Below are 57,671 nucleotides of genomic sequence, written 5' to 3'. Positions count from 1 at the left end.
GGCCGGCCCGTGCTGGGGCTTGCGGTGGCGAGCGATAGGACCACGATGAGCGAACCGACGAAGCCCAGAGTCGAGGTTCCGGCGGGTGACGCGCCCACCGAGCTGACGATCCGGGACCTCGTGGTCGGGGACGGACCCGAGGCGCAGCCGGGCAGGGTCATCCAGGTTCACTACGTGGGGGTCACGTTCGCGTCCGGAAGCGAGTTCGACTCCTCCTGGGAGCGGGACCAGCCGTTCAAGTTCGCCGTGGGTGGCGGCAAGGCCATCAAGGGCTGGGACCGGGGAGTGAGGGGAATGAAGGTCGGGGGCCGACGCGAGATCATCGTTCCCCCGCGTCTCGGTTACGGCAAGCAGTCACCCTCTTCTCTGATCCCGGCGAACTCGACGCTGATCTTCGTCGTGGACCTGCTCACGGTCGTGGGCGGGCCTGCCGGAGCGAGGCCCGGCTCGGCCGGCTCGGTCTGAACGACGGGCGAGCGTGGGGCGGGACACCCCGAGGGCGCCACGTTGGGACGGCTGCACCCCTCGGCCTCCGAAGGGATGCGGCTTCCTCGCCGGTTGTCCCATCCTCGACGATCACGGCTCGCTTGGACACCACGGTCAAACGGCGTTGGGGAGTTACGGGAGGGGCGGGAGCGTCGACGGCTTCGCCGTGCCCTGAACGTAGTCGAAGTTGGACGTGAGCGTGCCGAACAGCACCTGAAGGAAGGACACATATGGCTCGCCCTTACACCCCCCGGCCGAAACAGTTCGTCTTCGCTGCCGGTGATGGCAAAGGTCAGCAGGTCTCGGTAAACGACCCTCAGGAAGCGTACGTAGCATTCTCCGCGTTCTTCCGGAATCGAGACTCCGATACCTGCACGATCGAAGACGAATCGGCGGGCCAAAGTTTGGTTCTCATGCCCGGTCAAGGCGTGATCGCCCGGATCGAGGTGGCGGACCGCCGCCGCTTCGAATACCTCAAGGTCGACAGGGCCAATCGCTACCTCCCGAGCGCGATGCTGTTCTTCGAGAACGGATATGCCGGCCTCGACCACTTCGGCCAGTGGTTCTCGGACCTCGCGGACCTCGACGCGTCTCCAGAGACTCGCGGTGCCACCCGCGCCGCCACGATCACGACCGAAGCTGCGGCAATCGTAGAAGTCGCCCGGATCTGGGCCAATTCAGGGATCGTGGACCCGAGCAACCAGTACTACGTCTTCTTCAACTCCCATGATGTCGCCGAGGACCGAGCCGAACGAGCCGAACTGCTCAAGTTGATCGAGTTCCTCGGTATCGAACGGGTCGACCCCCCGGCCGAGGCCGCCGATGGCGAAGTCTGGGTGGGCACGGACATGCGTCTCGACGTCGAATTCGAACGGTGGTCTTGAACAGATGGCTCGGGACAGGGCTGCAACATGGCCGTGATGCTCGCCGCGGCCCTTGGCCTGATCTTGCATGACGGTCCGTCGGTTCACCCGGCCAGGTCGGATGCAGCAGTCTCGGCCACACCCGGACGAGGCGAACCCAACCCTCCACCGATTCACAAGCTGCCATTCCGTTGACATCGTAAACGTGGTGCGCATACCTTCCCCTGAGGGGCTAAGGTGTACGCTCCGTGCAAGACGTACCCGTCTTGCACATGACGGGTGGAACGGGGGCAGGCAAGTGAGCCTGGAAACGGTTGACCAACGGTTCCGGATCACGGGGGTCGTGGGCCGCGGGAACATGGGTGAGGTGCACCGGGCGGAGGATCTCCGGGCCGCCCAGGACTCCCCGCACCGCGAGGTCGCCGTCAAGACCGTGCTGCGCAGCCGGACCGGAGTCGCCGTCGACGCCTCGGGGTCCGGCAAGGAGATCGACCGTTTCCGCCGCGAGGTGCGCATCATGCGCATGCTCTCCCAGGGACATCCGAACCTCACTCTGCTAATCGACGGCGGCGTCGACGGGACGCCGGGCGGCAGCGGTCTGCCCTACCTGGCCATGGAACTCCTGGACGGTCATCCGCTGGCGGACCTCATCGACGAGGAACCCCAGTTGCCGGTCTCGTGGGCCGCCGCCGTCGGCGCGCAGATCGCCGCGGCGCTCACCGCCGCGCACACGGCCGGAGTGGTCCACCGCGACCTGAAGCCGGCCAACGTGATGCTGACCGGTGACGGCACCGTCAAGGTCCTCGACTTCGGTATGGGCTCGATCGTCGACGATCCCGACCAGACGCGGCTGACCAGTACGGGCGTCAGCGTCGGCACGGCCCGCTACATGGCCCCCGAGCAGTTCCGGGCCGAGCCCGTCTCCGCCCTCGCCGACCTCTACGCGCTCGGCTGCATCCTGTACGAACTGCTGATCGGGCGGCCGCCGTTCTCCGCCAGGACGCCCTTCGAGCTCTCCGAGCAGCACCAGCACGAAGCGCCGCCTCAACTGACCCTGGTGCGCCCGGACCTGCCCGCCGAGCTGGTCCGGCTCGTCGACCGCCTCCTGGAGAAGGACGCCGACCTGCGGCCCGAGAACGCCGCCCAGGTCCACGACGCCCTGGTCCCGCTCGCGCTCGCGCCGGACGACACCGCTGCCCTGCTGGCTCCGCACTGGCGGGTGATGGACCCGGTGGCGCGGCTGCGTTCCCTGCTCCCCGAGCGCACCCCTGCCGCGCCCGTGCCCGTGCCGCGCAGGGAGCCGCGCCTGCCCGAGACGATGGACGTCTTCGGCATCCACGCCGATCTGATCAAGGAGTACGAGGAGTTCACCAAGAGCGCGACGGTGATCCGGGACGCCCGTATCGACGGTTTCGTCGCCGGCGACCTGGCGGACAAATCGCAGTGGCCCGACCCGTGGCTGTCGCTGAACCCCTTCTTCGCCGACGGCGGCCAGGTCACTGACCTGGTGCGGGACGGCATGCTGCACCCCAGGTGTGCGGAGATCTTCCAGGCGGGCAAGAAGGAGAGTTCGCGGCGCCCGGACGGCCGGCCGCTGACCTTCCACCTCCACCAGCGGCAGGCGATCGAGGCCGCGCAGGCCGGCGACTCCTACGTCCTGACCACGGGCACGGGCTCCGGCAAGTCCCTGGCCTACATCGTCCCGATCGTGGACCGCGTCCTGAGGGAACGTCAGGCCGCCGGGCCGGCCGCGCAGAACCGGGTCCGCGCGATCGTGGTCTACCCGATGAACGCCCTGGCCAACTCACAGCTCGGGGAGCTGGAGAAGTATCTGCGCCACGGCTTCGGGGCGGGGCACGAGCCGGTCACCTTCGCCCGTTACACGGGCCAGGAGTCCGACGAGCAGCGCCGGGAGCTGCGCAGGAACCCTCCGGACATCCTGCTGACGAACTACGTGATGCTGGAGCTGATGCTGACCCGGCCGGACGACCGGTCCAGCCTGATCCGGATGGCCGAGGGGCTGCAGTTCCTCGTCTTCGACGAGTTGCACACCTACCGGGGCAGGCAGGGCGCGGACGTGGCGTTCCTGATCCGCCGGGTCCGTGAGGCCTGCCGGGCCTCGGCGACCCTGCAGTGCATCGGTACCTCGGCGACCATGTCCACCGAGGGCTCCTGGGAGGACCAGCGGCGGGAGGTGGCCAGGGTCGCCGGCCGGCTGTTCGGTACGACCGTCCTGCCGAAGCGGGTCATCGGCGAGACTCTCGTCCGGGCGACCGACGAGGCCCCGGTGACGGTGCCCGCCGAGCGGCTGCGGGTGCCGGCGGCGCCCCGCTCGTACAAGGCTCTGACGCAGGACTCGCTGGCCCGCTGGGTGGAGTCCCGGTTCGGGCTGGAGCGCGAGGAGGGGACGGGGAGGTACCGGCGCTGTGCCCCGGGCACCCTGGAGGCGGCGGCCACCGAGCTGGCCGACGCCTCGGGTGTGGCCGAGGAGAGCGTGCGCGAGGCGATCCGCACCACCCTGGAGGCGGGTGCGCAGGCGAAGCACCCGGTGACGGAGCGCCCGCTGTTCGCCTTCCGGCTGCACCAGTTCCTCTCCAAGGGCGACACCGTCTACACGACGCTGGAGGATCCGCTCACCCGGCCCCTCACCCGCACCTACCAGCTGGAGCAGCCCGGCAGCGGCGGCAAGCCGCTGTTCCCGCTGGCGTTCTGCCGCGAGTGCGGCCAGGAGTACCTGACCGTCTGGCGCTCCGAGGAGAGCGGTGCGTTCCGGTACGAGCCGCGCCGCAACACCTCCGCCTCCGGGGGCCGCGACGGCGAGGGTTACCTGTACCTGGGTATGCCCGGGGAGGACTACGAGTGGCCCGCCGATCCGCAGAAGGCCGTGGACGACAGGCGGTTGCCCGAGTCGTGGCTCGAGCGGGACGCGCAGGGCGTGACCGTCCTCAAGAAGTCCTACCGTCCCCGGGTGCCCAAGCGCGTGGTCGTGGACGCCTTCGGTGACGAGTCGGACGAGGGACTGGTGGCGGCGTTCGTGCCGGCGCCGTTCCTGTTCTGCGTGCACTGCCAGGTCTCCTACGAACAGACCCGCGGCCGGGACTTCGCGAAGCTCGCCACCCTCGACCAGGAAGGGCGTTCGTCTGCGACCTCCCTGATCTCCGCGTCGATCGTGAAGTCCCTGCGGGCGGTGCCGGAGGAGAGCCTGGGAAAGGAGGCGCGCAAGCTCCTCACCTTCGTCGACAACCGGCAGGACGCCTCGCTCCAGGCCGGGCACTTCAACGACTTCGCGCAGGTGACCCAGTTGCGCGGCGCCCTCCACCAGGCCGCGGTCCGGGCCGGTGAGGAAGGGCTGCGCCATGACGACCTCGCCGAGGCCGTGACCGACGTGATGGGGCTGACGCCCCGCGAGTACGCGGCGAACACGAAGCACAGCAAGCTGGCTCCCTCGATGGAGAGCCGTGCGGCGAAGGCCTTCCGTGACGTCGTGGGGTACCGGCTCTACCGCGACCTGGAGCGCGGCTGGCGCATCACGATGCCGAACCTCGAGCAGACGGGGCTGCTGCGCATCGATTACGAGGACCTGGGCTGGATCGCCGCCGAGCCGGACCGCTGGGAGTCCGTCCACGCGGCGCTCCGCGACGCGGACCCCGCGCTGCGTGAGGAGATCGCCCGGACGCTGCTCGACTTCATGCGCCGCGCCCTCGCCGTCGACGTGCAGTACTTCCGCGACGACTTCGACACCTTGCAGCGGGCGAGCGAGGAACGTCTGGCCGGTCCGTGGGTGCTGAGCGAGAGCGACCGCCCCACCGTCGGTACCGCCTACCCGTACGGCTCGAAGCCGGGTATGGAGCGTTCCGCGCTGTTCCTTTCGGCCCGCGGCAAGTTCGGCAAGTACCTGCGGCGCAACCTGCCCGAGCTGCGCGACCTCCCCCCGGAGGACGTCCAGGGCATCATCGAGGACCTGCTGACGGTGCTGCGCGAGGCGGACCTGGTGCGCGAGGTGGAGGCGGCCCCGGAGCACGCCGGCCCGGCCTACCGTCGCCGGGCGGCCCAGAAGCGCATGGGCTACCGGGTGTCGGCCGCAGCCCTCATCTGGCGGGCCGGGAACGGCGAGCGGGGCGCGGTCGACCCGCTGGCGCGCACGTACAACCGCGGCGAGGGACCGCGCGTCAACCCGTTCTTCCGGGACCTGTACCGGACGGCGGCGGCCGAGCTGGCCGGCCTGTTCGCCCGGGAGCACACCGCGCAGGTCACCCCGGAGGACCGGCTGGAGCGCGAGCGGGACTTCCGCTCGGCCGAGCTGCCGCTGCTGTACTGCTCGCCGACGATGGAGCTGGGCGTGGACATCTCCTCGCTCAACGCCGTGATGATGCGCAACGTCCCGCCGACCCCGGCGAACTACGCGCAGCGTTCGGGCCGGGCGGGCCGCTCGGGCCAGCCCGCACTGGTGACCACGTACTGCGCCACGGGCAACAGCCACGACCAGTACTACTTCCGCCGCTCCCAGGACATGGTGTCCGGGCAGGTGGCTCCGCCGCGGCTGGACCTCGCCAACGAGGACCTGGTCCGCTCCCATCTGCAGGGCATCTGGCTGGCGGAGACCGGGATGAAGCTCGGCAGGGCGATCCCGGACGTCGTCGACGTCGCCTACGACCCCGACGGCGGTGACCGCCCCGATCCGCACATGCCGCTGGCGCTCCTCCCCCACATCCACGACCTGTCCCTCGACGAGGACGCCCGCCGGCGCGCGATCGCGACCGCCCGGACCGTACTGGCCCCGCTCATCGGGGACTTCGAGGCCACCACGTGGTGGTACGACGAGTGGATCGAGGACCGGATCGAGCGGGCCCCGCAGGAGTTCCACGCGTCCTTCGACCGGTGGCGGGAGCTCTTCCGGGCGGCGGTCATGGACCAGTACGAGCAGAACAAGCGGGTCGTCGACCACACCCTGACGCCCGGCGAGCAGGGCCGGGCCCGCACCCGCCGGCGCGAGGCGGAGACCCAGACGAACCTGCTGCTGAACCGCTCGTCCGACAGCAAGTCGGTGATGAGCGACTTCAACCCGTACCGCTATCTGGCCTCCGAGGGGTTCCTGCCGGGCTACAGCTTCCCGCGGCTCCCGCTGGCCGCGTACATCCCGCGCTCCGGCAACCGCCGCAACGCCGACGGCGACTATCTGCAGCGTCCCCGGTTCCTCGCGATCCGCGAGTTCGGCCCCGGCGCGCTCATCTACCACGAGGGCGCCCGCTACCAGGTCACACGGGTGCAGCTGCCGCCGGACGCCTCGGGTGACCTGGCGACGGCGGAGGCGCGGCGCTGCGACGGCTGCGGTTACCACTACGCCGTCAAGGTCGGCGCGGACGTCTGCACGATGTGCCACGAGCCGCTGACGGGCAAGCGCACCGGCCTGCTCCACCTGCACACCGTGTACACGACCCCGCGTGAGCGGATCTCCTCCGACGAGGAGGAGCGCCGCCGGGCCGGTTTCCGCCTGGAGACCTCGTACGCCTTCCAGGACCACGGCGTCCGCAAGGGGCGCCTCACCTCCCATGTCACGGAATCCGGCGGTGCCCCGGTCCTCGACCTGGACTACGGCGACTCCGCGACCGTCCGCATCACCAACCTCGGCCGCGTCCGCGACAAGGAGGGCGAGCCGGACGGCTACTGGCTCGACCTCGGCGACGGCCGCTGGCTCAACGACCGGGCCGCGGCGGACGCCATCGAGGGCACCGGCATGCCGGTGGTGGACGAGGACGGCAACGAGAAGCGCCGCAAGCGGCGTGTCCTGCCCTACGTGGAGGACCGCCGCAACATCCTCGTGGTCACCCTGGACGAGCCGCAGCCCGAGCCGGTGGCGCTGTCGTTCCTGTACGCCCTGGAGCGGGGCATCGAGGCGGCGTTCGAGCTGGAGGACTCCGAGCTGACCGCCGAGCTGCTGCCTCCGGACGACGGCCCGCGCCGCCGCCTGCTGTTCACCGAGGCGGCCGAGGGCGGCGCCGGTGTGCTGCGCCGGATCCAGCACGACAAGGACGCCCTCTCCAAGGCGGCCAGGACCGCCCTGGAGATCTGCCACTTCGACCCGGAGACCGGCGAGGACGAGGGCGGGCCGTCGGACGACGAGCAGTGTGCCCGCGGCTGCTACGCCTGCCTGCTGTCCTACGCCAACCAGACGCACCACCGCCGGCTGAGCCGGCACAGCGCCCGGCCGCTGCTGGAGCGGCTGGCCGGCGCCCGCACCGAGCGGGAGGACCGGGGCGAGTCCCGCAGCGAACTCTTCCGCAGGCTGGCCCCCGCGGCGGACAACGGGACCACCGTGCGGGAGGACACACCGGCGGCGCGCACCGTGGCCCCCACCCCCGCGAGCACCCCGGCGCCCTCGCCGACCGTGCTGGAGACGGATCTGGCGGCCCACGTCGCGCGGGGCGATCTGCTCGGCTGGCTCAGGGCGAAGGGCTACCGGCTCCCCGACGCGGTCCAGGCCCTCGTCCCGGAGGCGGGAGCCTGCCCCGACCTCGTCTTCCGCCTGGACGGCGCCAGCCTCGCCGTGTTCGTCGACGTCCCCGGCCATCAGGCCGACGCGACCCGCGACCTGGAGGCCGGCTACCGGCTTGAGGACGCCGGCTGGGACGTCGTGCGCTTCCCCACGGACGCGGACTGGGACGCCATCACCGACCACCAGGCCGCCTACTTCCACCTGCGCTGACCGCGCCACCCCCTTCTGACATCCCTAGGAACTGAGACATCTGATGAGCCTCACGTACACAGCCGGCTCGCTGGTCGCCGCCCGTGGCCGGGAATGGGTGGTGCTGCCCGAGAGCGCCCCGGACATGCTGGTGCTGCGCCCCCTGGGTGGGAGCGAGGACGACATCGCGGCCGTCTTCCCCTCCTTCGAGGAGGTGCGCCCGGCCGAGTTCGCGCCGCCGAGCCCGGCCGACCTGGGCGACCAGCGGGCCGCCGGTCTGCTGCGCACGGCGCTGCGCATCGGGTTCCGCTCGGGGGCGGGCCCGTTCCGCTCCCTGGCGTCGATCGCCGTGGAACCCCGGGCCTACCAGCTGGTCCCGCTGCTGATGGCGCTGCGGCAGCGCACCGTACGGCTGCTGATCTCGGACGACGTCGGCATCGGCAAGACGATCGAAGCGGGGCTGATCGCCAAGGAGCTGCTGGCACAGGGCGAGGCGACGCGGCTGGCCGTGCTGTGCTCTCCGTCGCTGGCCGAGCAGTGGCAGGGCGAGCTGCGGGAGAAGTTCGGCATCGACGCCGAACTGGTCCTGGCCTCCACGGTGTCGCGGCTGGAACGCGGGCTGGAGCTGGGCCAGTCGCTGTTCGACAAGCACCCGTTCACGATCATCTCGACGGACTTCATCAAGTCGACCCGGCACCGCGAGGACTTCGTACGGCACTGCCCCGACCTGGTGATCGTCGACGAGGCGCACTCCTGCGTGGCCGCCGACGACGCCGCGCAGGGCGGCGCGTCCTCCGCGTCGAACCAGCTCCGCTACGAGCTGCTCCGGAAGGTCTCCGCCGACGCGGAGCGCCATCTGCTGCTGCTGACGGCGACCCCGCACTCCGGCAAGGAGTCCGCCTTCCGCAACCTGCTGGGTCTGGTACGGCCCGAACTGGCGGCCTTGGACCTGGAGTCCCCGGCGGCCCGGGCGAGGCTCGCCGAGCACTTCGTGGCCCGCAAGCGCGCCGACGTCCGTGACTACCTCACCAAGGAGGACGGTCTCGCCGACGACTCGCTGGCCGAGCGGACCGCCTTCCCGTCGGACCGCTGGACGAAGGACGAGCCGTACAAGCTGACACCTGCCTACCGGGCGCTGCTCGACGACGCCATCGCCTATGCGCGTGACCGTGTCGCGGAGGCCGGGGAGCAGGGGAAGCGGGAGGCCCGGATCGCGTGGTGGTCGGTGATCGCACTGCTGCGTTCGATGGTGTCCTCGCCGGCGGCCGCCGCGCAGACGCTGAAGACCCGCTCCGAGTCCGCCGTCGCCCGCACCGCGCACGAGGCGGACCTGCTGGGTGCCTCGGTGGCCGCCGACTCCGCGGACAACGACCGGCTGGAAGGCATGGACGTCGCACCGGGTGCCGCCGAGTCCGAGGAGGCGGGCGCCCGGCTGCTCGAACTCGCCTCGCGGGCAGCGGAGTTGGTCGGACCCGCCGAGGACGCGAAGCTGAAGGCGCTCACCCGGCACCTGAAGGACCTGATCGCCGAGGGTTACCACCCGATCGTCTTCTGCCGCTACATCCCGACGGCCACGTACCTCGCCGAGCAGCTCGAGGGCAAACTCGGCAAGAAGACGAAGGTCGCCGCCGTGACCGGCACCCTCTCCCCGCAGCAGCGCCTGGAGCGGATCGAACAGCTGGCCGCGGAGGCGGGCGAGGCCGGCGACCCGGCTGCCCGCCGGGTGCTGATCGCCACCGACTGCCTGTCCGAGGGCGTCAACCTCCAGCACCACTTCGACGCGGTCGTCCACTACGACCTGGCGTGGAACCCGACCCGGCACGACCAGCGGGAGGGACGCGTCGACCGTTACGGCCAGAAGCGCGACCAGGTCCGCGTCATCACCATGTACGGCGAGGACAACGGCATCGACGGCAAGGTCCTGGAGGTGCTGTTCAAGAAGCACCGGCAGATCAAGAAGGACCTGGGCATCTCGGTCTCCGTCCCCGACGAGACCGCGTCCGGCGTCACCGACGCGGTGGTGGAGTGGCTGCTGCTGCACGGGCGGCAGGGCAGCCAGGAGAGCCTGTTCGACATGGGGGACGGCCACCAGGAGTCCTTCGACCGCATCGAGCGCGAGTGGTCTTCGGCGGCCGAGCGGGAGAAGACCTCCCGCTCGAAGTACGCCCAGCGCGCGATCCACCCGGAGGAGGTGGCCCGCGAGGTCGCCGCCGTACGGGCCGCGCTCGGCGGCGCCGAGGAGGTCCGCGGTTTCGCCCTGGAGGCCCTGCGCGACCTGGACGCACTGGTCCGCACCGCGCCGTCCTCCGGGCGCGAGGACTCCGGCGACTTCACCGCCCAGGCCGGCGGCACCCCGGCGGGCCTGCGGGACGCGCTCGCCGCGACCCTGGGCAACCGGCTCGTCGAGGAGAACCGCGAGATCCCCTTCCGCACCACCCCGGCGATCGCCCGTGGCGAGGCCGCCCTGGTCCGCACCGACCCGGTGATCGGCGCCATCGCCTCCTACGTCCTGGACTCGGCGCTGGACGTGAAGGCGCTCGGCCCCCGCCCGGCACGCCGCTGCGGTGTGGTCACCACGGACGCGGTCACCACCCGCACTACGCTCCTCCTGGTCCGCTACCGCTTCCACCTCACCCTGCCGTCCCGCACCGGCGAACGGCAGGTGGTCGCCGAGGACGCCCGGCTGCTCGCCTTCGAGGGGATGCCGTCGCGCGCCCGCTGGCTGGACGACGAAGCGGCCGCCGCCCTCCTCGCGGCCCGCGCCGTGGCGAACACCCACGAGCAGGCCGCCCACAACGCCATCTCCCGCGCCCTTGACGGCCTGGGGGACCTCGCCGCACACCTCACGGAGTACGGCACGGACCTGGCAGCCGAACTCGACACCTCGCACCGCCGGGTGCGCAAGGCCAACGAGGAGATCGTCCGCGGCCTGAAGGTCGTCCCGCAGGAACCCGCCGACGTCCTCGGCGTGTACGTCTACCTGCCGCCCGTCGCCCCCGCCGCCTCTACCGTGTCCGGAGCCGAAGCCTGATGTCCGCCGCCACCCGCACCGCCCTGGCCTTCACCGCCGTCACCACGGTCGGCGGCCTGCTCCCCGCCGACATGCTGCTGCGCATCGCCGAGGCACGAAACCTGCCGGGCACCAAGTCCGCCGACTACGGCATGCCTGCCTCGGTGCCCGTACGCGACGAGGCCGAGCGCGCCTGGGAATACCTCAAGCCGCTCTGGCGCGACCTGCGCACCGCCCTGCCCGCCAACCCGAAGACCGGCGCACCGGCCGCGGACCCGACCGGCCGGGCCGGCACCGACTGGCTCGCCCAGCTCTTCCGCAAGCTGGACTTCGGCGCGCTGACGGAGGTCGGCGCGCCAGGCATCCCGGCCGACGCCGACCCGGACAAGCACTTCCCGGTCTCCCACCGCCACGGTCCGGCCCTCGTGCACCAGGTCCCCTGGAACCAGGAGCTCGACAAGCGCCTGACCTTCGGCCAGGTACCGCCGCAGTCCATGCTCCAGGACTGCCTCAACCGCACCGAGGCCCACCTGTGGGCGGTCCTCACCAACGGCCGCCGGGTGCGGCTGCTGCGCGACTCGTCGTCCTTCGCGACCGCCGCGTACGTCGAGTTCGACCTGGAAGCCATCTTCGACGGCGAACTGTTCAGCGAGTTCGTGCTGCTGTACTGCGTGCTGCACGCGTCCCGGTTCGCGGTGCCGGAGGGGGCGGCGGCTTCGGGGTGCTGGCTGGAGAAGTGGCGCGCCGAGGCCGTCAGCTCCGGCGCCCGCGCCCTGGACCAGCTGCGCCTGGGAGTGCAGAACGCCCTCACCGCCCTCGGCACCGGCTTCCTGCGCCACCCGGACAACACCCGTCTGCGCGAGGACACCGACCCGAAGGCACTGCGGGACGCCCTGCTGCGCCTGGTCTACCGCCTGCTGTTCGTCTTCGTCGCCGAGGACCGCGGGGCCCTGCTCGACCCGAAGGCCGACGAGCGGCAGCGACAGGCGTACGACCGCTACTTCTCCTCCGCCCGGCTGCGTGAGCGCGCCCGCCGGCGCCAGGGCACCGCCCACGGTGACCAGTACGAGGCGCTGCGCATCGTCCTCGACGCCCTCGGCAAGGAGGGCGGCCGCCCCGAGCTGGGCCTGCCCGGCCTCGGCGGCCTGTTCTCCCCCAAGAAGGCCGATGCCCCGCTGGACGGCCTGAAGCTGTCCAACGAATCGCTGCTCACCGCCATCCGCCACCTCGCCCAGATGCGAGACCCGGGCGCCCGCCGCTGGCGCCCCATCGACTACCGCCACCTGGACGCCGAGGAACTCGGCTCGGTCTATGAGTCCCTGCTGGAGCTGGAGCCCAAGCACTCCGCTACGGACCGCACCTTCGAGCTGATCGAGGTAGCGGGCAACAGCCGCAAGACGACCGGCAGTTACTACACCCCGTCCTCGCTCATCGAGTGCCTGCTCGACACGACGCTCGACCCGGTGATAGATGACGCGGTCAAGCGCGGTGAGCAGCGCGCGACCGAAGCCGGCCGCCCTGAGCCGACCGACGACATCGTCGACGAGCTGCTGTCCCTGACGGTCTGCGACCCGGCTTGTGGCTCCGGGCACTTCCTGGTCGCCTCGGCCCGCCGCATCGCCAAGCGCGTGGCATCGGTGCGCGAGCGCAACCCGGAGCCGACGGTCGACGCGGTACGGCATGCGCTGCACGAGGTCGTGGCCCGCTGTGTCTACGGGGTCGACCTCAACCCCATGGCGGTGGAACTGGCCAAGGTGTCACTGTGGCTGGAAGCGATGGAACCGGGCAAGGCGCTCGGGTTCCTGGACGCGCACGTCAAGCATGGCAACGGGCTGATCGGCGCGACGCCGAAACTGCTGGCGGACGGCATCCCGGACGACGCGTTCAAGCCCATCGAGGGCGACGACCGGAAGTACGCGGCCGGACTGGTCAAGCGCAACAAGATCCAGCGCGGCGGCCAGGACGAGCTGCTCTTCGACACGGAGACCCTGCCCGGCAACGACCGCTACGCCGCCGAACTCGCCAGGATCACCACGGCCCCCTCCGACCTCCTGGAGCAGGTTCGGGCGCAGGAGTCCGCCTACCGCGCCCATACGGAGTCGGCCGCCTACGTCGAAGACGTGCACGCCGCTGACGCCTGGTGCGCCGCCTTCGTCTGGCCGAAGCGCGACGGCGCTCCCGAGGCCCCGACGGACCAGGTGTTCCGCGCGCTGCGGAGCCGTGACCAGTCCGCGGTGCCGGACACCACCCACGCGGAAATCCGGAAGCTGCGGGAGCAGTACCGCTTCTTCCACTGGCACTTGGAGTTCCCGGAGGTATTCGCGGTCCCGGAGTCGGGAGCCGGTGTCCAGCCGGGGACGGGGTGGGCCGGTGGGTTCGACGCGGTGGTGGGGAACCCGCCGTGGGATCAAGTTCAGGTAGACGCACGTGAGTTCTTCGCAGCAAAGCGAGTGGATATCGCCGAATCAGCGAACATGACGGTCCGCAACAAGAAGATCAGCCTGCTGGCCACAGAGGACCCCGAGCTGTACGCAAGTTTCAAGGAGGAACAGCGCAAGAATGATGGGTTCAAGCATTTCGCGCACACCTCTGGGCGATTCCCACTGACAGCCTTTGGGCGACTCAATACGTACTCGCTCTTCGCGGAACACGCTCGTACCACCATGGCCACTCAAGGGCGCATCGGTCAGATTGTGCCCTCGGGAATCGCCACGGACTCCTTCAACCAATACTTCTTCAAGGACCTGATCACCAAGGGACAACTCGACACCCTCTACGACTTCGAGAACGAGGACAAGGTCTTCCCCGAAGTTCACAATCAGCTGCGGTTCTGTCTTTTCACGCTGCGCGGCTCAGGCAGCCTCAGCGAGCCGATCCGGATTGTTTTCAAGGTGCGACAGCCTGAGCAGATCGCCGATCGGAGCTACCTGCTGGCAGCCGAAGACATCCTCGCCATCAATCCAAATACTGGGACCTGCCCCGTCTTCCGCTCCCGCCGCGACATGGAAATCACACTGGGTATCTACCGACGTATCCCGGTGCTACTCAGAGAAGGCGCCGCGAATGGCAACCCGTGGGGCGTGAAGTTCCAGCTCATGATCATGATGAACACGGACTCGGACAAGTTCCGCACCCGTGAAGACCTCATCACCGATGGCTGGCACCTGGAAGGCCACACTTTCGTCAAGGCCGGAGCGCACATGCTCCCGCTATACGAGGCGAAGATGGTGCACCACTACGACCACCGTTTCTCGACGTATGAGAACGCGACGGAGAAGCAGCTCAACAAGGGCACCCTCCCGCGCTTCACCGTGGAACAGCACCAGGACCCAACGGCCGTTCCGCTGCCCCGCTACTGGGTCTCGGCACAGGACACGCCCACTGGCGAGTTCGATAAGTCTGGCAAGGAGATTAAGGCCCCAGGCGTCCGCAGCCGCCTGGCAGCCCGGGGATGGGACCGGACGTGGGTGATGGGCTGGCGCGACATCTGCCGCGCGAGCGACGAACGCACGATGATCTGTGCCATCGCCCCTGCCCACGGCTTCGGGCATCCCTTCCCGCTAGCCTTCCCCGCCGCCCCCGAGCACGCACCGCTCCTCAGCGCCGCGTTCTCCTCTATGGCCTGCGACTACGCCGTCCGCCAGAAGATCGGCGGCACCCATCTCACCTACGGCTACGTGCACCAGCTGCCCGTCCCCACTCCCGGCCAGCTCGCCCCCCACGGGCCCTTCATCACCCCCCACGTCCTCGAACTTACCTACACTGCGCACGACATGACCCCCTTCGCCCACGACCTCGGCGACACCGGCATGCCCTTCCGCTGGGACCCAGACCGCCGCGCCATCATCCGCGCAGAACTGGACGCGCTCTTCTTCCACCTCTACGGCATCACCCGCGACGACACCGCCTACATCCTCGACACCTTCAACGTCACCCGCGACAACGACACCAAGGCACACGGCGAGTACCGCACAAAGCGCCTCATCCTCGCCGAGTACGACCGCATGGCCGCCGCCGGTCTGACCATGGAGACCCCGCTTACCGAGGGCGAGTCCGGCACCTACCGCTCCATCCTTACCCCTCCCCCGGGCCAGGGCCCCAGGCATTCCGCCTGACAAGCCGTTCCAGCCCGGCCGAGTGCTTGAGTGGACCACCCCCGTACCCGTACCCTCGCTCCAGGAGTTAAGCGCCACGTGAACCCGTACAACGCGCCACCCCTCACCCCACCCCGGCCTTGGTGGAAGACGACACCAGCCGCGCTCGGCGCCCTCGCACTGGTCGCCCTGCTCAGCGCGTTCAGCTTCGGCCTGGGCTTCCTCGTGACGATCGTCGCCATTGCGGCCGTGTGGGCGCTACCACCATGGCGCTGGTTCACCAAGCTCGGTGCGACGTTCGGAGCCTTGATACTGCTAACGATCGGCGCGGGCCTGGGCGGACAGCTCGACGACGGCGGGACTGGCAAGACCGACGCCAAACCAGGGAGCGAGGCCAGCGCAAGCCCCACAGCCGCCGCGCCGTCCCCGACCGTCGCCAAACCCATCAAGGACGCTGACTACACCGGTCAGCCGCTGGATGACGCGGAGAGGAAGGCGCGCTCCGACGGCTACACCACAGGCCACCACGACGGGGCCAATGAGGATCGCGCGATCAGCGTGCGGTCCGGTTGGACAGTGTGCTTCCAGAAGGCCGATACGACTGCGATGACCATCGACTTCGCGGCCGTCAAGCGGGACGAGCCCTGCCCCGAAAAGGACGGTGGCCCACTCCCGTGGCCGAAGATGCAGGATGTCGTCGGCGCCACCTACGACACGGCCGTCGAGGACCTGGTGCGAGCGGGTATCGACCTCGACCGCATCGAACTCGACGACGTCTACCGCGACATCGACACTCCGACCGCGGAGGAGGCCGCCGAGGACGGCGAGGACTGGCGGGTGTGCTTCCAGTCCCCGGATGAAGGAACCAAGGTCACCTCCACCACCACGGTCCGCCTCGACCTGGGCCGGTGGACCGACGCCGACCTCGTGCAGCGCTGCCCGTCGGCGAAGGACACGACCTACAAAATCCCTGCCAACGACCCCGACTACGACGACAACGGCACCACAGGAAACGCTGGTTCGACCGGAGGCAGTTTTTCCACCTCCGGCGGTGGCGGTTCGTCCTCGTCCGGCAGTTCCTCCGGTGGCGGCGTCGGCACGGTCCATCCCGGCTCGTTCTGCGCCCCGCCCGGAGCGATCGGCGTCACCAAGGCCGGCACCCCCATGGTCTGCGGCCCCGGCTCCGACGGCCGCAACCGCTGGCACAGCTCCTGACCCCTACCGACCAACCTCGTCACCACGATTCTGCGTGCCGTACCCGGCGGAACAAGCCGGCCCTCCACCGACCGGGGGTACCCGGCGACATCGATATGCATGCGGTGGGGCTCAGCAGGTCCGACCTGCTGAGCCCCACTGCATGCACAGCTCCGTTCAGGCGTTCGCCACGAACCCCATGAACCGCGACCACTCCTCGCGCCCGACCGCGAAGTGGGGGCGGGTCACGTCCTTGGAGTCCCGCACGTGCACGGCCTGTTCGCCGACCGCGACCTCCACACAGCTGTCGCCCTGGGTGCCGCTGTAGCTGGACTTGCACCAGGCGAGTTCCGTCGTACCGCTGCTCATCGCTCTCCTCGAAGTCGCTCCAGCAGGTCCCGGGATTCCATGGGATTGAGGGCCTGCGAGCGCAGTGTGTCATAGCGTCGACAGAGCAGGCTCACCTCTTTCGCGTCGGAGATCAGCCTCCCATTCTGCTGCCCTTCGGAGTATCCGAGCCGTCGCCCCTCCGTGGTTTCCACCAGCTGGACAGGTCCGTCCAAGCACCCATGGAACGGCAACTCCAGCGGCACCACCTGCAATGTCACGTTGCGCCGCGCGGTCAGCTCAAGCACATGGTCCAGCATGCCTGACTGCACCTGCGCTCCCCCGAGGCATCGCCGGAGAACCGACTCCTCCACGATAAAACTGAACGGCACGGTCGGCCGTTCACGCAACATCGCCTGACGCTCCATCCGCGCGGTGAGCTGGGCCTCCGTCTGCTCCTCGGTCAGCAACGGGATGCTGTTGTCGAATACAGCCCGCGCATACGCCTCCGACTGCAACAACCCCGGCACCAGCCGACACTCGTACGTGCACAGGCTCACCGCCTCCCGCTCCAGCCGCGCCCACCGCCGGAACCACGCCGCGAGCCCCGCCTCGCCCCGGGTGAGATGGCAGGCGGCCTTCCGCAGCGCACCGGTGTTGCCGAGCGCTTCCTCCGCTCGCTCCACGAACACCCCGTCCGGCATCCGTCGGCCCAACTCAACGGATTCCACCGTGTGTTTGGAGTACTGGACCCGGGCGCCGAGCTCAACCCGGCTGAGCCCTGCGTGTTCGCGTAGCGCCTGGACGACCGCGCCGAACGTACGCAGGCTGTCGGACGGATGGGGTTCCCGCTCCCACTCCCCCTCCGGAACTCCCTGCGCCGCGCCGACGCACCCAGCCGCCTCCCCCACACCGATGCCCATCCGCCCCCGCCTCTCTCCGCACCACACCGCGACGGCTCCTGACACCGCCCCGGGCGCACCACTCAGCGTGACGGACCAAGCGCCGTACTGTCCACTCCCCGCGCCCGTACGCTGACTCCGCGTACGGGGTGTGGCTCTCGCACCGAGGCTCCTCCAACCGTCACTCTGACGCCCATGAACCACGCACTGCCCCAAGTCGACCGCTCCACCCGCACCTTCACGCAGCTCCTGTCGTCCACGCGGCGCGGCGCCCGGCTGGCCAGGCTGCTCGCCGTGACCGAGCTGCGGACCTGGGGCGCCCCACAGGACCTCACGGAGCGTGCCGAACTCGTGGTCGCGGAGCTCGCCGCCAACGCCGTCCTCCACGGCCTCGTACCGGGTCGCTGCTTCCGGCTCACGCTCGTCTTCGACCCGGCGGCCGGCCGCCTCCGCGTCGAAGTAACCGACGCCCGCGGGGAGGTGTACCCGCAGCCCCCTCCGGCGGACACCGAACCCGAGACGCTGCACCCCGGCGGTCGCGGCCTGCTGCTCGTCGCCGCCCTCGCCGACCACTGGGCTGCCGTCCCCCACCCGCCCGGCGGCAAGACCGTCCGGGCTGAGCTCATCGACACCCGGACCCGCGCATAACCACGCCGACGGAAAAACGTAAGGGCCCGTCAGGCGTTCTCGTCGTGGATCCGCGCCCCCAGGTCGTCCGCCCACTCCAGCGCCCACGCCTTGAGTTCTTCGATCTGCTGGGAGGTGAGCCCGTACGCGGCGTAGTCCTCGTCCTCGTACCAGTCCGCACCGGTAAGCCGGTCGCGGAGGTCACCCAGGTCGAACTCGTCATGGGCGCGGCGGCGGCCGAGGGACTCCAGGTCGGCGGTGGACCGGTGGCGGGAGGCGGCCTGGACGTCGATGAGGTCGCGGACGGTGCCGCGGTCGGCGAGAGCACGCACCTTGGTGCCGATCACGTCGTCGAGGGAGAGGACGGGGCCGTAGGGCGTCTGCGCAGGAGGGGCCCAGAACGCCTCCTTGAGGACGTCCACCTCGCATTCCTCGCCGGTGACCGGGTCGATCACGAGGAACCGGCCGCTGAGCGGGTCGGTCTGGACATGCGTGGTCCGCCAGCCGCGCGCCGTGAGGCCTGCTGTGAGGGCGGCGACGATCTCGTCCATCGGGGCGGGGTTCTCGGTGGCTACATCGAGATCGCGGCTGAAGCGTTCGACCAGGCCGTGGGCCTGCACGGCGTATCCGCCGGTGAGGACCAGTGGATAGGGGGAGCCGAGGTCGAGGATGTCGGCAAGGAGACGCTCGTGGAGCGGCGTGAGCTTCACGCGGCGGTCGCGCCGGCCGGAGCGGTGCGGGGCAGCTCGGGGAAAGCGTCCTCCCAGACCTCACGGATATAAGGGCTGACCAGGCGACGCAGAACGGGCCACTGCTCGGCCAGCAGCCGGTGATGGAGGAGTGCCGCCACGTCCTCGTACAGACCCTCGGCTAGGACGGTCCGGTAGAGCGTCATGCGAGACTTCGGGCGGTCCAGGCTGTAGCTCGTCCGCCCGGACCACGCGATATGAAGTGGCAGGTCGACGGTGCCCTCGACGGGGCCGGCCAGTTCCCGCAGGTGCTCGGGCAGCCGACTCCGGTAGCGGTCCCGCAGCACCTCGGCACGGGGGGCGGTGTTCGTCGCATCCATGCATCCAGTATCGCCGACAGAAGGCGCGGCGTGGCGCACGCGACCTCGCAGTGCTCCTGCCTATGTGCGGGTCAGCCCACGGTGCAGGAGCTGCAGAGGGCCGGTCCAGGCGACCGGCTCTGGCGTCGGAACGAGCGGTGGGGAGCCGGGCCGCTGCGGACCCGGCGCGGTGGCGGTAGCGGTCGTCGAGCCCGCGCGGCCATTCCAGATCGCGCCTGTAGCGGCGAAACCGGTCCCGGCGGACGGCCTCGTCCGTCCGCCCCCGCGTCGGAGGCTCGAGGCCGTCATTCCTGCTGCCGAACAGTGTGGTGAGCCCCGCTGTTCGGTGTGTCACCAGGTGGCCTGAACCGGCGGGTTCAATCCACTGGCAGGCTACGATCCGACTCGATGCAGTCGGTGGGTCACAGGAACCCATCCCTTGCGATGGGCCCTCCGGTCCGGGGCACCTCGGTGATGATCACACCGGGTGCTGGGGACCGAGCCCTGTGCTTGCACAGGGTGGCGGAGGGATACAGCGGACCGCCCGTGGCGGGGCGGTGGAACCACTCAAGGTGAGGCCCGCCGGCTGCGTCCCACAGGTCAGGGACGAGACGGTTCGGTGGCGATGGCAGACAACTTTCCGGACCTCCCCCCTGCGCAGTTCCTCGATGCGGTGGTCAGCGGCTCGATCTACCCGTACACCGAGCACCGGATCCCCAAACGCAGCGGCGGGCTGCGGACCTTGCACGCTCCGGTCCCGCGGCTGTCCGAGATCCAGCAGGGCGTCCTGGCCCATCTGGGGACTCTTCCAGCCAGGTTCCAGCCCCACCCCGCAGCGTTCGCCTACCGAGTGGCCCGCTCGGTCGTGGGCTGTGCCACCGTCCATCTGCGAGCCCACACCGTGATCCGCCTGGACATAGCCGACTTCTTCGGGAGCATCAGGGAACGGCACGTCCACGCCGCGCTGAAAGAGGCCTGGGCTCGCCCGACAGAGCGCGAGTACCGGATCGATCTTGTGGAGGACGGTTACGGCCGCCGGGAGATCGGCCTGCGTCGTACCGGTCGCACGCTGAGCGCCTACGCCACCGCCCGGCTGGTCACCGTGTCGCCGCCCGGGCCGAGCCAGACCTGGACGAACCGTGGCACCGGGCGTCGCAGCGTGTGCCTGGAGACCACCGGACAGAGCTTCTCCGTCAGCCGGCCCGAATTGCTCTACAAGCACACCCGCGAGGGGTTCCTGCCATAGGGCGCTCCTACAAGCGGATACCTGTCGAACATCGTCATGCGCGACGTCGACGATGTTGTGACCCACCTGGCAGAGTCCTTGGGTCTTCGCTACACGCGCTACAGCGACGACATGTACTTCTCCAGCCGTCGGCTCGTCCGTCACGAGAAGGTCGACCGTCTCCTGGTCGGTGTGAAGAAGGCATTGACCCCGCTGGGTATGAGACTCAACGCGAAGAAGACCTACGTGGCCCGTCCCGGTGCACGCCGCAGCGTGCTGGGCATCCTCGTCGACGGTCCCACCCCTCGCCTGACGCGCGAGTACAAGCGCCGCATCACCAAGCATGTGCGAGGGGCTGCGTCGTTCGGTATCGAGCAGCACAGCCGTCACCAGGAGTTCAAGGGTCTGGCCGAGCTGGACGCCCACGTGACCGGGCTGCTCTCGTTCGCTCACATGGTCGAGCCCGGTTGGGCCGAGAAGCAACTCGCCGACTGGAAGCGGCTGCGCGAGATTCCTCTCGATCACGAGGAACCGGTGATCGCGCAGCACGGGTTCGATCCGTTCCGGGACGAGGATGTCGAGGTCTCGCTCGCCAAGGCCTCGATCGACGACCTCATCCGCGGTGCTCAGCGTTATCGATCGTCCTCGGATTACGTGCAGATGCTTGAGTTCGTCGGCCGGTTCAAGCGGTATGCCCCGTTCAATGCGATGGTGGTCCATGTCCAGAAACCGGGGGCACGCTACGTCCTGTCCTCCTCGGAATGGATGTCCAAGCACCGACGGGTACTCAAGCCCGGAGCTCAGCCGCTAATGATCTTCCAGCCCCGTGGGCCCTACATGCTCGTGTACGACGTCGGGGACACCGAAGCCCTGCCCGGGGCCCTGCCTCTACCGAAGGCGATCACCGCCCCTGCGTCGGTGTCCTCTCGCGCCGACCGCAAGGAACTCGTCAAGGTCTGGCACCACACCGAGGCCAACCTGGCGCCCCTGGGGGTCCGGCTCACCCTGGTCAACCACGGGGCCTCCTCCTGCGGGCAGGCGTACCGAAGCAGGTCCGGCGGGTTCGTCGAGCGTTCCGGCAGCAGACCCGGGGACCAGCCGGAGATGTACCCGATGCTGTTCGAGATCGAGGTCAACCGGAACCTGCCTCTGCTGGACCGGTACGCCACGCTTGCACACGAGCTCGGCCACCTGCTCTGCGGGCACCTCGGCGCGGGCTCCTGGGACACGTGGCCCGACCGGCAGTTGCGGCCCCTCTCGGAGGAAGAACACATGACGGCCCATGCCCGCGACGAGGTCGAGGCCGAGTCCATCGCCTATATGGTCCTCAGGCGGCTGGACCCGGATGTCCAGATGGGCGACTACATCACCGGGCACCTCGGCCTCGACCAGCAGGTCCCGGAGAGCGTCGCCCTCAACCTCACGTTCAAGGCCTCAGGCCTGATCATCGAGATGGGCGGAAAGCGCCTTTCTGCCACCAAGCTCCAGAAGCCCAAGAGATGACTGGGCGCCCGCCCTGGACGGGTCAGTCCAGTAAGCGCTCGGCGCGGTCCGGAACGCCACGGATGTGCCGGCCGTCGGCGACCATCCGCAGGAGGAGACGGTGCCCCTCCGCATAGTGGATCTGCCCGGACACGGCGGCCTCGCGCATGAGGGTGACGGTGTTCTTGACGGGAATACCGCGCGCCGCCGCGTACTCGCCGGCGTCGCGGTCGTCCGTGATCCAGACGGCTCCGGCGAACTCCATCCTCGTCTGGATGAGGGCGAGGGTCTCGGCTTCGCCGAGGTGGCGCATGGGCTCGCCCGGGGTGCCGCCGAAGACCGCTCGCCGCAACCGGTCCGCGAAGGCGATCTCCGCCTCGGTGCACAGTTCGATCGGCTCCCCCAGCCAGCCCTCAATGGGGAGTTGGTCGAGACCGCGGACGTAGGCGGCGGAGCGGCGGGCTTCCTCCGCAACCGCTTCGGTCCAGCGGCCGCACCCGTCGAGCACCTTGCGGAGCAGGTCGAGACGGCCCACGGTGCCGAAGTTGCAGAGGACCGTGTTGTCGGGGAAGAGACTGACGCGGCTGGCGAGGTCCAGGGGGTTGGTCATGGCTGGAATACCGGGTCGCCCTTCTCGTCCTCCGGCAGGGCCCGCGGAGCGCGCGAGGGCTCGAGTATGGCTCTCAGGTCGTCGACGGTGCGGTCCAGATAGGCGGCCAGTGGGCGCAGGGTCGTCTCACCGGCCTCGTACGCGGCGTGCAGCTCCGCCATCGGGACGAGCGGCGGGCGTGCAACGGCGGATTCGGCGCGCTGGCGGTAGTGGTCGTCGAGCCTCCCCGCGAGGACATGGCAGATCTCGGTGGTGAAGCCACGGAAGCGGTCCCGGCGTGCCGTGTCGAGAAGCCCGATGTGGTGGAGTCGCGCGGCCAGCGCGCTCGGTGAGACCTTGAAGGCGACGACCAGCTCGCTGAGCTCGGTGTCGGTGGGAGCGTTCCGGTCGGTGACCGTGCGCTCCCAAACAGCTCGCACTTCGGGTTCGGGCATCAGGAAGTGGGCGGCGAAGACATTGGCCCTCACTTCGGTGTAGTCCTTCTGCCTGCCGGGTTCCGGTACCGCGTCGGCGCGTAGGTCCTGGGCGTCCCGGGCGAGAAGGTGTCCCACCTCATGGGCCAGGGTGAAGCGCGCCCGGGTCCATTCCTGGGTGGTCGCGAGCAGAACGATGCGGAAGGCGTCGGACTGCCACGTCGCGCCGGAGAGGGCCACTTGATCAGGGAAGTCGACAAGCGCCACATCGATTCCGCAGTGGTCCGCGAGGAGCCGGGTCAGGCTCGGGAGATCCATACCGGCGGGAACCCCCGCCCCTTGTTGCGCGAGATGCTCCGTGAAGTCGGCCGCGAGGCGTTCCCCTTGGTCAACGTACCGCTCGAGTCCCGGGCGGGGCTGAGGCAGGTCGGGGATCGCGCGGGGCCGACCGAGCAGGTCCAGGACGTCGTAGGCGTTCTGGAAACGGCAGGCGATGGCCTCGACCTCGGCCCATCGGGCCCCTTCGGCCACTGTCCCGGCGGGGCGGGCGGCAAAGCGGGGGCGCACCGGCTCGCGTCCACTGAGCAGGTAATCCACCGTCGTACCGGTGGCCTCCGCGATTCGGGCGAGGTCCAGGGAGCTGAAGCGGCGTACGCCGCTGAGCGACTTGGAGAGCTTGTCCGGGGTGAGGCCGACCCGCTCGGCGAACGCGGTCTGGGAGAGGGAGGCTGCTTCCATGACTCTTCGCACATGGTCAATCACAGTCTCGTTCATCTCCTCACCGTATCGACGTTTTGCGAATATCGCAACACATCGCGCCGCCCTTCACGCGGCTCCACGTCCGACTGCTGTTGGCTGACGCTCACCTTCGCCCAGCGACCGGCGGCTTCACCCTCGCACCACTCGCCAGGCGAGTCCGAGCGCGCCTACGCGGGCAGCGCGGGGAACACGACCACCGAGCCGTCGCTGCTGCGGGCAATCTCGATCGCCACGTCCGTGGGGCGGTTGTCGACAGTGACGCCGTCGCCCAGCCGGTGAATCCGGTGTGTCGCTCGCATCAGGCGCTCGACTTCGCCGGTCGTGAACACGGGTCGCAGACTGTTCGGACGTGCCAGCTCCAGCACCGACAGGCGTACCAGTACACCGGCGATGCCCGACTCCAGTTCGTCGAGGCGCTGCTGGTCGCGCTTGAGTGCGCGAGTGAAGTTCTCGAACAGGTTGTCAGGCTCGCTCTGGGCGTGCTCGACGGCCTGCAGGACGATAACCCGCCGCATCAGCGCGATTGCCAGGGCTGCGAGTTCGAGGTGGGCACGGAACGTGCCGCCATGGTCGTCCACGCCGGGGAACGACTCGGTCAGCGTGCCGATCTCGACGGCCTTGCCGTCGGGCAGCTTGTCGAGTGCGCTCTGCCACCGGGCAAGACGGCGGCCGGCTTTGCCGAGCGCCGTGTCGATGGCATACACCGCAGAGTCCAGTCCAAGCGAGACACCGAGCTTGCCCTGGTCGAGCAGAATGGCGGTTGCCTTGTCGATGGCACCGCGGCAGCCGTCGAGGGCGCTGTGCTCGTCGTCGAGCTTCTCTTCGTGCAGTTGCTCCAGCAGTTCCGTGATGTGCTCGATGGCCTGCTGACGCCTCTGGTCGGCATGGGCGCTCACGCCCACCGCCACGACCATCAGCACGAGCGGCGCGGCCACGGTGAGCGCCGCGCTGCCAGCGGCCACGACGCCGGCTGTCGCACCGGCCCCACCGGCCGCGCCCGCGGCTGCCACTTTGCCGACCGGCACGAACGTCACGCCGCCGGCGATGCGGCACATGGGGTCCACGAGTGGGCCGCGGATGCCACCGGCCACTCCCTTCGCCGCCATCGGGCGAAGGATGCCCTGACCCAACTGAGCGGCGAACTTCGCCGGAACCACCATGCGATACAGGTTTTCGCCGGCGGCGGTCGCCGTGGCCGCCGAAGAGGAGTTCCTCGACGCTTGCGTGACGAGCTGCGACAGGTGCTGCGCCAGGGGACTCACGGCATCGAGCGGGATGCCCCGGCTGCGGTCGAGCGTATCGGGCAGCGGATGTACCTCGAGAGTGGCGATCGGCTGGTCGGCCAGGGCGGCCAGCACGCCGCGCAGTTCACCCAGGCGCTCAGCCGTCATCGGCCCGTCTCCGGCCACTGCGGGCACCCGGACGTCCCCCGTCGCCAGAGTCCACACCGGAACGGCTGCCGCCTTGCGGTAGTCAATCATCGTCTCCCCCTTGTTTTCACACGACACCCTACGGCTGACTGACCGTCACAAACGTTCGATGACCGTCCTGCTGGATCGCGGCGGCGGATGACAACCTCTCCCCGATCACGCGTCGTTCGGCTCAGCCACCGAATCCCCACCCCCCCCCCCCCCCCAGCGCCGGCCCGATCGGATGCATCCACACCGTAAATCGGATCCGTTTACATCGTCAACAGGCTTCACGGGTAAGCTGTGCGGTGAATCGCGCTCTCACGCCCGAACCGGAAGGTCATCCATGCCTCAGCACGACCGTCTCCCCGGGACGCCAGAGTTCCGCATCAACCTCCCCAAGGACGGCGGTGAGGCGCGCGGTCATCTGCTCACCGAGTTCGGCGGCAACGGCACGCACAAGTTCGTCCTGCAGGAAGGTTCGTCGGTGGCCGCCGACGCCTGGCCCGGTCTCGGGGACCACGCACGCCGCCTCCGTGCGGAGCTGCGCGCGAGCGAAGCACTGGCCGACGACCCGTCAGATTCCGAGCGGGCCGCAGGCATCTCGGCGATGGGTGGCGGCCAGGGACATCACCTGCAACTCATCCTCGGCCGCCGCCGCGCTGGTGTACGGCTACGACGCCTCCGGCCCGGAGTCCTGGCGGACCGTCGAGGGCCACCCCCTCGCCGACTACCTGTCCACCGGCTGGCGCGCCCCGCGCAAGGCGTGGCTGGTGCGGGGATCCAATGTCTCGGGGCACAACCTGGTGCGGCAGTTGTGGCTGAAGGAGGGGGTCGTCTCACTCGCGGGCGCGCACCTGCCGCCCCTGGAGGAGAGCGATCCGACGAAGAGCGCGCTGCGCCGCTTCGTCGAGGAGGGGTACGAGGGCGCGGCCTCGTACAATCAGAAGCGGGGTCTCGTCGACGAGTTGCACGCCTTTCTGACCCAGATGCGCGTCGGTGACACGATGGCTGCCATCGGCGACGGCCGACTTCACGTCGGACGGATCACCGGGGAGGCCGTGCAGACCGCGTCCCCAGGTGGCCTGTCCGATCTGCGACGCTCCGTCACCTGGCAGACGGACAGCCACCCGTACGACGAACTGCCGGAGGCGGTGCAGCAGAAGCTGTCCGTGCAGCACGACGTCGTCGATCTGACCGGTGTCCTGGAAGCGCTGGAGGGGCTCACCGGGAACACCGGACCCGCCTGTCCCCCAGGAACCGACGGTCCCACCTGGCAGTCCGCCGCAGGGCGGCCGGCGCAGCTGGAGTTGTCCCTGCCGGGCGTCACCGAGTCCCTCGCTGCCGACCTCCTCGTCCACGACCGGGCCTGGTTGGAAGAGGTGCGCGAGCTCCTGACGGACGACAGGCAGTTGGTCTTCTACGGCCCGCCGGGCACGGGCAAGACCTACTTGGCGATGAAGCTGGCCGAGTACTTCGGCGGCGGCCCCGAGCAGGTCAAGATCGTGCAGTTCCACCCGTCTTACGCCTACGAGGACTTCTTCGAGGGGTTCCGGCCCGCGGAGGACGCCGAGACGCGGGAGGTTGCCTTCCGGCTGACCGCGGGCCCCCTCCGGGAGCTCGCCGATCTCGCCTCCCGCGAGGGCAATCGTCACGTCCCGCACTTCCTGATCATCGACGAGATCAACCGTGCCAATCTCGCGAAGGTCTTCGGCGAGCTGTACTTCCTTCTGGAGTACCGGACGAAGTCCGTCCGTCTCACCTACTCCGGGGACGACTTCGCGCTGCCGCCCAACCTCTTCGTCATCGGCACCATGAACACCGCCGACCGGTCGATCGCCTTGGTGGACGCGGCGATGCGGCGCCGTTTCGCGTTCGTTGAGCTCTCCCCCCGCACCGAGCCGACCGCCGGGCTGCTCGCACGCTGGCTGAAGCGTGAGGGCAGGGAGACGGAGCCCGCCCACCTCCTCGACGCTCTCAACGCCCGCATAGACGACCCGGACTTCGCCATCGGCCCCTCGTACCTGATGAAGCCGGGCGTGTACCGCGACGGCGGTCTCGAACGGACCTGGCGGACGAAGATCCTCCCTCTGCTGGAGGAGTATCACTACGGAGACGGCCTCGACGTCGCCACCCGCTACGGCCTCGCCTCGCTGCGCGAGCAGCGCCCGTGACCGTGCGCGATGTGACGCTCCACGAGCACGGGCCAGCGGTCTCCGTGCCGTTGTGCGCCGGGGCCGGGCGGGCTCTGGCCGGCTCCGGCATCCTGCAGAGCGCGACCCCGGATCCCGGCCGTGAGGGGCACTGGGTGCTGCGGGCGGGCAGCCGGGTCGGCGCCGTACGCATGCCCGGCGGGCAGGTCGTGCGGATCATGCCCAAAACCCCTGTGCGCCGGCTGTTCTTCCTCCTCGGATTCAGCGTCGATCCGGCACGCGCCTGGCGCGACAGCCAGGAGGGAACCATCGACACCGGCGCGTACGACGACGTGGTCCCCGCCCTCGCGCACGCCGTGGAGCGGCAGATCGACGCGGCGCTGCGACGGGGTGTCCTCCAGGGCTACCGGGAAGTGGAGGAGTCCGCACTGGTCGTACGCGGGCGACTGCGCGAGGCCGAGCAGATCCGGCGGCACTTCGGCCGTACGCCGCCCGTGGAGATCGCCTACGACGCGTACACCGCCGACACCGCCGAGAACCGCATCCTGCGCGCGGCCGCCGAGCGGTTGCTGCGGCTGCCGGGGGTCCCCGGCCCGGTCCGGCGGCGCCTCGCGCATCAGCGTGTGCGTCTCACCGATGCCCGCCCACTGATACGGGGACAGCAACTGCCGCGTTGGCAGCCGTCACGTCTGAACTCCCGCTACCAGCCCGCGCTGCGGCTCGCCGAGGCCGTCCTGCGCGGTACCTCCCCGGAACACCGGCCGGCCGATGACGAACCGCTCAGCGTGGACGGCTTCCTGCTGGACATGAACAAACTGTTCGAGGATTTCGTCACGGTCGCTCTGCGCGAGGCTTTCCGGGAGCACGGTTTGACCGCGCACCTCCAGGACTCTCACCACCTGGACACCGCAGGTCTCGTACGCATACGCCCCGACCTCGTCGTACGCACCGGTGACGGCCGCACTCCGCTCGCCGTCGTCGACGCCAAGTACAAGGTGGAGAAGGCCGACGGGCTCCACAACGCCGACCTGTACCAGGCGCTCGCGTACGCCACGGTGCTCGGTCTGCGCGAGGCTCACCTCGTGTACGCGGCGGGACGGCAGCCGGAGCGCTTCCACGAGGTACGCGGCACGGCTGCCGGCCGGGACGGACCGGGGGTGCGGCTCTACCAGCACTCCCTGGACCTCTCCCAGGAGCCGGGAGACATTCTGTCGTCGCTCCGGGAGGTCGCCGTCAGGCTGGCCGGGGCCGCGCCGTCCTCGGTCATGAAAGCTCGCCAGACAGAAGGAAAGGGACATCATGCCTAGGCTCGCCTTCACCCAGGGCTTCTGGGACGGCTACGACACGTTGGAGAAGCCGGTGCGAGCCGGTGTCCGCAAGGCCATGGAAAAGTTCCATGCCAAGAGCGCCGCAGAGCTGCATGCGGACAAGGGCCTGCATCTGGAGGCCGTTCAGAACGCCCGGGATCCGCGGATGCGCACCATCCGCGTCACCGACTTCTGGCGGGGCGTCGTCCTCGCCCCCGACGACGGCAGTGACACGTTCCTGCTGGTCAACGTCCTGCCGCACGACGACGCCTACACCTGGGCGGCGAAGCGCCTGTACAGCGCGAACTCCGCGACCAGGGCCCTGGAGGTACGCGACGCCGTCGCTCTGGACGAGCTGACCCCGCTGTACGAGACGGCCGCACGCAACGCTCCCGAGCTGCTGTTCACGGGCGTCTCCGACGGCACTCTGCGCGAACTGGGCATCGACGACCAGGTACTGCGCGCCGCGCGCTCCCTCGTGGACAAGGCCCAGCTGGACGCTTTCGCCACCCTCCTGCCGGAGGATCAGCTGGAGGTGCTGCAGTACCTCGCCGAGGGGTTCGGACCGGAAGAGGTCTACCGGGACGTCGTCACCGTCCGCCGGCCCGCCGACGCGCCCGCCGAGCCGGTCGAGGACCTGGCCACCGTGATCGCCAACACTCCCGCACGCATTCGCCTGGTCACCAGCCCGGACGAACTGGAGGAGATGCTGGAGAAGCCGTTCGAGGCCTGGCGCGTCTTCCTCCACCCCTCCCAGCGCCGCGTGGCCTACCGCACCTCGTACGGGGGTCCCGTCCAGGTCACCGGAGGGCCGGGGACGGGCAAGACGGTCGCCGCCCTGCACCGGGTCAAGCATCTGCTCGGCCGCTCCGAGGACGGCCGCATCCTGCTCACCACCTACACGAACGCGCTCGCCACCGGATTGCGCCAGCTGCTCGGCCTTCTCCTCGACGAGGATGAGGAGCTCCTGGGGCGGGTGGACGTGACGACGGTCGACGCCTACGCGAACGGTGTCGTGCGCACGAAGTCCGGGACCGTGCCCAGGCCCGTCGGGGACCGGGAGCAGCGTCAGCTGTGGGAGAGGGCCGTCAAGCAGCTCGATCTGCCGTTCACCGCCCAGTTCCTGGCGCAGGAGTACCGGCACGTCGTACTCGGCCAGGATCTCCGCGACCTTGACTCCTATCTCGGCGCGAGCCGCCGCGGCCGCGGCACCGGTCTCGGCCACGCACGGCGCCGGGAGGTGTGGAGCGCTGTGGAGCGGTTCGAACAGCTCCTGCGTGACCGTGGTGAGACCACACACCTGCGGGTCTGCGCCCGCGCGGCGGAACTCCTGTCCGGCGACGGGGCTCCGTACGCCCATGTCGTCGTGGACGAGGCGCAGGATCTGCACCCCGCGCAGTGGCGTGTGCTGCGTGCCGCCGTCTCTCCCGGCCCGGACGACATGTTCGTCACCGGTGACCCGCATCAGCGGATCTACGACTCCCGGGTCTCGCTCGGTGCCCTGGGCATAGCCACGGTCGGCCGTAGCTTCCGGCTCCGCGTCAACTACCGCTCCACGGAGGAGATCCTCTCCTGGTCGGCGCGGCTCCTCGCGCCCGTCACCGTCGGAGCACTCGAGGGCGAGGGGACGGATTCGCTGGCCGGATACCGGTCCCTGCTGCACGGGCGCCGCCCCCAGGTACGGGAGTACGCGACGCGGCAGGAGGAGACCGAGGCCCTGGTGGGCCAGGTCCGTGCATTGCTTGCCGAAGGCCTCGCACCGCACGAGATCGGAGTGTGCGCTCGCTTCAACCTCTCCCTGGACGCGGCCGAGAAGAAGCTGACCGCCGCCGGCATCCCGGTGCTACGGGTCAAGGGTCAGACCTCGCAGAAGGCCGAGGGAGTACAACTGGCGACGATGCACGCGATGAAGGGGCTGGAGTTCCGGGCGGTGTCCGTTCTCGGCGCCGACGAGGGCGCAGTCCCGTTCGCCCGTGAGATCACCCCACGCGAGGCGGACCCCCTGCAGCACGAGGCCGACCTGCTCAGGGAACGCTGTCTCCTCTTCGTCGCCTGCACGCGCGCCCGCGAAGTCCTGAGCGTGACGTGGAGCGGAGCTCCGAGCCCGTTCCTGGTCAGTACCGTCTGACCGGCCAGGCGAGCCGCGGAAACAGGCGGGCCGGCACCGCGGGGCCGGTCCGCCCTTGATCTCACTCCTCCGGCGCCAGGGCTCCCGTGGCAAGGCCGTCACGGGCGACTTCGGCGAGCTGTCGGCTCAGCTCGTCGACCCTGCGCATGCCTTCCTCGAATACGGTCAGAGCCCGGAAGGCAGAACCGTACCGCCGCTGATCGTCCAGGCCCATACGAGGGATGCGTGCCCCCCTGCCGTCGAGGCGGTAGGACCCGCTGGCACTGGTGGACCGGCGGGTGTTGAGGGAGCTGCGCAGGAATCCCTGCAGATAGTCCGTATCCAGCTGCTCGCTGGCCGAGACCGGCTCCGGACCGTCGTAGGAGATGAGTCCGGCGCGGGCGAGATCCGCAACGCTGGTCGTGGCGCCGTCCAGTGAGCCCGGCCCACCGCCCGGCGCCAGTTCGGGCAGGAGTGCGGCAAGCCGACGGATCTGGCCCCCCAGCTCATCGCGCAGGGTGGTGTACTCATCGGGGTAGTCGCGGTGCTGGGCCCTCAGGTGGCTGCCGGGGGTCAGGTCGACGGTGTCGTCGAGGAGCTCGACCAGCGGCACGTCGGCGACCTGGTCGGAGCGTGGGTCCAGACTCCCGTCCGGGCTGTTGTCGGTCAGGTCGACCATACGCACGGTCCGGATCATTTCCGTGCTTTCCGCGCTCTCAGGACGCTGCAGGCACCACAGATGGACGGGCATGGCGTGGGATGTCGCCGTCCCCGGCGGTAGAGCGATCACTTGACGCAGGATCCCCCGGCGTACGAGTTCCGCCCGGATGCGGCGGCCTGCCTTGCGGTAGGCGACCGAGGCAGGCATGACCATGAGGACTTGGCCGCCGGCATCGGTATGCGCGTAGGCGTGTTGGAGCCACGCCAGTTCCCCTTCCGCCTTCGAGGGAGTACCGAGTTCCCATCGCGAGTCGAGCAGCAGCTCCTCCCGCCCCCACTCGGTCACACCGGTCGGCGGGTCGCAGACGACCAGGTCCGCTTTGAGACCTGGCCATCCGTCCGCACGCAGGGAGTCACCCGCCACGATGCGCACGTCCGGCCGGTCCAGGAGGTCGGCTCGAAGCTGCGCGAAGCGGGCGCTGTCCGCATCGATCTCCTGGCCGCGACAGTGCGTGCCCCCTTCCGTGGCGACGGACAGGAGCAGCACCCCGATTCCGCAGGCGGGATCGAAGACCGTAGCGTCGGCCGGCAGTTCGGGAGCGAAGTGGCACACAGCACGCACCACGCGCTCAGAGGTCACCTGGTCCGACCCTGCTCGCCGAGCGGAGTCCATGAAACGTTCGGTCAGTCCGTTGACGAGATCGACGGGTGCTTCAGCTCGGACAATCGCCTGTACACGGGTCAAGACATCGTCCGGCAATCCCGCCGCCTTCGCTCCCGCAAGCACCTCGGCCACCTCGGCCAGACCCGCGACCATCTGTTCCCCGTAGGCGGCCCTCATGGCCTGCCACAGCTCGACCTCGGGCGATACCTCCTGGCCTTTGCGCTGCTTGTCCAGCCATGCCTGGACCTCGGCAAGTGCGTAGAGCGGACTGTTCGCGGCGCCGCCCGCCTGCGCGGGGAAGTCGTTGTAACGCCGACGCCAATTAGAGACAGCAGCCCGAGTGACACCGGCCAACCGAGCGATCTCGGAGCCGGTGACCAGGGCGCTGACCGGTGAAGCGGCGTTGTCCTTCATGGACCTCACCGTACACGGGGCGCAATCCGCCTTCCAGGAAGAAGCACGTTGACAGCATAAACACTCCGCCATGTAGCTTCGTGAACACCGCCCGCATCTCTCTTGTCAGCCACCTGTCGACCACCCAAGGGGCCACCCGTAGTGGCGACGACGACCACTCCACATGGTCGCGACTGCTGGGGGCGGCCCCCTGAAGTCCCCCCTCTGATCTGGACGCGACCAGACCATCCGCGCCGCCGGCATCATCAACGGTGAAACGGAAGCGAAGTTCCTCGCATACGAGCTCTCATGGACGACCGACGAACTCCGTTGCTCCCCGCCGGGATCGCTCAACAGGCTCGCACGGCCAGCGAAGGCTACACGTCATCCCCTCAGGCCAAACGGCACAAGTTCAAGGATCAGTCGAGGCCAGACGACAAACGTCAAAACTTAGCCGCTCACGAGAGCGGGCCGTTGAGCCGAGTAGCGATTGCGCATCACCTGCTTGACAGGTGACGGACGCGTGCGCCACCGTCGAGTCGTCACCCGCCAGGGGCAAATCGCGAGTCGATCAGGGTCAGCCGTCTGCGTCCGCGTCAAGGGCGCACCCCTGCTGCCAGAAAGAATCGATTCAGTGGTGTGCACCTTTACGCATGTCGAGCCGTCCGCGCTCCAGTGCCTGGGCGGGTAATCCCGGTGCGCAGGGCCTTTTGCCAGCGCAGTTGCATGTCTTCGTGGGCGGCGGCCCGGCCGAGTGAGGCGTACGCCTCTGCCCGCCGACACTCAGCTCCTGATCAGCAGCTGCAGCTCGAAGGAGTACCGCGATGCCCGGTAGTAGTGGTTCGCGTACTCGACCGCCCGTCCCGTCGTGTCGTATGCGACCCGCCGCATGGTGAGCAGCGGCGCGCCCTCCGGCTCGTGCAGGAGCAACCCCTCCTCAGCGGTGGCGCTGCGGGCGCCGATCGTCTGGCGGGCGCTGTGCGGCGCCGTGCCCGCCGCGCCCATCAGGCGGTACAGGCCCGTCTTCGCCAGCTGCTCCGCGCTCAGCCCCGCCACGTCCGCCGGTATGTGGTTGCGAAGTACGGCGAGTGGCTCCCCGTGCGCCAGACGCAGGCGCTCCACCCGGGTCACCGGCTCGCCCTCCGCCACCCCCAGCGCGGTGGCGACCTCCGCGTCGGCTGCTGTCGCGCAAACCACGAGAACTCGGGTCGCCGGGCGCTGGCCGGCGGACTCCAGATCGTCGTAGAGGCTGCTCAGTTCGAGGGGCCGCTTGACCTGGCTGTGCACCACCAGGGTGCCCACGCCGCGACGGCGGACCATGAGGCCCTTGTCGACCAGCGCCTGGATGGCCTGGCGTACGGTGGGCCGGGACAGGCCCAACCCGGCGGCGAGGTCTATCTCGTTGCCCAGCAGGGAGCCGGGCCGCAACCTGCCCTGTTCGATGGCCTGTTCCAGCTGCTGGGAGAGCTGGTAGTAGAGCGGGACCGGGCTGGAGCGGTCGACGCTGAGGAGAAGGTCCGACACCTCCGCGCGCTCGGCGGTGGACGTTGGTCTCATGCGTAGACACTACAAGACCCTTTACTTAATTGTTAAGACATTAGCTCTTCACGTCATTGTGAATCACATGGCAGGGTCCGGGTACTTCACCGAGGAGACCCCATCCATGAATGTGCTGACCAGACGTGCAATGGCGCTCACTGGCGCCGTCTCCCTGACGTTGATCCTGGCCGCCTGCGGCGGCTCAGGCGATGACACCGGGGGCTCCAACTCCCTTACGATCACGGCCAACGCGATCTCTGGCGGCAAGAACGCCGCGCAGGCGGACTGGATCGAGAAGTGGGTCATCCCGCAGTTCACCAAGGCCCAGAAGGCCAAGGGCGTCGACGTGAAGGTGACGTTCCGACCGAGCGGCGTGGACGACGAGCAGTACAAGACCAAGCTGGCCCTGGACCTGCAGTCGGGCTCCGGACCGGACGTATACGACATCGACGGAATCTGGGTCGGCGAGTTCGCCCAGGCCGGGTACATCAAGCCGTTGAACAACGTTGTCAAGGGTGCTTCCAGCTGGGACGGCTGGAAGCAGATCCCGGATTCCGTGCAGCAGCTGGCGACCTTCGAGGACAAGCTCTACGGCATACCCGGCGGCAGCGACGGCCGGGTGATCTACTACAACAAGGAGCTGTTCAAGCAGGCCGGTCTGCCCGAGAAGTGGCAACCCACCAGCTGGGACCAGATCATCGAGGCCGGCGAGAAGCTGAAGTCGGTCAAGGACGTCACCCCGATCCAGCTCAACGCCGGCACCGCCATGGGTGAGGCCACCACCATGCAGGGCTTCCTGCCGCTGCTGGCCGGCACCGGCGAATCGGCCTGGGCCGATGGCAAGTGGACCGGCGCCACCCAGGGTGTGAAGAACGCCCTGAACCTGTACAGCGAGATCTACGGCGACAAGCTGGGCGACCCCCTGCTGCAGAAGGAGGCCAAGGGCCGCGACAAGTCCTTCGCCGAGTTCGCCGCGGGCAAGATGGGCATGCTGCTCGAGGGCGACTACTTCTGGCGCAGTGTGATCAACCCCAAGGGCGGCGTCGCCCCGATGGAGAAGCGCGACGAGGTCGTGGGCTACGCCAAGATCCCGGCCATGACGGCCGGCTCCGGCGTGAACGGCCAGGACTTCGTCTCCTACTCCGGCGGCGGGGTGCAGACGATCAACCCGAAGAGCAAGAACACCGACCTCGCCTTCGAGCTGATGAAGTTCATGAACTCGGCCGACGCCATCAAGAAGCAGTTGGCCGGCGAGGCCCGGATCACCGCTCGCACCGACGTGAACGACGAGGTGCTGGCGGGCGACCCGATGCTGAGCTTCGTCTCCAAGGACGTCCTGCCCGTCACCTCATTCCGCCCGCCGCTGGCGGAGTACGCACAGGTCTCCACGCTGCTGCAGGAGGCCACGGCCGCGGTGGTCGACGGCAAGAGCCCGGAGCAGGCGGCGGCCGACTACGCGAAGAAGCTGGAAGGGGCCGTGGGCGGTGCCGGCAACATCAAGTCCTGAGCTCGAAGCCGGAACACCGGCGAAGAGCGAGGACGTGGAGCGGCGCCCGGAGGCACCGGGCGCCCCCTCCAACCGTGTCCAGGCCGGCGGCGATGCCGCCGGCCTGGGCCGGGCCCGCGCCACAGCGTTCATCGTCCCGGCGATGCTGCTGATCGCGGCCTTCCTCCTGTTCCCGGCGATCTGGACCATCTACCTCGGTCTCACCGACTACCGGCTGACCGGGCTCGCCGCGGCGAACCCGCAGTTCGTGGGGCTGGACAATCTCCAGAACGCGCTGAGCGACGACCGGTTCGGCAACTCCATGTGGCTGACCGTCGAGTACGTCATCGGCTCGGCCGTCATCGGCCAGGTGCTGCTCGGCTTCGCCGTCGCGTGGGTGATGCGCGAACGGCGCGGGGCGCTCCGCCGCCTCGTCGAGTCGCTGCTGCTGCTCGCCTGGGTGCTGCCCGGCTCCGTGGTGGCGTTCCTGTGGATCGCCCTGCTGGACCGCGACAGCGGCACACTCAACGCCCTGCTCCAGACGCCTGGCACGGGCTGGCTGCTGGAGTACCCGATGGCGTCGATCATCGTGTTCAACATCTGGCGGGGCGCCGCGTTCTCAATGATGCTCTATGCGGCAGCCATCGGGAACGTGCCGCCGTCGCATCTGGAGACCGCCCGGCTGGCCGGCGCCTCCACCTGGCAGCAGCTGCGCGATGTGGTGATCCCGCGGATCAAGGGCCATATCCTGACGAACCTGCTGCTGATCAGCCTGTGGACGTTCAACGACTTCACGCCGTTCCTGCTCACTGCCGGCGGCCCGGACGACAAGACCGAGATCATGCCGGTCTTCATCTACAAGCTCGCACTCAACAGCGGCGAACTGGGTTTCGGCGCGGCGATCTCGGTGCTGATGCTGCTCTTCAACCTGATCATCGCGCTGTTCTATGTGCGGATGCTCAGGTCGCGGAAGGACGATGCCGCATGACCGCCACCGACATCAAGGCGACCAGGCGGGATGCCGCCGACCATGGGGCCGCTTTGGCGCAGGCCCGGCGCGTGCTGCGGCACGCCGGCTTCTACACGTTCATCTGCCTGCTGATCGCGTTCTTCGCACTGCCGCTGCTGTGGCTGCTCGCGGCCCCGTTCGACTCGGCACCCGGCGTCACCGTCTCACTGCCCGACTTCACCCTGCGGAACTTCCAGGTGCTGGCGGACAACCCGTACGCGCTGCGTTCACTGGGCAACTCGGTGATCCTGGCCGGTGGCACGGGCGCGCTGACGCTGCTGTTCTCCGCACTGGCCGCCTATGCGCTGAGCCGGGTGAAACTGCCGGGCCGGGACATGCTGTTGTACGTCCTGCTCCTGCTGTCGTCGATCGTGACCGGTACGGCGGCCATGGTGCCGCTGTTCAACCTGGCCTTCGAGCTGCATCTCATCGACTCCCAGCTCGGCGTGATCCTGATCCTCACCGGCGGCATGCTGCCCAGCGCCATCTTCATCCTGAAGGACTTCATGGACGGCACGCCGGTGTCGTACGAGGAGTCGGCGCGGGTCTTCGGCGCCTCACCGCTGCAGATCGTGCGCCATATCGTCGTGCCGCTGGTGCGGCCGGGTCTGGCGACCATCGCGGTCTGGTCGGTGGCGCAGGTGTGGGGCAACTTCCTGGTCCCGTTCCTGCTGCTCCGCTCGCCGGAGAAGTCCCCGGCCGCGGTGGTGATGTACACCTTCTACACCGAGGGCGGGCAGCCGAACCTCGCGCTCATCTCCACCTACTCCCTGCTCTACTCCCTTCCGGTGGTCCTGATGTTTCTCTTCGTCAGCTCCCGGTACGGATTCCGGTTCCACGGAGGTATCAAGCGCTGATGGCATCTATCACCATGGGCGAACTCGTCAAGGTCTATCCAGGCGGTGTACGCGCGCTGGACTCGATCGGCCTGACGGTCGAAGACGGCGAGTTCTTCGCCTTGCTCGGGCCATCCGGCTGCGGCAAGACCACCCTGCTACGCACCATCGCCGGCCTCGAAGCCTCCAGCGGCGGCTCGATCCAGATCGGCGACCGGGATGTGACGAACACGGCGCCCGGGCAGCGGGATGTGGCGATGGTCTTCCAGGACTACGCCCTGTTCCCGCACATGACGGTCACCGAAAACATCGCCTATCCGCTGCGCATCAAGAAGGTCCCGACGGCCGAACGTACGGAGAAGGCCGCCGAGACGGCCGCCGAGCTGGGCCTGAGCGACTATCTGGCACGCCGCCCCGGGCAGCTGTCCGGCGGGCAGCAGCAGCGGGTGGCGCTGGCCCGGGCGATGGCGTGCCATCCGAAGGTCTTCCTCTTCGATGAGCCGCTGTCCAATCTCGATGCCCGGATGCGCCTGGAGGCCCGTACCTTCCTCAAGCGCCTCCAGCGTGAACTCGGCGTCACCACCGTCTTCGTCACCCACGACCAGGCCGAAGCGCTGGCGCTTGCCGACCGGATCGCGGTGATGGAGGGCGGCCGGATCCGCCAGCTGGGCACGCCGAAGGAGGTGTTCCACCGGCCGGCCAACACCTTTGTGGCCTCGTTCATCGGCTCCACCCCGATGAACCTGCTGGACGCGGTGGTGTCCGGCGGGAACCTGGTTATCGGCGATCAGAAGCTGCCGGTGCCCCCCGGGTACGCGGGCGGTGCGCTGGGCGACGGGGAGAAACTGGTCCTCGGTATCCGTCCGGAGTACCTCTCGTGCTCCACCGAGCCGGTGCAGGACGCCCTCTCCGGCGAGGTCACGGTGATCGAGAACCTGGGCAGCGCCCAGCTGGTGACGCTGCACGGCGGGGCAGGCTTCGTTCAGGTCGTCGTCGACGAGGAGGTCTTCCTCAAGGCCGGCGACAAGGGGTATGCGGTACCACGCCCCGACCGGGTGCTGCTGTACCGCGGCGGTGACCTCATCGACGCCGGAGGCGACGCCGCGGCCAAGGATGCCGCCGGCAGTAAGGCAGGAGCCGCCGCATGACCGTCACCACCACCGTCCACCGCGGCCGCTGGTCGCTGGGGGACCGGCTGGAGCTGATGCTCCGGGAGCTGCCCTTCGAGGTGGCTCCCGGAGCGGCGGCGGTCACCGTCGAGCTGGAATTCGACCGCGAGCAGGGCGTGCTGGACCTTGGCTGTCTCGGCGCGGACGCTTTCCGCGGCTGGTCGGGCGGCGCCCGCGACGTGTACACCGTGGCCGCGGACTGGGCGACGCCCGGCTATCTCAAGGGCGAGCTGGAGACCGGCCTCTGGCACGTACTGCTGCGGCTGCACCGTATCCCGCCAGGCGGCCTGGACTACGAGGTGCGCGTGACCACCTCGACGACCCGCCCCGCCCCCTTGCCCCCGCCCGCCGCGCCGAAGCCGGCGGGCGGGCAGCCGCCCGCCCGCGAGCGCCGGGACATCCCGGCGTCTGGCGAAATGCTCTGGTACGCCGGCGACTTCCACAGCCACACGGTGCACAGCGACGGCGCCCTCACCGTTCCCGAACTGGCCTGGCTGGCTTGCGAGCAGGGTCTGGACTTCCTCGCCGTCACCGACCACAACACGGTCAGCCACCACCCGGAGCTCCCGGCCGTGGGAGCCCGCTACGGCATCAGCCTGCTCCCCGGCCAGGAGGTCACCCGCGACGAGGGCCACGCCAACGTCTTCGGCGACACCGGCTGGGTGGACTTCCGTAAGCCCGCCGACTCCTGGTACCAGCACGCCCGCACCCACGGCGGCGTGATGTCTCTGAACCACCCGCTGGGCAGCGACTGCGCCTGGCGGCTGCCACTCGCCGACCGGCCCCGGCACGCCGAGGTCTGGCACTCCGGCTGGTTCGACCGCCGCTGGGGGGCGCCGCTGTCCTGGGCCCAGGCATGGCGGCCTGATGTCATCGCCATCGGCGGCAGCGACTTCCACCGCCACGGCAACGACGGGCGGCCCGGCTCCCCCACCACCTGGCTGCTCGCCGAAGACGACAGCCCCGCAGCCCTGCTCGCAGCCCTGGCGGCCGGGCGTACGGCGGTCTCCGCAGGCCCCGGTGCGCCCCTGCTGCTGCGGCTCGGGGACGAACTTCTCGCGCTCGGCGCCGAAGGCACCGCACTCATCCGCCCCGACGGACGGCGCGAGCTCGTCCACGCGGACCGCACCACCTTTCCCGCTGAGAGCGGGCTACACCGTCTGGAAAGTTACGAGAACGAGGTGATCGCACTGTGTCAGTGAACATCCGGGTGGCGAACGCACCGGTCAATTTCGGCATCTACGCGGCCGACAGAGCCCCGTTCACCGCCAACGAGCTGCTGAGCGCCCTGGCCGAGGCGGGCTACGAAGGCATCGACTCCGGCCCGATCGGCTATCTGGGCACGGTCGACACCCTCCCGGGTCGGCTCGCGGACGCCGGCCTGGCCCTGGCGGGCGGCTGGATCGACCTGCGCTACGGCGCCGAGGACGGCTTCAGCGCCGACCAGGCCGGTCTTGAGGCGGCCCTCGATGTCTTCACCGCCGTTCCCGTCCCCGACCCGGTCTTCGCTCCGCGCCCCACCCTTGCCTGCCCGGACAACGCCGAGCGGATGGCCCGCCCAGGCATCGCCTACGGCACGGTCGAGGACTGGGCGGGCTTCGCCGCCCGCGTGCAGCGGGCCGCGGACCGGTGCCGGGAGCGTGGTCTGGAGCCTGTGTTCCACCACCACCTGGGTACCGATGTGGAGAGCGCGCAGGAGGTCGAGAAGCTCCTCGAGGCCACCGATGTATCGCTCTGCCTCGACACCGGCCACCTCTATCTGGCCGGCGGCGACCCGCTGGCGGCGCTGCGCGACTGGGCGCCCAGGATCAAGCAGGTGCATATCAAGGACGCCTCCCGCGAGGCCATGGAGCGCACCCGCGCCGCGGGCGGCGACTTCGCCCAGGCGGTACGCGACGGTGCCTTCCCCGTGCTCGGCACGGGCGAGATCGAGATGACCGAGGTCGTGGCCGTACTGCAGGAGACCGGCTACACCGGCTGGGCCGTGATCGAGCAGGACGCACCCGAGACGGGCCGCGAGCCCGCCGGCCTTCTCGCCGACCAGCGGACCAACCGTGAGGCGCTGCGAAAGGCGGGCCTGTGACGACCGACCGCGTCCGGGTAGCGGTGGCCGGCCTCGGCACCATCGCCCAGACCATCCATCTGCCCCTGCTGGAACGCCTCGGCAGCCGCTTCACACTCTACGCCGTCGCGGACGTCTCGCCGTCCGTGGCCGAGCGGACCGGGGAGCGCTACGGTGTCCCGGCCGAGCGCCGCTTCACCAGCGTCGACGCCATGCTTCAGGCGGGCGGCTTCGACGCCGTACTGCTGCTGACCTCCGGCACCCACGCGCCGGCCACCGCCGACGCGCTGCGCCGCGGCTACCACGTACTGGCCGAGAAGCCTCTCGGCTATGCCCAGCAGGAGATGGCCGAACTGGAGGGCCTCGGCGAGGAGCTGACGGCCCGGCTGATGGTCGGCTATATGAAGCAGTACGACCCGGCGGCGCAGCGGCTGACCGCGCTGGTCGAGGAGGCCGGCGGCCCCGCCGCGATCCACCACATCGACGTGACCGTGCTGCACCCCTCCCCTCAGTCGCAGCTGGCCTTCGCCCAACTGCCGCCGCCCGCCGGCGACGTCTCCCCGGATCTGCTGGCCGAGCTGCGCGCCGCAGGGGACAAGCCACTGCGCACCGCCCTCGGCGAGGAGGCACCCGCCGCGCTGCGAGAGCTGTACGGCATCATCATGAACAGCGTCTGCCACGAGTTGTCCCTGATCCGGCTGCTCGCCGGGCCTCCGGCCACCGTCGACCACGCCGTGATGTGGCCCGCCAGGAACGCGGGCCCCGGCGACGCGCCGTCCCTCGAGCTCTCCGGCGAACTGCGGGGCGGCGGCCGGTACGGCATCCGCTGGCTCTACCAGCCCAACTACCCGGCCTACCGGGAGACAGTGGCCGTACACCACGCCACGGGCAGTGCGGAGCTGGTCTTCCCGGCCCCGTATTTCCTCAACGCCCCTACTCTGCTGATCGCGACGACGGGCCGCGAGGAGCAGCAGACCCGTACCGAGTTCCGCTCCCCCGTGAGCGGCTTCGAGGCCGAGCTGACCGCCTTCCACCGGCTCGTGACCCAGGGCGTACCGCCCCTGTCGGGGGTCCCCGACGCGGCCGCCGACATCGCCTTCGCACAAGCGGCCGTCCGGCGCCTCGCCGACCGTGACGGCCTGACCACCGCCGGGGAGTCCGCGCATGAGTGACAGCCATGAGCTCGTAGTAGTCCCGCACACCCACTGGGACCGCGAGTGGTATCTGCCCTTCCAGCGTTTCCGGCTGCAGCTGGTGGCGCTGCTGGACGAGCTGCTGGACCGGATGGAGGCCGACCCGCGCCACCGGTTCACCCTGGACGGACAGATGGCTGCGGTGGACGACTATCTGGAGGTACGCCCGGAGGCCCGCGAGCGGGTGACGGCGCTGGTGAAGTCCGGGCGGCTCGCCGTCGGTCCGTGGGACATCCTGATGGACGAGTTCCTGTGCTCCGGTGAGCAGGTCGTCCGCAATCTGGAGCGCGGGATCCGCCGCTCCGGGGAGCTGGGCGGCACGATGCCCGTCGGCTATCTTCCGGACATGTTCGGCCATATCGCGCAGATGCCGCAGATCCTGCGCGGCGCGGGCCTGGACCACGCCTGCGTCTTCCGCGGCGTGCCCCGCGCCGTCACATCGGACACCTTCGCCTGGGTTTCCCCCGACGGCACCGCGGTGCGCACCCGCTACCTCCCGGCCGGCGGCTACGGCAACGCCGCGGGCCTGCTCGCCGACCGCGGCGCGGTGGCCGAGCGGCTGCGGGAGCTGCATGAGCGGATGAGCGCCTGGACGCTGCCGGAGAGCGGGCCGCTGCTCGGCATGTACGGCTCGGATCACACCGCGCCGGCGACCGACGCCCCCGACCTGTTGGCCGCGGCGGGCCAGGAGACGGGCATCGGAGTTCGGCTGGCCACCCTGGCGGCGTTCTTCGAGGGGCTGCCCGCCGGTACCGACGGGCTGCCGCTGGTGCACGGCGAGCTCCGCAGCCACGCCCGCGCGAACATCCTGCCCGGCGTCAACTCCATCCGCCCGGAGCTGAAGCGGGCGATGAGCCACGCGGAGCGCTGGGTCGAGCGCTACGCCGAGCCGATGGCCGCGCTCTACGGCGACGGCGGCGAGCAGCGGTTCCTGGACATGGCCTGGCAGCGGCTGATCGCCGTCAGCTGCCATGACTCGGTCACCGGCTGCGGCTGCGACGAGACCGCCGTCCAGGTCGGCGCCCGGATGGCGGAGGCCGAGCAGCTGGGCCAGGCGGTGTGCGATCTGATCGGGCAGCGCCGGGCGGCGGCCGTCCCGCTGGACGCGCTGTTGGTCTTCAACCCCTCGCCGCGACAGCGCTCCGGCGTGGTCTTCGCCGAGGTCGACCGGCCGGGTGTGGAGGTGCTCGCCGACGACCGGGACCTGCCGGTGGAGGTCGCGCTCACCCGTATCCACGGAACCGAGCTGTACGGGCGGCACGTCGCCTCCTGGTCGTTGAGCGAGGACGGCTCGACGCTGACCTTCGCTGTGGCCCGCCACGAGTCGGCCCCCTTCGATGTTGCCGAAGTGCGCGAGGCGCTCGGCGAGGGCTGGCGTGAGCGCCGCCTGCGGGTGCGTATCCTCACGTCGCCCGGCGAAAAGGTGCCCGTCTGGGCCGAGGTCCCCGCGCTGGGCTACGCCGCCGTGCGGACGCCGGACCAGGGCTCGCCCGCCGACGCCGCGCTGCCGCCGAACGACGTGCACTGCGACGGCCGGGTGCTGGACAACGGCCTGGTACGGATTGAGGTCGCCGGCGACGGCACCTTCAGCCTGACCGACGCGGACGGCACCACGACCGCCGGCCTCGGCTCGCTCGTCGACGGCGGCGATCTGGGCGACACCTACAACTACGCCCCGCCGGCCGCCGATGTACTGGTTGCCGAGCCCGAGTCGGTACGGATCACGCGCACCGCCGGCTCCCCGCTCTGCGCCGCGCTGGAGGTCGAGCGGCGCTACAGCTGGCCCGCCGCCGGCGACTTCGCCGTGGACGGCCGCTCGGCCCGCACCGAGCCAGTCACCGTCACCCTGCGCGTCGAGCTGCGCGCCGCCGAGCCGTACGCCCGGATCGGTGTCGAATTCGACAACCGCTGCGACGACCACCGGCTGCGCCTGCACCTGCCGCTGCCGGAGCAGGCCGGGTCCTCCTTCGCCGAGGGCCAGTTCGCGGTGGTCGAGCGCGGTCTGACCGCGGAGGGCGGCGGCGGGGAGTACCCGCTGCCGACGTTCCCCGCCGCGGGCTTCGTCGCGGCGGGCGGGCTCGCGGTGCTCCTGGACGAGTACAGCGAGTACGAGCTGGTGGAGGAGGGCCGCGAGCTGGCGCTCACCTTGCTCCGCTCGTCCGGTCAGATCTCCCGCAACCGGATCCCGCTGCGCGACGAGCCGGCCGGCCCGCAGGTGCCGACGCCGGGTGCGCAGAGCCGCGGCCTCCGCTCGGTATCGCTGGCCCTGCTGCCGTACGCCGGTGCCTGGACCTCGGCGTCGGATGCGGTGCTGCGGGCGGCGGAGGAGTTCCGGCACGACCTGTACGCCGTCCCGGGCACGGCCGAGGCGTCCGCGCCGCTGCCGGAGCGGGAGCGCGGTCTCGCGGTCGAGGGCCCCGGCGTGGTGCTGACCAGCACCCGCGAGCGGGACGGCTGGAGCGAGGTCCGCGTCGTCGCCGAGGGCGGCGCGGACACTGTGGCCGTGATCGAAAGCGGCTTCACCCGGGCCCGGCGCTGCGATCTGCTGGGCCGCCCCGGCGAGGAGCTGCCCGTGGACGGGGGCGTGCTGCGGCTGCCGCTGCGCGCCTGGGAGATCGCGACCGTACAGCTCGGCCACTGAATGGCCAGGCCCGTCCTGCCGGAGGAGACATGAACGCAAACCAGGCGCCGGAAACACCTTTCGACGTGATCACCATGGGTCGCATCGGTGTGGACATCTACCCCCTGCAGACCGGCGTACCGCTGCCAGCGGTGGAGTCCTTCGGCAAGTTCCTGGGCGGATCGGCCACCAATGTGGCGGTCGCCGCCGCGCGGCTCGGCTGCCGCGCGGCGGTGATCAGCCGCACCGGGCGAGACCCCTTCGGCGACTACTGCCGCCAGGCGCTGACCGATGAGTTCGGCGTGGACGCGCGGTGGGTCACGGAGGTGCCGGAGTACCCGACCCCGGTCACCTTCTGTGAGATCTTCCCGCCCGATGACTTCCCGCTGTACTTCTACCGGCAGCCGAAGGCGCCGGATCTGGAAATCCACTCGAAGGAGCTGAACCTCGCCGCGATCTGCGCGGCCCGGATCTTCTGGATGACCGGAACCGGGCTCTGCGAGCAGCCCAGCCGCACGGCGACCCTGGCGGCCCTGGCAGCCAGAAGCGAGGCGCGTACGGCGAAGGAGGCGGGCGCCGCGCAGACCGCCACCGTCTTCGACCTGGACTGGCGCCCGATGTTCTGGCACTCCGGTCCCGAAGAGGCGCGCGCGTACTACACGCAGGCGCTGCGCCACGCCACGGTCAGCGTCGGCAACCTTGAGGAGTGCGCGCTCGCCACTGGCGAGCGCGAGCCCCGTGCCTGCGCCGAGGCGCTGCTCGCCGCCGGGGTCGAGCTGGCCGTCGTCAAACAGGGTCCCAAGGGCGTCATGGCCGTGCACCGGGACGGCACCGAGGCCGAGGTCCCGCCGCACCCGGTCGAGGTGGTCAACGGGCTTGGCGCGGGTGACGCGTTCGGCGGGGCCCTGTGCCACGGCCTGCTGTCGGGCTGGGACCTGACGGCGATCATGCGCTACGCGAACGCGGCCGGCGCTCTGGTCGCCTCCCGCCTCGCCTGCTCCTCCGCGATGCCGACCACCGCCGAGGTCGACGCGCTTCTCAGCTCCGCTGAGGTGCCGGGGTGAAAGCTCCTTGGCTCCGCCCCCAGACCTCCATGGGAGCAAGGCGGTTGCGGCAGCGCGTAGGCAGATGACTCCTTCAGCACAGCAAGTCAGAAAGAGAAAATCTCAGTTGAGCCTCACTATCTCCGACCTCACCGCCGTGCGATCGAGCCACCCCGAAGCAATCGCCGAGGCCGCCGACCGGCGGGTCCGCCGCCCGCTGGTGGGCGACGGCGGACGACTGATGATCGTCGCGGCCGACCATCCGGCGCGCGGAGCCCTTGCCGTCGGGGGACAGCGGCTCGCCATGGCCAACCGCAACGAGCTGCTCGACCGTCTCACCATCGCCCTGTCCCGGCCGGGCGTGGACGGCGTGCTCGCCACCGCCGACATCCTTGACGACCTGCTCCTGCTGGGCGCCCTCGACAACAAAGTGGTGCTGTGCTCGATGAACCGGGGCGGGCTGGCCGGCTCGTCCTTCGAGCTGGACGACCGGTTCACCGGCTATCGCCCGCAGGACATCGAGCGGCACCGCTTCGACGGCGGCAAGCTGCTGCTGCGGATCGACTACGACGACGCCGGCTCGCTGGCGACCATGGAGTCGGCGGCTCGGGCGATCGATGAGATGGCGGAGCGGCGGCTGCCGGTCTTCGTCGAGCCGTTCATCTCGCGGCGTGTGGACGGCCGGGTGTGCAACGACCTCGGCGGCGAGGCCGTCGCCACCGCGATCGCGGTGGCCTCCGGCCTTGGCGGCACCTCGGCCTACACCTGGCTGAAGCTGCCGGTCACCGCCGATCCTGACGACATGGCCGAGGCTGTGGAGAGCTCCACACTGCCCGCTGTGGTGCTGGGCGGCGAGGTCAGCAGGGAACAGGACGCCACCTACGAGAAGTGGCGCAGGGCGCTTTCGCTGCCCACCGTGCGCGGACTGGTCGTGGGCCGCTCCCTGCTCTATCCGCCGGACGGCGACGTGGCGGCGGCGGTCGACACGGCCGTCGGGCTGCTTTGACCGGATCAGGACCAAGAGAGGCTGACAATATGACGCTGGATCCATATGTTCCGGCGGGAAGCGCGGCGCGCGGACCGTATCTGATGGACATCAGCCCTCAGCGCGCGGGCTGGGAGCACTCCTCGCTGCGGGTGCTTGGGCTGGCGCCCGCCACCGAGCACACGTTCGCCACCGGCGACAGCGAGTGGATCGTTCTGCCGCTCTCCGGCGCCTGCACGGTGACCTGCGACGACGCCGAGTTCGACATCCAGGGCCGCAAGGACGTCTTCAGCGGCGTCAGCGACTTCGCCTATGTGCCGCGTGACGCTGCGGTGACGGTACGGACGGAAGCCGGCGGCCGCTTCGCTCTGACCGGCGCCCGCTGCGAACGCCGGCTGCCTGCTCGCTACAGGCCCGCGTCCAGTGTTCCTGTGGAGCTGCGCGGCAGCGGCTCCTGCTCGCGTCAGGTCAACAACTTCGCGGCGGCCGGGGTGTTCGAAGCTGATCGGCTGATCGCCGTGGAGGTGCTGACGCCCGGCGGCAACTGGTCGTCGTATCCGGCGCACAAGCACGACGAACACCGGCCTGGCGAGGAGTCCCGGCTGGAGGAGATCTACTACTTCGAGACCGCCGCCCACAACGGCAGCCCCGGCCTTGGCTACCAGCGTGTCAGCCCGTCCGGCCGCGGCCGGAACACCGATGTGCTGGCGGAGGTGCGCAGCGGCGACGCGGTGCTGATACCGGACGGCTGGCACGGCCCTTCGATGGCCTCGCCGGGCCATGACCTGTACTACCTGAACGTGATGGCGGGCCCGGGCCCTGAGCGCAGCTGGCTGATCTGCGACCATCCCGACCAGACCTGGATCCGCGGCACCTGGCCGGACACCCCGGTGGACCCGCGGCTGCCGTTCTACGAAGCCCCGGAGGCCTAAGGCATGACCGACAAGCCCGTGATCCGACTGACCGTCGCGCAGGCGCTGGTCCGCTTCCTCGCCGCCCAGCACACCGAGCGGGACGGCCGCCGGCAGCGGCTGATCAACGCCACCTGGGGGATCTTCGGTCACGGCAATGTGGCCGGTCTCGGCCAGGCGCTGGTCGAGTACGCCGAAGAGATGCCCTATCTCCAGGGCCGTAACGAGCAGGCGATGGTGCACGCCGCAGTCGCCTACGCCCGGCACTCCAACCGGCTGCGCGCGCAGGCCGTGACGACGTCCATCGGCCCCGGCGCCACCAACCTCGTCACCGGCGCCGCCCTCGCAACGATCAACCGGCTGCCGGTGCTCCTGCTCCCCGGCGACGTCTTCGCGACCCGCCCGGCCGACCCCGTACTCCAGCAGCTGGAGCACCCTCTGGCCGGGGACGTCTCAGTCAACGACACCCTGCGTCCCGTCTCCCGCTACTTCGACCGGATCACCCGCCCCGAGGCGCTGATCCCGGCCGCCCTGCAGGCGATGCGGGTGCTCACCGACCCGGTGGAGACGGGCGCCGTGACCCTCGCCCTCCCGCAGGACGTGCAGGCGGAAGCCTTCGACTGGCCCCAGGAGTTCTTCGCGGAGCGGGTCTGGCAGGTGCGCAGGCCCGCGCCCGAGCCGCGGGCGGTCGCCGAGGCCGCGGCGGCGGTAAGAGCCGCACGCCGTCCCCTGATCGTCGCCGGCGGTGGTATCCACCACAGCGAGGCCGAGGAGGCGCTGCGCGTCCTGGTCGACGCCACCGGCATCCCGGTCGCATCCACCCAGGCGGGCAAGGGCTCCCTGCGCCACGACCACCCCGCCGACCTGGGCGGTATCGGCCACACGGGCACCGAGGCGGCCGACGCCGTCGCCCGTAAGGCCGACCTGGTGATCGGCGTCGGCACCCGCTACTCGGACTTCACCACCTCGTCGAACACCCTCTTCGCGGCGCCGGACGTCCGCTTCGTGGGCCTCAACGTCGACGCGCGCGACGCCCATAAGCTGGCCGGACTGGGCCTGGTCGCCGACGCCCGCGAGGGCCTGTCGGCGCTCACCGGGGCCTTGGCCGGCTACCGGGTGGACGAGGCGTACCGGACCCAGTATGCGGCGGCGAAGGCGCGCTGGGAGCCGGTGATCGAGGCCGCGTACGCCGCCCCGGACGGCGCGGCCCGACCGACCCAGACGCAGGTGCTTGGCGCGCTGGACGCGGTGGTCGGCGAGCTGGATGTCGTCATCAACGCCGCCGGGTCGATGCCCGGCGATCTGCACAAGCTGTGGCGGGCGCGCTCGCCACGCCAGTACCACGTCGAGTACGGCTTCTCCTGTATGGGCTACGAGATCCCGGGGGCCATCGGCGTCCGGCTGGCCGCAGGACCGGACACCCCGGTGTGGGCGCTGGTTGGTGACGGTACGTATCTGATGCTGCCGACGGAGATCGTCACAGCCGTGCAGGAGGGCATCGCGATCAAGATGGTCCTTGTCCAGAACCACGGCTACGCCTCCATCGGCGGCCTGTCCGAGCAGACCGGCGCCGAGCGCTTCGGCACCGCCTACCGCTACCGCACCCCGGACGGCGCCTACGCCGGAGACCCGCTGCCGGTGGACCTGGCGGCCAACGCCGCGTCACTGGGCATGGAGGTCCTGCGGGCCTCTACAGTGGCCGCCCTGCACGACGCTCTGGCGAAGGCGCGGGCGGCTGCGGAGCCGGTCTGTGTATACGTGGAGACGGCCGAGCCCGATGCCTCGGCCGTTCCCCCGACGGCCGCCTGGTGGGACGTCCCGGTGGCGGCGGCCGCCACCCGGCAGGCCGCGGCCGGGGCGCGCGAGACGTACGTGCGGGAGAAGGCACGGCAGCGGCGCCACCTATGACAGACCAGGCTGCTCCGCCTTCAAGTCCCGGACGGCGCCGCCCCTGACCGACCAGCTAACAGCACGGTGCAGGTACCTCTGGAAGTGGTACTCCGACTCACCGACGATCACCAGGCTGTCCAGCGCCCACCGACAGGAACAACTACGGTGGCTGGCCAGGTAAAGGCTTCCGCGAACGTCATGCTCGGCCGGCAGGCCTTCAGTCCAGGTACCACGCAGGCCCCAGTTCCTGGGAGCCATGTAAGAGCCCCGCCCTCCCCCGATGACGGTCCAGGCCACGAGTTCAGCCGGGATCCCGCCCGATCCGAAGAAACGACTGCACCCTGCCGTCACGCCGGCCGCCGCCGGTGCGTGCACCGGCGGCGCTTGTCAGGAAGCACCTGGGTGATGCCCTGACAGTCGCAGTGTTCCAGCAAGGGAACGGTGACGCATTATCCGAGGAAGCTCAACCGCACCCGCCGGTCCGCGTTGTCGACGTTCGTGTCCACCAGGCACACGGACTGCCAAGTCCCGAGCTCCAGCTGTCCCCCGATCACCGGCAGGGTCGCATGCGGTGGCACCAGGGCGGGAAGCACGTGGTCGCGGCCGTGCCCCGGGCTGCCGTGGCGGTGGCGCCAGCGGTCGTCGGCCGGGAGCAGGTCCTGCAGAGCGGCGAGGAGGTCGTCGTCGCTGCCGGCGCCCGTCTCCAGGATCGCGATTCCGGCAGTGGCGTGGGGCACGAAGATGTTGAGCAGGCCGTCCCGGCCGGGAGCCGAGCGGGCGAGAAACTGGGCACAGTCCTCAGTCAGGTCCGTGACCGTTTCGGACCGTCCTGTGGTGACGCTGAGCACGTGTGTGGCAAAGGTGTCGGACATGGCCCCATTCTCCCGGGCGGGGCGGAAGTCTGCGAAGCCTGTCCGCGTCGGGCGGATCAGGTGCGGGCAGGACGACCGAAGCCCCGGGAAGACGCGGGCCTCCCCCGCAGTTGGTAGAAGCGTGAACGATATCGGGATCCGCGAGCAGGACGTGGTCGTCATCGGCGCCGGTCAGGCGGGGCTGTCCGCCGCGTACCACCTGCGCCGCAGCGGACTCGAGCCCGGCCGGGACTTCGCGGTGCTCGACCACGCTCCGCACCCCGGCGGTGCGTGGCAGTTCCGCTGGCCCTCGCTCACCTACGGCAAGGTGCACGGTATGCACTCCCTGCCGGGCCTGGAGCTCACCGGCGCCGACGGGAACCGGCCTTCGTCCGAGGTCATCGGCGAGTACTTCGACGCGTACGAGCGGCGGTTCGGCCTGCGGGTGCACCGGGCCGTCGAGGTGAGCGCCGTACGCGAGGGCGACGGCGGTCGTCTGCTGGTCGAGACTTCCGAGGGTGTGTACTCCACGCGCGCACTGATCAACGCCACCGGCACATGGGACCGTCCGTTCTGGCCGCGCTATCCAGGCCAGGAGACCTTTCTCGGCCGGCAGCTGCACACCGCGAACTATCGGGGGCCCGCGGAGTTCGCCGGCCTGCGCGTGATGGTGGTCGGGGGCGGCGCGTCGGGTACGCAGCATCTGATGGAGATCGCCGAGGTGGCCCAGGAGACGTTCTGGGTGACCCGTCGGCCGCCTGTGTTCCGGGAAGGGCCCTTCGGCGAGGACGCGGGCCGGGCCGCCGTGGCCATGGTGGACGAGCGCGTACGCCGGGGACTTCCGCCGCAGAGCGTGGTCAGCGTGACCGGTCTGCCGCTCAACGACGCCGTACGTCGCGCTCGCGAGCGGGGGATCCTGGACCGCCTCCCGATGTTCGAGCGGATCACCCCGGATGGACTCGTCTGGTCCGACGGCCGGTCCGTCCGGGCCGACGTGATCCTCTGGGCGACCGGCTTCCGCGCCGCCGTCGACCATCTGGCGCCACTCAAGCTCCGTGAACCCGGCGGCGGCATCCGCGTCGAGGAGACACGGGCCGTACGGGATCCACGCGTCCATCTCGTCGGCTACGGCCCGTCCGCCAGCACCATCGGCGCCAATCGGGCCGGGCGGGCCGCCGCCCGCTCGGTCACCAGGCTGCTGAACGGCGTTCCGGCCCTGGGCTGACCACCCGGTCCACTGGTCGACACGCGTCCACGTGACCGCTGCGGGGCGCTCGTCGGGCGTCGGGCGTCGGGCGTACGCGGGAGTGGTCGCGGGGGCGTGCGAAGTACGGGACCGCAGGAGGTCAGCGTCTCAGACGGCGGCTGCGGGGGCCGGCGCGTTGCTGTCGCGGCGGATCAGGGCGGCGTAGCGGCCGCCCTTGGCCAGCAGTTCCTCGTGTGTGCCCCGCTCTGCCGCGCGGCCCTCGTCCAGCACCACGATCTGGTCCGCGTCCCGGACGGTGGACAGCCGGTGCGCGATCGTGAGTGTGGTGCGGCCCTCGGACAGGGCGTCGATGGCCTGCTGGACGGCGTGTTCGGTACGGGTGTCGAGGGCGCTGGTCGCCTCGTCGAGAATCAGCACGGGCGGGTCCCGGAGAATCGTCCGGGCGATCGCCAGCCGCTGCTTCTCGCCGCCCGAGAACCGGTATCCACGCTCGCCCACGAGGGTGTCGTAGCCGTCGGGCAGGCCGGCGATGTGGTCGTGGATCTGCGCGGCGCGCGCAGCGGCCTCGATCTCCTCGTCGGTGGCGTCCGGCTTGGCGAAGCGGAGGTTCTCGGCGACCGAGGCGTGGAAGAGGTAGGTCTCCTGGGAGACCACGCCCACGGCGCGGGCGAGGGTGTCGAAGTCCAGGTCGCGCACGTCGATGCCGTCGATCGTGACGCGGCCGCCGGTGACGTCGTACAGGCGTGGCACCAGGTAGCTGAGGGTGGACTTGCCCGATCCGGTGGGGCCGACGACTGCCAGGCTGTTCCCGGCCGGTACCGCCACGTCGATTCCGCTCAGGGTGGGGCCGCTCTTCTCGTCGTAGCTGAAGGTGACGTCCTCGAAGGCGACCTCGCCCCGGATGCGCTCCAGCCGGACCGGCTTGTCGGGTTCGGTGATGTCCACCTTCAGATCGAGGTACTCGAAGATGCGGGCGAACAGGGCCAGGGACGTCTGCATCTGCACCCCGGTGGAGAGCAGGCTCACGGCCGGGCGGAAGAGGCCCTGCTGGAGCGAGACGAAGGCGACGAGCGTCCCGATGGAGACGCCGGTGGCACCCGACTGGAGGGTGAGCCCCGCTGCCCAGTAGATGACGGCGGGCATGGCCGCCATCACGATCCCGATCGTCGACATCCGCCAGCGTCCGGCCATGTTGGAGCGCACTTCGAGGTCGACCAGGCGCTCCGACTCCTCGGTGAAGGTCTTGGTGAGGGAGTCCGAGCGGCCCATGGTGCGGCCGAGCAGGATGCCGCTGACCGAGAGCGATTCGGTGACGGTGGCGGCCATGGCGGCCATCTGCCGCTGGCGCTGGGTGGTGATCTTCTTGCGTTCCCGGCCCACGCGCCGGCTGATCCAGACGAAGACCGGCAGGAGCAGCAGCGAGACGACGGTGAGCCGCCAGTCGAGCGCGAGCATGGCGACCACGGTGGCGATGACGGCTGTGAGGTTGGAGACCAGGGAGGTCGCGGTGGAGGTGACCGTCGCCTGCATCCCGCCGATGTCGTTGGCGATGCGCGACTGCACCTCACCCGTGCGGGTCCGGGTGAAGAAGGCGACCGGCATCCGTTGCAGTTGCGTGTAGACGGCGGTGCGCAGGTCGTGCATGACGCGTTGGCCGACGGTGGTGGAGATGAGGGTCTGCAGGACGCCGAAGACGCTGTTCATGACCGCGGTGAGGATCATGCCGAGGGCGAGCAGGGTGAGCAGGCCCGTGCGCCCCTGGGGGATCGCGGTGTCCAGGATCTCGCGGAGGAGGAAGGGCGAGGCGACCGACACCAGTGAGGATGCGCCGACCAGGAGTGCGACCACGGCGAGCCTGCCGCGGTAGGGGCGGAACAGCCGGAAGATGCGGCGCAGCTCGGCGGGCGGCTGCCCGGCTTCGGTGGCTGAGGGTGTCCAGGTGGGCTCGTCGGGTTTCATGGGCTCCTTCAAGAGCGTGCGAGGGGAGGGCCGGGCGGGCTCGGGCCTCGGGGCGGGCGTCTCGGAAGCCGCCGCACGAGTCGATTCGAGAGCCTAGCTCATTGTTACCTGTGTACACAATGAACGACGTCCTGATATTGTTCCCCCATGGACTCCCCCGACTCCGACGGCATGCTGGCCGAACAACTGCTGAGGCTCACGCGGCGCCTCCAGCGCATCCAGAGCCGGCAGCTGGAGCCGATCGGCATCACGCCGGCCCAGTTCCGGCTGCTGCGCACGACCGCTCACTACGACGGGCCACCCCGGATGGCCGATCTGGCCGAGCGGCTGGACGTCGTCCCCCGGGCCGTGACCACCCTCGTGGACGGCCTGGAGGCGAGCGGCCGGGTGCGGCGCGCACCGGACCCGACCAACCGCAGGGTCGTCCGCATCGAGATCACCGAGGAGGGCCGGGCCGTCCTCCGCTCGATGCGCGCCGCGCGCAAGGCCGCCGCGGAGGAGATCCTGGCTCCGTTGACCGCCGATCAGCGTGAGGTGCTCGGTGGGTTGCTGACCGCTCTGGTCGACGGAATGCCGGAGCGCCGCCGCTGCTGAGGCCGCGGTGCGACACCCGCACCGCGTCGTCGAGGGGACCCGGACCGGCCACCGGGGGCACTACCACTCAGCGCTCATCGAGCTGGAGAAGGCGACCCGGCCCGTCATCTGACCGCCGGTCCACGGGAATAACCGGTTGCCCCGGGAGGGGTCACGAAGCGAAGCTTGCGCGGTTTGGTCCCCCGCTGTTCCACGAGGTCCGCACGTGGCCTCCGCCATCCGATTCCTGGGACGACATGCAGATTCACGATCTTCCGTATTCGGATCCCGGCGATCCCGATGTACGGTCCGGCCCCCGTTTCCTGTACTGGCTCGGAAGAAGTCAACTCACCGGTCAACTCAAGTCCCTGTCCTGGGGACTGCTCCACCACTGCGCGATCGCGGGCCTCCCGCTCGCCGTCGGATTCGCGGTGCAGGCCGTCATCGACCGTTCCGGCCGGGATCTTGTCCTGGCCGGAGGGCTCCTGTTCCTCCTCGGCGTCCTCATCGCCGTGGGCGACACCATGCTCCACCGGACCGCGGTCACCAACTGGATCACGGCCGCGGCCCGGGTGCAGCAGCTGCTGGCCCGCAAGACCGCCGAACTGGGCTCGGCCCTGACCCGGCGGGTAGCGGCGGGCGAGGTGGTCGCCGTCTCCACCGGTGACGTCGAGAAGATCGGCTGGTTCGTCGAGGCCCTGTCCCGTTTCGCCGCCGCGGCCACGGCCCTCGTGCTGATCTGCGTCGGGCTGGTCCTCTATCTGCCGTCGCTCGGCGTACTGGTCGCGATCGCCACCCCCGTCCTCGCCCTGGCCGTGCTCCCGCTGCTCCCCCGGGCCACCCGCAGGGCGGATCTCCAGCGCGAGAAGGCGGGCCGGGCCACCGAACTGGCCTCCGACACGGTCGCCGGGCTCCGGGTGCTGCGCGGCATCGGAGGCGAGGACCTGTTCCTGGGCCGCTACCGCCGTGCTTCCCAGGAGGTCCGCGAAGCTGCCGTGCGCAGCGCCCGCATGTGGGCCCTCATCTCCGCGATCCAGGTGTTCCTGCCGGGAGTTCTGCTGATCTCGCTGGTCTGGTACGGGGCGACGCTGGCCAGGGACGGCCGGATCGAGATCGGCCAGCTGGTCACCGTGTACAGCGCGGCGACCCTGATGCTGTTCCCGCTGCGCAACGTGGAGGAGATCGCGATGGCGTACTCCTTCTCGCGGCCGTCGGCGCAGCGGGCGGTCCGGGTACTCTCCCTGCGCCGCAGCACCCGGGCCTCGACGGTCGACGCCGCACCCCGGGGTGACCTGTACGACCCGGTAACGGGACTCATGGCGCCGCAGGGCCTGTTCACCGCGGTCGTCTGCGGCGATCCCGACGAGGCGGGCAGGCTCGCCGAACGGCTGGGCGGTCACGCCGAGCAGGACGACGACTCCGCTGCTGCCCCTTCCGTGCTGCTCGGCGGCGTGCCGCTGGACGAACTACCGCTCGCCGAGGCGCGGGCCGCGGTGCTGGTGCAGGACAAGGACCCGGTACTGCTCTCGGGGACACTGCGCGAACTGCTGGACGTGCCGTCCTCGGGTGACGTCACGCCCGGCGACGCACTCGCCGCCGCCCAGTGCGGCGATGTGCTGGACGCCTTGGCCCAGGCCTCCGTCGACGCGGGAGGCGATCCCATGGACACCCGTATCACCGAGCGTGGGAGATCGCTGTCCGGAGGTCAGAGGCAGCGGCTCGCGCTCGCCCGTTCGCTGGTCACCGATCCGGAGGCCCTCGTGCTGGACGAGCCGACGTCAGCCGTCGACTCACACACGGAGGCCAGGGTCGCGGCCGGCATCGAGGGACTGCGCCGGGGCCGCACCACGGTGGCCTTCGCGTCGTCCCCGCTGCTGCTGGACCTGGCTGACCGCGTCGTGCTGGTGCACGAGGGCACCGTCGTGGCAGCCGGCACACACCGCGAACTGCTCCGGGACGAACCGCGTTACAGGGCGGTCGTCACCCGCGAGACCGAGGACGAGGCCACGGCACCCGCCGCGCGGGACGGTCTCGCCGTCGTCGACGGCCTCCGGCAGGCGCGGACGGCCGAGGAAATCGAGGAGAGAGCATGATCGGCGTGGCTCCACCGGCGTACGACCCGGCTGCCCCCGAGTCGGCGACGACCCTGCCCGTGGGGACGCCGACCACGGTGCGGACGTACGTACGCGCGCTGCTTCGGCGCCACCGCAGGGCGTTCGCGGTACTGATCGCGGTGAACGCCGTCGCGGTGATCGCGTCGATCACCGGGCCCTATCTGCTGGGCGGGCTGGTCGAGGACCTGTCCGACGGGGTCACGGACCTGCATCTGGAACGGACCGCAGCGGTGTTCGCCCTGGCGCTGATCGTGCAGACCGTGTTCACCCGGACCATGCGGCTGCGCGGTGCCATGCTCGGCGAGGAGATGCTCGCCGATCTGCGCGAGGACTTCCTCGTACGCTCGGTCGGGCTGCCGCCCGGCGTCCTGGAGCGGGCCGGTACCGGGGATCTGCTGTCCAGGATCACGACGGACATCGACCGGCTGGCCAACGCGATGCGCGAGGCCGTGCCGCAGCTGGCCATCGGGGTGGTCTGGGCCGGACTGCTGCTCGGCGCGCTCGCCGTCACGGCCCCGCCGCTGGCACTCGCCGTGCTGATCGCGCTCCCGGTGCTCGTCATCGGCTGCCGCTGGTACTTCCGCCGCGCGCCGTCGGCGTACCGCTCGGAGGCCGCCGGATACGCGGCGGTCGCGGCGGTGCTGGCCGAGACCGTGGACGCCGGGCGGACCGTGGAGTCCCACCGCCTCGGCGCCCGCAGGATCGCGTTGTCGGACCGGCGGGTGGCGGAGTGGACGGCCTGGGAGCGGTACACGCTGTTCCTGCGCTCGGTGCTGTTCCCGGTCATCAACACCACCTACGTCACGATCCTGGGCGCGGTACTGCTGCTGGGCGGCTGGTTCGTGATGGAGGACTGGATCACCGTCGGACAGTTGACGACGGGGGCTCTGCTGGCGCAGATGATGGTGGACCCGCTCGGCCTGATCCTCCGCTGGTACGACGAACTCCAGGTGGCACAGGTGTCGTTGGCCCGGCTGGTCGGCGTCCGGGAGATCGAACCGGGCGCCGGCGACGACCTGATCGGTCCGGACGGCCGTGAGGTCAGGGCCGACGAGGTGCGGTTCGGGTACCGCGCGGGCGTGGATGTGCTGCACCGGGTGTCCCTGGAGGTGGCCCCGGGGACCCGGCTGGCTCTGGTCGGGCCGTCCGGGGCGGGCAAGTCGACTCTGGGCCGGCTGCTGGCCGGGATCTACGCCCCCCGGACCGGCGAGGTCACCCTGGGCGGCGCCGAGCTGTCCCGCATGACGGCGGAGCGGGTGCGGTCCCATGTCGCCCTGGTCAACCAGGAGCACCACGTGTTCGTGGGTTCGCTGCGGGACAACCTCCTGCTGGCCCGTACGGACGCCGAGGACGCGGAGCTGTGGGCCTCGCTGGCCGCGGTGGACGCGGACGGCTGGGCCCGGGCCCTGGACAAGGGGCTGGACGCGGAGGTCGGCTCCGGCGGACTGGCCCTCACCCCGGCGCAGGCGCAGCAGGTCGCGCTGGCCCGGCTCGTGCTGGCGGACCCGCACACACTGGTGCTGGACGAGGCGACGTCTCTGCTCGATCCCAGGGCGGCCCGTCACCTGGAGCGTTCGCTCGCCAGGGTGCTCGACGGCCGTACGGTCGTGGCGATCGCGCACCGGCTGCACACCGCGCACGACGCGGACGTGATCGCGGTGGTCGAGGACGGCCGGATCAGCGAGCTCGGCAGTCATGACGCGCTCGTGGCCGCAGACGGCGCCTATGCGGCGCTGTGGCGTTCCTGGCACGGCTGAGCCGACGCGCTCAGGGGCTCGGCGGTGCCGGTGGGGGCGCCCCCACCGGCAC

At 70.1% G+C, this 57,671-nt stretch carries 38 protein-coding genes and 1 pseudogene; 28 read left to right on the top strand and 11 right to left on the bottom strand.

Annotated elements, in window-relative coordinates; translation table 11 throughout:
* The first annotated feature begins 45 nt into the window (after positions 1-45).
* From ACFU5K_RS02585 to ACFU5K_RS02560, 6 genes are all read left to right on the top strand, one after another.
* Entirely contained in the window at positions 46-465 is a 420-nt protein-coding gene (locus ACFU5K_RS02585) for an FKBP-type peptidyl-prolyl cis-trans isomerase (protein WP_384055767.1), read from the top strand.
* A gap of 251 nt (positions 466-716) precedes the next feature.
* Positions 717-1,370 (top strand): DUF6357 family protein, encoded by a 654-nt coding sequence (locus ACFU5K_RS02580; protein ID WP_384055765.1) that lies wholly within the window; start codon positions 717-719, stop codon positions 1,368-1,370.
* A gap of 277 nt (positions 1,371-1,647) precedes the next feature.
* Positions 1,648-8,052 carry a protein kinase gene (locus ACFU5K_RS02575; RefSeq protein ID WP_384055763.1) on the top strand — a complete coding sequence of 2,135 codons (6,405 nt, stop codon included), beginning with the start codon at positions 1,648-1,650 and terminating at the stop codon, positions 8,050-8,052.
* 43 nt (positions 8,053-8,095) lie between these two features.
* A complete protein-coding gene (locus ACFU5K_RS02570; protein ID WP_384055760.1) occupies positions 8,096-11,062 on the top strand; it encodes a DEAD/DEAH box helicase in 2,967 nt (988 codons plus the stop codon).
* The gene (locus ACFU5K_RS02565) at positions 11,062-15,156 is read left to right on the top strand and encodes an Eco57I restriction-modification methylase domain-containing protein (protein WP_384055758.1); all 4,095 of its coding nucleotides are present in this window, start codon (positions 11,062-11,064) and stop codon (positions 15,154-15,156) included. Before ACFU5K_RS02570 ends, ACFU5K_RS02565 begins: the two co-directional genes overlap by 1 nt.
* A gap of 78 nt (positions 15,157-15,234) precedes the next feature.
* Positions 15,235-16,350 carry a PASTA domain-containing protein gene (locus ACFU5K_RS02560; protein WP_384055756.1) on the top strand — a complete coding sequence of 372 codons (1,116 nt, stop codon included), beginning with the start codon at positions 15,235-15,237 and terminating at the stop codon, positions 16,348-16,350.
* A gap of 156 nt (positions 16,351-16,506) precedes the next feature.
* On the opposite strand, the gene ACFU5K_RS02555 is transcribed toward ACFU5K_RS02560, so the two are convergent.
* Together ACFU5K_RS02555 and ACFU5K_RS02550 are read right to left on the bottom strand one after the other, a co-directional pair.
* Complete coding sequence (locus ACFU5K_RS02555) at positions 16,507-16,698, bottom strand: DUF397 domain-containing protein (RefSeq protein WP_384055753.1); 192 nt, start codon at positions 16,696-16,698, stop codon at positions 16,507-16,509.
* Positions 16,695-17,579, bottom strand: a complete 885-nt coding sequence (locus tag ACFU5K_RS02550; protein ID WP_384055751.1) for a Scr1 family TA system antitoxin-like transcriptional regulator — start codon at positions 17,577-17,579, stop codon at positions 16,695-16,697. The genes ACFU5K_RS02555 and ACFU5K_RS02550 overlap by 4 nt, the downstream gene beginning before the upstream one ends.
* A gap of 174 nt (positions 17,580-17,753) precedes the next feature.
* Between ACFU5K_RS02550 and ACFU5K_RS02545 the strand changes: the two genes are divergently transcribed.
* Positions 17,754-18,206 carry an ATP-binding protein gene (locus tag ACFU5K_RS02545; protein WP_384055749.1) on the top strand — a complete coding sequence of 151 codons (453 nt, stop codon included), beginning with the start codon at positions 17,754-17,756 and terminating at the stop codon, positions 18,204-18,206.
* Between the two features lie 29 nt (positions 18,207-18,235).
* On the opposite strand, the gene ACFU5K_RS02540 is transcribed toward ACFU5K_RS02545, so the two are convergent.
* Both ACFU5K_RS02540 and ACFU5K_RS02535 read right to left on the bottom strand, forming a co-directional pair.
* Positions 18,236-18,895, bottom strand: a complete 660-nt coding sequence (locus ACFU5K_RS02540) for a nucleotidyl transferase AbiEii/AbiGii toxin family protein (RefSeq protein WP_384055746.1) — start codon at positions 18,893-18,895, stop codon at positions 18,236-18,238.
* Positions 18,892-19,254, bottom strand: a complete 363-nt coding sequence (locus ACFU5K_RS02535; protein WP_384055743.1) for a hypothetical protein — start codon at positions 19,252-19,254, stop codon at positions 18,892-18,894. The genes ACFU5K_RS02540 and ACFU5K_RS02535 overlap by 4 nt, the downstream gene beginning before the upstream one ends.
* Positions 19,255-19,858: 604 nt before the next feature.
* Between ACFU5K_RS02535 and ACFU5K_RS02530 the strand changes: the two genes are divergently transcribed.
* Positions 19,859-20,479 carry a hypothetical protein gene (locus ACFU5K_RS02530; protein ID WP_384055741.1) on the top strand — a complete coding sequence of 207 codons (621 nt, stop codon included), beginning with the start codon at positions 19,859-19,861 and terminating at the stop codon, positions 20,477-20,479.
* A 36-nt stretch (positions 20,480-20,515) separates the two neighbouring features.
* The gene (locus tag ACFU5K_RS02525) at positions 20,516-21,961 is read left to right on the top strand and encodes a hypothetical protein (protein ID WP_384055739.1); all 1,446 of its coding nucleotides are present in this window, start codon (positions 20,516-20,518) and stop codon (positions 21,959-21,961) included.
* Between the two features lie 22 nt (positions 21,962-21,983).
* On the opposite strand, the gene ACFU5K_RS02520 is transcribed toward ACFU5K_RS02525, so the two are convergent.
* The 3 genes from ACFU5K_RS02520 to ACFU5K_RS02510 all read right to left on the bottom strand — a co-directional run bounded on the left by ACFU5K_RS02520 (position 21,984) and on the right by ACFU5K_RS02510 (position 25,203).
* Positions 21,984-22,550, bottom strand: coding sequence for a hypothetical protein (locus ACFU5K_RS02520; protein ID WP_384055736.1), 567 nt, complete (start codon positions 22,548-22,550; stop codon positions 21,984-21,986).
* A complete protein-coding gene (locus tag ACFU5K_RS02515; protein WP_384055733.1) occupies positions 22,547-23,737 on the bottom strand; it encodes a helix-turn-helix domain-containing protein in 1,191 nt (396 codons plus the stop codon). Before ACFU5K_RS02515 ends, ACFU5K_RS02520 begins: the two co-directional genes overlap by 4 nt.
* A 152-nt stretch (positions 23,738-23,889) precedes the next feature.
* Positions 23,890-25,203, bottom strand: a complete 1,314-nt coding sequence (locus tag ACFU5K_RS02510) for a hypothetical protein (protein ID WP_384055730.1) — start codon at positions 25,201-25,203, stop codon at positions 23,890-23,892.
* 274 nt (positions 25,204-25,477) lie between these two features.
* On the opposite strand from ACFU5K_RS02510, the pseudogene ACFU5K_RS02505 reads away from it, so the two are divergent.
* The 3 genes and pseudogenes from ACFU5K_RS02505 (at position 25,478) to ACFU5K_RS02495 (ending at position 30,719) form a co-directional block, all read left to right on the top strand.
* A pseudogene (locus ACFU5K_RS02505) lies at positions 25,478-27,305 on the top strand (AAA family ATPase).
* Positions 27,302-28,591: an McrC family protein gene (locus ACFU5K_RS02500; protein ID WP_384055727.1), complete on the top strand. Its 1,290-nt coding sequence runs from the start codon at positions 27,302-27,304 to the stop codon at positions 28,589-28,591. Before ACFU5K_RS02505 ends, ACFU5K_RS02500 begins: the two are co-directional and overlap by 4 nt.
* A complete protein-coding gene (locus ACFU5K_RS02495) occupies positions 28,584-30,719 on the top strand; it encodes a UvrD-helicase domain-containing protein (protein ID WP_384055724.1) in 2,136 nt (711 codons plus the stop codon). Before ACFU5K_RS02500 ends, ACFU5K_RS02495 begins: the two co-directional genes overlap by 8 nt.
* Positions 30,720-30,780: 61 nt before the next feature.
* Here ACFU5K_RS02495 and ACFU5K_RS02490 read toward each other — a convergent pair whose 3' ends face one another.
* Together ACFU5K_RS02490 and ACFU5K_RS02485 are read right to left on the bottom strand one after the other, a co-directional pair.
* Positions 30,781-32,436, bottom strand: a complete 1,656-nt coding sequence (locus ACFU5K_RS02490; protein ID WP_384055721.1) for a class I SAM-dependent DNA methyltransferase — start codon at positions 32,434-32,436, stop codon at positions 30,781-30,783.
* A gap of 762 nt (positions 32,437-33,198) precedes the next feature.
* Entirely contained in the window at positions 33,199-33,972 is a 774-nt protein-coding gene (locus tag ACFU5K_RS02485; protein ID WP_384055718.1) for a GntR family transcriptional regulator, read from the bottom strand.
* Between the two features lie 67 nt (positions 33,973-34,039).
* Here ACFU5K_RS02485 and ACFU5K_RS02480 point away from each other — a divergent pair, with 67 nt between their 5' ends.
* The 12 genes from ACFU5K_RS02480 to iolD all read left to right on the top strand — a co-directional run bounded on the left by ACFU5K_RS02480 (position 34,040) and on the right by iolD (position 49,176).
* Positions 34,040-35,461, top strand: coding sequence for an extracellular solute-binding protein (locus tag ACFU5K_RS02480; RefSeq protein ID WP_384055716.1), 1,422 nt, complete (start codon positions 34,040-34,042; stop codon positions 35,459-35,461).
* On the top strand, positions 35,439-36,428 hold the full coding sequence (locus ACFU5K_RS02475; RefSeq protein WP_384055713.1) for a carbohydrate ABC transporter permease: 990 nt from the start codon (positions 35,439-35,441) through the stop codon (positions 36,426-36,428). The genes ACFU5K_RS02480 and ACFU5K_RS02475 overlap by 23 nt, the downstream gene beginning before the upstream one ends.
* On the top strand, positions 36,425-37,306 hold the full coding sequence (locus ACFU5K_RS02470; RefSeq protein ID WP_384055710.1) for a carbohydrate ABC transporter permease: 882 nt from the start codon (positions 36,425-36,427) through the stop codon (positions 37,304-37,306). Before ACFU5K_RS02475 ends, ACFU5K_RS02470 begins: the two co-directional genes overlap by 4 nt.
* On the top strand, positions 37,306-38,433 hold the full coding sequence (locus ACFU5K_RS02465) for an ABC transporter ATP-binding protein (protein WP_384055707.1): 1,128 nt from the start codon (positions 37,306-37,308) through the stop codon (positions 38,431-38,433). The genes ACFU5K_RS02470 and ACFU5K_RS02465 overlap by 1 nt, the downstream gene beginning before the upstream one ends.
* Positions 38,430-39,656 (top strand): PHP domain-containing protein, encoded by a 1,227-nt coding sequence (locus ACFU5K_RS02460; protein ID WP_384055704.1) that lies wholly within the window; start codon positions 38,430-38,432, stop codon positions 39,654-39,656. Before ACFU5K_RS02465 ends, ACFU5K_RS02460 begins: the two co-directional genes overlap by 4 nt.
* On the top strand, positions 39,647-40,537 hold the full coding sequence (locus tag ACFU5K_RS02455) for a sugar phosphate isomerase/epimerase family protein (protein ID WP_384055701.1): 891 nt from the start codon (positions 39,647-39,649) through the stop codon (positions 40,535-40,537). The genes ACFU5K_RS02460 and ACFU5K_RS02455 overlap by 10 nt, the downstream gene beginning before the upstream one ends.
* Positions 40,534-41,688: a Gfo/Idh/MocA family protein gene (locus tag ACFU5K_RS02450; protein WP_384055698.1), complete on the top strand. Its 1,155-nt coding sequence runs from the start codon at positions 40,534-40,536 to the stop codon at positions 41,686-41,688. Before ACFU5K_RS02455 ends, ACFU5K_RS02450 begins: the two co-directional genes overlap by 4 nt.
* Entirely contained in the window at positions 41,681-44,350 is a 2,670-nt protein-coding gene (locus ACFU5K_RS02445) for an alpha-mannosidase (RefSeq protein WP_384055695.1), read from the top strand. Before ACFU5K_RS02450 ends, ACFU5K_RS02445 begins: the two co-directional genes overlap by 8 nt.
* Before the next feature lie 29 nt (positions 44,351-44,379).
* Positions 44,380-45,393, top strand: a complete 1,014-nt coding sequence (gene iolC, locus ACFU5K_RS02440) for a 5-dehydro-2-deoxygluconokinase (protein WP_384055692.1) — start codon at positions 44,380-44,382, stop codon at positions 45,391-45,393.
* 106 nt (positions 45,394-45,499) lie between these two features.
* Positions 45,500-46,378, top strand: coding sequence for a deoxyribose-phosphate aldolase (locus tag ACFU5K_RS02435; RefSeq protein ID WP_384055689.1), 879 nt, complete (start codon positions 45,500-45,502; stop codon positions 46,376-46,378).
* A 29-nt stretch (positions 46,379-46,407) separates the two neighbouring features.
* Positions 46,408-47,289, top strand: a complete 882-nt coding sequence (gene iolB, locus ACFU5K_RS02430) for a 5-deoxy-glucuronate isomerase (protein ID WP_384055686.1) — start codon at positions 46,408-46,410, stop codon at positions 47,287-47,289.
* Positions 47,290-47,292: 3 nt separating this feature from the next.
* Positions 47,293-49,176 carry a 3D-(3,5/4)-trihydroxycyclohexane-1,2-dione acylhydrolase (decyclizing) gene (gene iolD, locus ACFU5K_RS02425; RefSeq protein ID WP_384055683.1) on the top strand — a complete coding sequence of 628 codons (1,884 nt, stop codon included), beginning with the start codon at positions 47,293-47,295 and terminating at the stop codon, positions 49,174-49,176.
* A 431-nt stretch (positions 49,177-49,607) separates the two neighbouring features.
* On the opposite strand, the gene ACFU5K_RS02420 is transcribed toward iolD, so the two are convergent.
* Entirely contained in the window at positions 49,608-50,030 is a 423-nt protein-coding gene (locus ACFU5K_RS02420) for a secondary thiamine-phosphate synthase enzyme YjbQ (protein WP_384055681.1), read from the bottom strand.
* Positions 50,031-50,166: 136 nt separating this feature from the next.
* Between ACFU5K_RS02420 and ACFU5K_RS02415 the strand changes: the two genes are divergently transcribed.
* Entirely contained in the window at positions 50,167-51,234 is a 1,068-nt protein-coding gene (locus tag ACFU5K_RS02415) for an FAD-dependent oxidoreductase (protein WP_384055996.1), read from the top strand.
* Positions 51,235-51,363: 129 nt separating this feature from the next.
* Here ACFU5K_RS02415 and ACFU5K_RS02410 read toward each other — a convergent pair whose 3' ends face one another.
* Positions 51,364-53,175, bottom strand: coding sequence for an ABC transporter ATP-binding protein (locus tag ACFU5K_RS02410; RefSeq protein WP_384055678.1), 1,812 nt, complete (start codon positions 53,173-53,175; stop codon positions 51,364-51,366).
* A 147-nt stretch (positions 53,176-53,322) separates the two neighbouring features.
* On the opposite strand from ACFU5K_RS02410, the gene ACFU5K_RS02405 reads away from it, so the two are divergent.
* From ACFU5K_RS02405 to ACFU5K_RS02395, 3 genes are all read left to right on the top strand, one after another.
* Entirely contained in the window at positions 53,323-53,769 is a 447-nt protein-coding gene (locus ACFU5K_RS02405) for a MarR family winged helix-turn-helix transcriptional regulator (protein ID WP_384055675.1), read from the top strand.
* A gap of 236 nt (positions 53,770-54,005) precedes the next feature.
* Positions 54,006-55,841: an ABC transporter transmembrane domain-containing protein gene (locus ACFU5K_RS02400; protein WP_384055672.1), complete on the top strand. Its 1,836-nt coding sequence runs from the start codon at positions 54,006-54,008 to the stop codon at positions 55,839-55,841.
* The gene (locus tag ACFU5K_RS02395) at positions 55,838-57,619 is read left to right on the top strand and encodes an ABC transporter ATP-binding protein (RefSeq protein ID WP_384055669.1); all 1,782 of its coding nucleotides are present in this window, start codon (positions 55,838-55,840) and stop codon (positions 57,617-57,619) included. The genes ACFU5K_RS02400 and ACFU5K_RS02395 overlap by 4 nt, the downstream gene beginning before the upstream one ends.
* The last annotated feature ends 52 nt before the right edge of the window (positions 57,620-57,671 follow it).

The organism is Streptomyces sp. NPDC057428, from assembly GCF_042803195.1.
Lineage (GTDB): Bacteria > Actinomycetota > Actinomycetes > Streptomycetales > Streptomycetaceae > Streptomyces.
This window is presented reverse-complemented; position numbering and strand designations above follow the sequence as displayed.

What these genes read in the sequence shown, in the direction of transcription:
- ACFU5K_RS02480 (WP_384055716.1), top strand. Translation starts at nt 34,040, where the DNA reads ATGGCAGGGTCCGGGTACTTCACCGAGGAGACCCCATCCATGAATGTG.
- ACFU5K_RS02460 (WP_384055704.1), top strand. Translation starts at nt 38,430, where the DNA reads ATGACCGTCACCACCACCGTCCACCGCGGCCGCTGGTCGCTGGGGGAC.
- ACFU5K_RS02565 (WP_384055758.1), top strand. Translation starts at nt 11,062, where the DNA reads ATGTCCGCCGCCACCCGCACCGCCCTGGCCTTCACCGCCGTCACCACG.
- ACFU5K_RS02420 (WP_384055681.1), bottom strand. Translation starts at nt 50,030, where the DNA reads ATGTCCGACACCTTTGCCACACACGTGCTCAGCGTCACCACAGGACGG.
- ACFU5K_RS02485 (WP_384055718.1), bottom strand. Translation starts at nt 33,972, where the DNA reads ATGAGACCAACGTCCACCGCCGAGCGCGCGGAGGTGTCGGACCTTCTC.
- ACFU5K_RS02525 (WP_384055739.1), top strand. Translation starts at nt 20,516, where the DNA reads ATGCGCGACGTCGACGATGTTGTGACCCACCTGGCAGAGTCCTTGGGT.
- ACFU5K_RS02405 (WP_384055675.1), top strand. Translation starts at nt 53,323, where the DNA reads ATGGACTCCCCCGACTCCGACGGCATGCTGGCCGAACAACTGCTGAGG.
- ACFU5K_RS02530 (WP_384055741.1), top strand. Translation starts at nt 19,859, where the DNA reads ATGGCAGACAACTTTCCGGACCTCCCCCCTGCGCAGTTCCTCGATGCG.
- ACFU5K_RS02570 (WP_384055760.1), top strand. Translation starts at nt 8,096, where the DNA reads ATGAGCCTCACGTACACAGCCGGCTCGCTGGTCGCCGCCCGTGGCCGG.
- ACFU5K_RS02465 (WP_384055707.1), top strand. Translation starts at nt 37,306, where the DNA reads ATGGCATCTATCACCATGGGCGAACTCGTCAAGGTCTATCCAGGCGGT.
- ACFU5K_RS02550 (WP_384055751.1), bottom strand. Translation starts at nt 17,579, where the DNA reads ATGGGCATCGGTGTGGGGGAGGCGGCTGGGTGCGTCGGCGCGGCGCAG.
- ACFU5K_RS02490 (WP_384055721.1), bottom strand. Translation starts at nt 32,436, where the DNA reads ATGAAGGACAACGCCGCTTCACCGGTCAGCGCCCTGGTCACCGGCTCC.
- ACFU5K_RS02470 (WP_384055710.1), top strand. Translation starts at nt 36,425, where the DNA reads ATGACCGCCACCGACATCAAGGCGACCAGGCGGGATGCCGCCGACCAT.
- ACFU5K_RS02545 (WP_384055749.1), top strand. Translation starts at nt 17,754, where the DNA reads ATGAACCACGCACTGCCCCAAGTCGACCGCTCCACCCGCACCTTCACG.
- ACFU5K_RS02520 (WP_384055736.1), bottom strand. Translation starts at nt 22,550, where the DNA reads ATGACCAACCCCCTGGACCTCGCCAGCCGCGTCAGTCTCTTCCCCGAC.
- ACFU5K_RS02535 (WP_384055743.1), bottom strand. Translation starts at nt 19,254, where the DNA reads ATGGATGCGACGAACACCGCCCCCCGTGCCGAGGTGCTGCGGGACCGC.
- ACFU5K_RS02515 (WP_384055733.1), bottom strand. Translation starts at nt 23,737, where the DNA reads ATGAACGAGACTGTGATTGACCATGTGCGAAGAGTCATGGAAGCAGCC.
- ACFU5K_RS02395 (WP_384055669.1), top strand. Translation starts at nt 55,838, where the DNA reads ATGATCGGCGTGGCTCCACCGGCGTACGACCCGGCTGCCCCCGAGTCG.
- ACFU5K_RS02585 (WP_384055767.1), top strand. Translation starts at nt 46, where the DNA reads ATGAGCGAACCGACGAAGCCCAGAGTCGAGGTTCCGGCGGGTGACGCG.
- ACFU5K_RS02445 (WP_384055695.1), top strand. Translation starts at nt 41,681, where the DNA reads ATGAGTGACAGCCATGAGCTCGTAGTAGTCCCGCACACCCACTGGGAC.
- ACFU5K_RS02555 (WP_384055753.1), bottom strand. Translation starts at nt 16,698, where the DNA reads ATGAGCAGCGGTACGACGGAACTCGCCTGGTGCAAGTCCAGCTACAGC.
- ACFU5K_RS02510 (WP_384055730.1), bottom strand. Translation starts at nt 25,203, where the DNA reads ATGATTGACTACCGCAAGGCGGCAGCCGTTCCGGTGTGGACTCTGGCG.
- ACFU5K_RS02580 (WP_384055765.1), top strand. Translation starts at nt 717, where the DNA reads ATGGCTCGCCCTTACACCCCCCGGCCGAAACAGTTCGTCTTCGCTGCC.
- iolD (WP_384055683.1), top strand. Translation starts at nt 47,293, where the DNA reads ATGACCGACAAGCCCGTGATCCGACTGACCGTCGCGCAGGCGCTGGTC.
- iolB (WP_384055686.1), top strand. Translation starts at nt 46,408, where the DNA reads ATGACGCTGGATCCATATGTTCCGGCGGGAAGCGCGGCGCGCGGACCG.
- iolC (WP_384055692.1), top strand. Translation starts at nt 44,380, where the DNA reads ATGAACGCAAACCAGGCGCCGGAAACACCTTTCGACGTGATCACCATG.
- ACFU5K_RS02410 (WP_384055678.1), bottom strand. Translation starts at nt 53,175, where the DNA reads ATGAAACCCGACGAGCCCACCTGGACACCCTCAGCCACCGAAGCCGGG.
- ACFU5K_RS02495 (WP_384055724.1), top strand. Translation starts at nt 28,584, where the DNA reads ATGCCTAGGCTCGCCTTCACCCAGGGCTTCTGGGACGGCTACGACACG.
- ACFU5K_RS02400 (WP_384055672.1), top strand. Translation starts at nt 54,006, where the DNA reads ATGCAGATTCACGATCTTCCGTATTCGGATCCCGGCGATCCCGATGTA.